The organism is Maritalea sp. S77 (assembly GCF_049801075.1).
Lineage (GTDB): Bacteria > Pseudomonadota > Alphaproteobacteria > Rhizobiales > Devosiaceae > Maritalea.
The window spans coordinates 113,858-171,528 of sequence record NZ_JBNAGG010000005.1; the positions used below are offsets into that span (position 1 = coordinate 113,858).

Genomic DNA, 57,671 nt, shown 5'->3' on the forward strand with positions numbered 1-57,671 from the left:
ACAACAAGGAACAAAACCCAAGCTACGATCAAAAATTTCACCACGGCATTGACGAACAAGCCGATGTTCAAGGTCGCCACGCCAAGCTCTTTGGCTTGGGCGACAGAGGCAATGGTTTCGCCACCTGTATCAGACAAAACGATAAACCAGTTTGAAAAGTCTAGGCCGCCCAGCAACAGACCGATCAAAGGCATAAAAACATCGTCCACCAAGGATGAAACGATGGCACCAAATGCGGCGCCGATGATCACACCAATTGCCAATTCAACCATATTGCCTTTGATCGCAAAGGACTTAAATTCTTTGAGCATAGTCTTCCCCTTATCAGCCCACATATGCCGACATTGGCAGTGTTCTCAACAACGACCAGCGTCAGCCACATTTTTACTTTAAGAAAGAATTAACCAAAGGCAAGTGAATTGATTGAGGGGAATACCAAGCAAAGGGACCCCGCGCGCGCCATGGAAAAGTCGTAAAGAATTGTTCAAATGGACTTTGCCTTGAAGCGATGGTGTGGCACAAGATAATAAAATACTCGAGAAAAGCTAGGCTATTTGCATGACCATTCGTTTGCATAAGGGCGATCTTCCCCACCTCAATGACTATGGAAAATCTGTTGCGATTGACACCGAGACCATGGGACTGAACCCCATGCGGGACCGGTTGTGCGTGGTGCAGCTTTCCCCCGGTGATGGGACAGCGGATGTGGTGCAAATTGAGCAAGGCCAAACCGAAGCCCCTAATTTGCAAAAGCTTTTGGCTGATGAAAATGTCACCAAGCTCTTTCATTTTGCCCGCTTTGATGTTGCGGCACTTCAAAACGCCTTTGGCACGGTGACCAAGCCGGTTTATTGCAGCAAAATTGCCTCGAAATTGGTGCGCACTTATACGGACCGCCATGGCTTGAAAGACCTTTGCCGCGAACTGCTGGGCGTGGATCTATCCAAGCAACAGCAAAGCTCTGATTGGGGTGCCGATGATTTGAGCAGCGCGCAATTGGAATATGCCGCAAGCGACGTTCTTTATTTACACGATTTGAAGCGCCATCTGGATCGCATGTTGAAACGCGAAGGCCGGATGGAATTGGCGCAAGCCTGTTTTGACTTCTTGCCGCGCCGCGCCGAGCTGGATTTGAAGGGCTGGGCCGAAACCGACATTTTTGCCCATAGCTAGAGGCTCGTTGAATGACCACATTGGCTGCCCCCTCCCAATTTGAGCATCAATTTGCTCGTGTTGTGCGGCGGCGGCGCGTGGTCAAATTGCTGCGGTGGACAGTGCCAGCGGTTGGCAGCATCATTTTTGCCGCCCTCACAATTCCGCTCTTGATCGCGGGCCTTCTGCCCAACGCGCAGTTTGAAGGCATTCGGCTTGAAGACGACAAATTGGTGGTCGACCAGCCACGCGCAACCGGCACGTTGAGCGATGGCGGCACCTATGAAATGACGGCCAAAAGCGCCAAAACCAAAATTATCAATCAAGACACCATCGATTTGGCTGATATGCGGGCGCAAATGAATTTTGTTGATGGCGAAGATTTGGTGGCGACATCGGCGATTGGCACCTATTCGCTGATCAGCAGCATATTGACTTTGACCAGCCAAATCGACCTTGTTTCAAGCCAGGGCGACACAGGCGAAATCGGCAATGGTGTTGCAGATTTGGATGGCCAAGTTTTTGATGGCGATGACGGTGTCCTTTTCCAGTTTGCCAATGGCAGCACGTTGGAAGCCATCAACATGCATTATGATGGGGCAAAACAATATTGGAAATTTGAGCGGGCCAGCCTCACCATTCCGCCGCAAAGCGAGCAAGATGATGAACAATAGATTTCGAAATGTTTTTGGCTCAATGCTCGTAGGTGTCATGTTGAGCATGACCGCGCAAATTGGCATGGCCAACGCCCAATCGAGCGGTGCCGTCAATATCACTGGCGATGTGTTCGAGATTTTCGAAGATAAGCGGCAAGCAGTGTTTACAGGCGCTGTGGTGGTGAAGCAGGCGAACTTTACACTCAACTCCCCCAAGGTAACCGCCTTTTATGGCGCTGGCGGCGCATCAGACATGAAAAAGATCACCGCGAATGGCCGCTTGACCCTCCGCTTTGGGGCGAAGACGGCCAGAGCTGATTTTGGCACTTATGACCCCAAGACCGAAATCTTGCACCTAACTGGCAATGTGGAAGTGACCGAAGATGGCACCGTGGTGACGGGTGGGCAGCTTTTTGTGAATGTCACTGACAATAGCTCGCGATTTGTGTCTGATCCCAATTCGAACAAACGCGTTACGGGGACATTTTCCAGTGGCAACTAATTCGCCCGCGCAAAACCAATCGCTTGACCCAACGGGCTGGCTGGTGGCGCACTCGCTGGCCAAAAGCTACGGCAAAAAAGTGGTTATCCGCGACGTTTCTGTTGCCGTGAATCGCGGTGAGGCTGTCGGGTTGCTTGGCCCCAATGGCGCTGGCAAAACGACCGTTTTTTCGATGATTATGGGCATCACCCCGCCGGACAGCGGCGAGGTGCTGCTACATGGCAAACCGATCACCAAATTCCCGCTATTTCAGCGCGGCCGATTGGGCATGGGATATCTGCCGCAGGAACCATCTATTTTTCGCGGCATGAGCGTGAAAAACAACATTATGGCCATTTTGGAAGGCCATGTTCGCGGCCAGAAGGCGCAAAAAGAGCGACTTGAAGACCTGTTGGAAGAATTTTCGATTACCCATATTCGCGATGCAGATGCGCTCGCCCTTTCCGGCGGGGAACGTCGCCGGGTGGAGATCGCCCGCGCGCTGGCTGCTGACCCACAATTTATGTTGCTCGATGAACCATTTGCCGGGGTGGACCCGATTGCTGTGGGCGAAATTCAACGTTTGGTGCGTCAGCTCACCAGCCGGGGCATCGGCGTTTTGATCACCGATCACAATGTACGTGAAACTTTGGGACTTGTGGACCGCGCCTATATCATTCATGGCGGCCAAGTGATGATCCAAGGTCGTCCTGACACGATCACCAATGATGAACAAGCCCGCCGCGTTTATCTGGGACAGGATTTCACGCTTTAGCCACGCGCCGCGCGAATGTGGCCGAGCTCTTTTCCAAAAAATGCTGTGGCGATTTCTTGGATTTGAACTTGGCAAAGCCTATCTCATTTAGCATAGTTGCCAAAGCAATGGCGGTCTCTGGATGTGCCTATGCGACAGCTTAAGGCATGGAACGGGGCATCCCCGTTTGAGTGTGTTACTGAGACAAACATGGCGCTACCGGCGCTGGGCTTCACCCAGATTTGGTAGCGCAGGACAAAGAAAAGCAGAGACCGTCCGTTGCGACAAGGCAGCTCACATGAATAAGAGACAATTCTCGCATATACTCGCGGAAAGCCTCATTTTAGGTGACTGGTCGGTCCAAAACATCACAGACAATCTCACACGCAATCTGCCCAAAGACGCCCACAAATTTGCGACTGAAACCGCCACTGAGTTGCATTTTGCATTGCCACAAAAATTCGCCCCATCAGCACGTGCAGTTGAGCTTGTTTTGTTGAGGACAACGCGGTTTGAGGCGACCTACAAACATTGCCGCGAAAAGAAGGCCTGGCCGCGCCGCGACCTGTCATCGCCGATGATGTGCCCGACCCCCGCCTTTAAAGAATTGGACATTCCTAAACTTCCAACAATTGCCAATTTGGCGGATTGGCTTTCGCTTTCAGAGAACCGTCTGCTCTATTTAGCCGATATTCACAGGCGCTATGAGGAACACGGCGAAACCTCGATCAATCACTATCATTATTTGCTCAAGAAAAAGAAGGCGGGCGGCACTCGAATTGTCGAAGCGCCCAAGGAAGACTTGAAGGCTGTGCAACGGCAAATTTTACAGAACATTATCGGCGTTTTGCCCAGCCACCCTGCTGCATTTGGCTTTGTAAAAGGTCGTAATTGCCTGCAAGCGGCCAATAGGCATGTTGGTGAGCAAATTGTGCTTTGTTTCGATCTGAAAGACTTCTTTCCTTCAATCGGGGCGGGCCGGATATTTGGCTTGTTTAGATGTCTTGGCTATCCCCATGCGGTTGCGCGTGCGCTGACGTCGCTGTGCACAACATTGACACCTGCGCGCATTCTTGAGCGCCTATCGCCCGAAGACCGCCTCATTTATAACTCTCCTCATTTGCCGCAAGGGGCGCCAACCTCGCCTGCACTGGCAAATCACGTTTGCTTTTCATTGGACAAAAGACTGGCGACATTGGCTGGCCGATTGGGTGCAAATTATAGCAGATATGCTGATGACCTGACCTTTTCAGGCGACAAAAATATTATCGGGCCGCTCAAACACTTGTTGCCCGAGATTGTTCAAGACGTAGGATTTGCACTGAACCAGACCAAGACACGCGTGATGCGACACGCTTCGCAACAAGTCGTGACCGGCGTAGTGGTGAACGAGCATCTCAATATTGCTCGAAAGACCTTCGATCATTTGAAAGCAATTATTCATGCTTGCGGCAAGCCTGACGATCATCGCTTGTTGGATCCAGCATTCAGGAGTTCTTTGGTTGGGAAAATAGATTGGGTTGAGGCGGCAAACCCCAACCGAGGCCAAAAACTACGCCAGCTGCTTGCTGATGCCAGTGAAAACCATTTGTGATGGCTGGTTCAGGCAGCAGCCAATAGAGTATTCTCCTCCCCTATTATAGGGTTTTGCACACCCCATCTCATCCCTTTTGGATATTGGCACGGATTTTGTATAGTGCGACTTGAATGTCTGGTCTTACCTATGGCATTTTGGCAAATGTAACTGATTGATTTGCCCAAAGGAGCACTGATCGGCATGGCCATTGGCCCTAGATTGGACATAAGACAATCGCAAACTCTTGCGCTAACCCCGCAATTGATGCAGTCGATCAAGCTATTGCAACTTTCGCACACTGAACTTTCTCAGTTTGTGGAGGAAGAGCTTATGCGCAACCCGCTTTTGGAGCGCGAAGATGGTGGCGATGACCGGGTGAGTGAAGATGAGCCCACGCTCCGCGCCGATGATCGCGCGGTGGACGTTTCGAGCCGATCTGACAATATGGGCAGCGCTGTTTCTGTGGCGCAGGAGATGGACACGGATGTGGCCAATCTCTATCCCGAACAAGTGGGGCAAGACAGCCTGTCACAATCGCTTAGCTGGCCGGAGGGCAAGCACACAAGTGGCGGGCAAGATGGCGGCGACTTTGAGCAATTTGCCACGGGCGCCAAATCTCTTAATGACCATCTGATTGAGCAAATTTCGCTTATTCTCAAACATCCCGGCGACATGTTGATTGCCAGCGCTCTCATCGAAAATCTCAACGAGATGGGCTATGTGGATGCATCGCTGGATCAAATTGCAGATCAGTTGGGCACCGAACTCGGCCATGTGGAAGCTGTGTTGGAAGCTGTACAAGGCTGCGACCCGCTTGGCATTTTCGCCCGAGATTTGGCGGAGTGTTTGGCGATACAATTGCGCGAACAAGACCGCCTTGACCCGATGATGCAAATGCTGCTCGACAATCTCGATATGTTGGCGGCGCATAAAATCACCGAGCTACAAAAGCTACTTGGCACCGATGCTGAAGATCTTGGCGATATGATCGGCGAAATTCGACGGCTAGACCCGCGCCCGGGCCGCGCTTTTGAAGGCGGCAATGTGCAAGCTATTGTGCCTGATGTTTATATTCGGCGGGGCAATAATAAAGAATGGCTGATCGAGCTGAACCAAGATGTATTGCCCAAAGTGTTGGTCAATCGCACTTATTTGGCGAGCGTTAGCGCCAGCGCCAAAAAGGGCGAAGACAAAACATATTTGAGCGAATGTTTGCAAACCGCCAATTGGCTGACCAAAAGCTTAGACCAGCGGGCGCAAACCATTTTAAAAGTGACCAAGGAAATCGCGCGGCAGCAGGATGGTTTTTTGAACCATGGCGTTTCACATCTGAAGCCAATGACACTGAAAATGGTGGCGGAAGAAATCGAAATGCATGAAAGCACGATTTCGCGGGTGACCAGCAATAAATATGTCAGCACCCCAAGGGGGCTGTTTGAGCTGAAATATTTCTTCACCTCTGCCATTCACTCCGCGAGCGGCAATGCTGATCACTCCGCTGAGTCTGTCAAATATCGGATCAAACAATTGATCGATGCGGAAGACCCGAAAAAGATCCTATCGGACGATAAGATTGCGGCGATTTTGAACAAAGAGCAAAGCATGAATGTGGCACGGCGGACCGTGGCTAAATATCGTGAAGCCATGGGACTGGCCTCTTCCGTCATGCGGCGACGGCAGAAGCGCGAATTGGTGCGCTAGGAAAACACCGTCCAATCCATTTCATTGGTGACATATTCGAGCATTTGCGTGCCGATGTATGAATTGCCGGATTGGTTCAATCCCGGCGACCACGCCGCAATTGAGGCGATGCCGGGTACAGACGCCAAAATCATGCCGCTGACGCCTGACTTTGCGGGCAAGCCAACACGATAGGCAAAGTCTCCCGAACCATCATAATGTCCGCAAGTCAGCATGATCGCAGCAATCCGCCTTGCCCGTCGCATCGACACCATTTGCTGCCGATTTGGACCAAGCGTGCCGGCAAACGCCAAGAAACGGCCTGCCCGCGAAAGTTGAGCACAATCCATGGTGAGCGCACATTGGTTGTAGTAAACGCCCAGCGTGTGTTCCACCGGGTTATGTAAATTGCCGCAGGATGCCAGATAGTGCGCTAAGGCCCGATTGCGGTGACCTGTGTCTTCCTCAGATTGAGCGACTTTTCCGTCGATGAAAATCTGATCGTCACCAGCCAGACCTTGCACAAACCGTACAATTTCGCCCAAAGCTTCCTTGGGTTGATATGTGGCCAAAATGGCATCAGTCACCACAATGGCGCCAGCATTTACGAATGGGTTTCGCGGAATGCCACTTTCATGTTCGAGCTGCAAAATGGAATCGAATGCAGAGCCCGACGGTTCACGCCCCACGCGCGCCCACAAATTGTCGCCCATGGTGCCCAAACAGAGGGCCAATGTGAACACTTTTGATATGGATTGAATGGTAGTGGGCTGTTGCCAATCGCCCGCCCCAATGGTTTCGCCGCTATCGAGGGTGATGGCAATGCCAGCTTTTTGCGGATCGGCTTTGGCCAATTCCGGAATATATTGCGCCACCTGCCCGCGCTCGCTGGATTGGCGTGCGTTTTCTACCGCCTGGTTGAGAACGGTTTGGAGCTTTTGAACATCAGTTTGCATAGATTTCCCGCGCTTGAGAATTTATCTTCAACAAATATTGCGCGCCACGGCAACCCATGGACCAAGAAAAGCAGGGCAAATCACCCTAAATGGCGCGATTTGAGAATGGTTCAAACTGGCGGCGTGCACCTTGAAACCACCTGAATTCGACCACATCTTTATAGGTATGATTGAGAAATAAATCCGAATACGAGTCATCCGAATATGGAGCGAATATTAGTGCTTTTATTCATGATTTGGAAGGGCCCGAGAGCGGATAATCTCAATAAGGGGTGATTGCATCCCAACGCGAAGCGGCGTTAAAATAAGGTGAGGTCATAATTGACAGAGGTCAATTTACCTCGGCGAAAACGCCCTTATATAAGCAAAAGAGAAAGGGGTACACTTATGAGCCTACGTGTTTCTGGAAAAAATATGGATGTTGGCGATGCACTTCGCACAAAGGCGCATGACCATTTGGAATCCGCGATCACCAAATATTTTGATGGTGGATATGATGGCCATCTCACTCTTGAACATGAAGGTAGCCGCTTTAATGCGGACGTTGTGGTACACCTAGATACAGGCGTGGTCCTGCAAGCTGGCGCAGATGCTGGCGACGCGACATCCGCCTTTGAAGATGCGGCCGGGCACATTGAAAAACGCCTGCGTCGTTACAAGCGTAAACTGAAGAATCACCGGCGCAATGCGCAGACTGACAAGTTCCAAGCACAGTCTTACATTTTGGCGTCCCCCGAAAAAGAGGAAGAAGTTGGAGAGGACTTCAATCCAGCCATTATTGCGGAAACAACTGATAACCTTCACAGAATGAGCGTAGGCGAGGCCGTTATGGAACTCGACCTAGCCCAAAGTGACGTAATTGTGTTCCGACATGCTGGACATGGCGGCGTTAATGTGGTTTACCGTCGCGCTGACGGGAATGTTGGTTGGGTAGACCCAGCCCTAGAGAACAAGTAAGCGCTTGTCCCCTTCGTTGATCACAATGAAAGGCGCATAAATGGAAATCGCACAGATTCTGGCGAGCAAGGCCGTTTTGCCTTGCGCGAAAGTCACGTGCAAACGCCAGCTTTTGCAGCTTGCTGCTGAGCATGCAAGTGAATTGGTGGGCATTGATGCTCACCAAATCTTTGAAACGCTTAAAGAGCGTGAACAATTGGGCTCAACCGGATTGGGTGACGGCATTGCCATTCCACATGGCAAGCTGAAGGATCTGGACGGCGTTCACTGTATCCTTATTCGTCTCGATCATGGCATCGAGTTTGACGCAGTGGATGACAAGCCCGTTGATTTGGCTTTTGTGTTGCTGGCCCCTCAAGGTTCCGGCGCGGACCATTTGAAGGCCCTATCGCGCATTGCACGCCTCACCCGGACACCTGGGCTGATGGATCGGCTGCGCAATCTGCAAACTGCTGAAGATATTTATGAGTTTTTGACCAGCGAAGCAGAAGAAACCAACGCAGCTTAAATTTTGCTGCAACGCACAAATAAAAAAGCACATTCACCGGGAGGGAAGTGAATGTGCTTTTATTTTGGGCAATTGCCCTCATGTGCGGATTGGTTTAGTGGCGCAATGCCATATCCATACCCGCTTCATCCAGCCAGTCTGTTAGGGATCTTCTGTCGTCCGTAACCAATAATGGTGTGCCATCGGCACCAAACAAGGCTTCAAAGATTTGTGCCTCTGGGGCGTTTTTGGCTTCCGGCACAAATGCCTTCAGCTGCTTGCCGGTCAAACGGCGACGATAAACGATTTCTTCGCCGCCAAGGGCCAAAAATTCTTCAACGCTCAAAGGCGTTTGGGATTCGGTTTTTTCGATGTGTGTCATGGGACACCTCCTCAAAACGCTTACACTACTCTATACGCAAGAGATTAATCAGCGGTTTTAATTTCAATCCGTCGCGCAACTTTTTCAATGTTGGGGCGCACAAGAGAGATGTTCAAAAGCCCATCTTTCAGTGCGGCGCCTTCCACGCGCATGCCATCGGCCAACAAAAAGCTGCGTTGGAACTGGCGTGCTGCGATGCCACGGTGCAAAAACTCGCGATTGGGGTCATCTTGCTGACGCCCACGAATGAGGAGTTGGTTGTCCTCAAGCGTAATTTCTAACTCTTCTTCAGTGAAGCCAGCTACCGCCACTGAAATGTGGAACAGCTCAGCACCATCTTCGTTTGAAACGCGCTCGATATTATAAGGAGGATACCCATCCGCCGCTTTGGCCAGCCGATCAAGGCGTTGCTCAATTTCTTCAAATCCGAGCAAAAAGGGCGATGAGAAAAAAGACATTCTGGACATGATAATCCTTTCAACCACAGGCCGACTTGCGCACCCGCATCTGTTCTGTTCAAGCAACAATGACCATATGGCCCAAACAGGCACCGCATGGCCGCTTGATTGAAATATGGGCATAGCCATTGTCGAATTCAAGAGTTGAGCGCGATTAGGGCGAACCGCTTGACGCTATGATGCGTATCATCACAAGATTTACTCAGCCCAACCCGCCTGAAAGGCAGCTAATCTATGTCTGGTCCCTTTATCTCAATTGTGATGCCTGCATTCCGGTGCCGCGACACGATTGCCGAAAGTGTGCAAAGCGCGATCAAACAAACTTATGCGCGTTGGGAATTGGTGATCAGCATTGATGATGGTGAAGATTATGAACTGCTCTTGGCTGACGCAGGCCTTAAAGATCAACGCATTCGATTTACCCACACTGGCGGCGTAGGCACCGGTTCGTCAAATGCCCGAAATGTAGGTGTTGCGGCTGCCCAATCAGATTTTATCGCTGTGCTTGATGCAGATGATCTGTTTATTTCAGAAAAACTTGAACTCATTGCACCGTTGCTTGCAACACATCCGCTTATCTCCACAGGATTGCAAATAACAGATGCAAACCTTGCGCCCCTAAGACAAGTGGGCACAAAGGGCGCGCAACGCGAACTTGGGGCAGATATCTACAAATTCATCAATATCTCAATGGACAGCATGATCATCTATGATCGGTCGCGCTTGCCAATTGCCTATGATGTCAATCAACCCTGTCTTGTGGACATGGATTTGATTTTTAAGGCTTTCTGTCACACAGCAAAATGCCTGCACATACCCGCGCCGCTGCATCTATATCGCAAACAGGCCGTCTCCATCAGCAATGGACCAGCCGCCGCCGACAAGTTTGCACACATAAAACGCACGCTGCTCTCGCGTCTTGAAACCAATCATTATGATTTTGTGGATTCAGCCGCGGCCCGGAAAGGCTTTGAAACCTTTTTGCGCGCATCTTTAAAAACTGAGCTTGCATTTGCGGCGCAGAGCGCAAAATCGTCATCCTTTTTGTTCGAAGATTTGCTGGAAGCGCACCTAAAGAAAGAGCGCATTTTTGAGCGTTGATGGCGACTGAACGGAAATTTGCACCAAAAAAACCGCTCAGACTGAAGAAAGTTTAAAAGCGCGAACAGGGCACTGCGATACATCGCCAAAGTATCGAATCAAAATACTGTATATCGAAACATTTCTGCATCTCGATCTGTTTTTTACTCAGCGCTTGGCGTTAAAATGGTCTCATTTATCAGCGACATAGCAACAATTTACCGCCCTGAAGGGTCCATTGTTCTAAAATCCCATCGAATCAAGACTAAGTTTTTGATTATCCAGTCAAGATTCAGACAAGAATTTACAAAAAGTAAGGCTCGTCTGACAATTTTGGCGAAATTTTTTTGATTTGCTGTTGCAACGGAAAGCAAAAGCGTCTTTTCTCTCGGGTGCATGCACTAACTGCATGCAATGATATTGGAGGGAACATTATCATGAAAAAATTCGGAAAGTTGCTAGCAGCAACAGCCCTTATGGGGTTGATGGCTGGTAGCGCTTACGCAAAAACACTAGTATACTGCTCTGAGGGTTCACCAGAAGGTTTTGACGTTGCACCATATACTGCTGGTACAACATTTGATGCGTCTTCTAAGCCGCTTTACAACCGTTTGGTTGAATTTAAGCGTGGCACATCTCAAGTTCAGCCTGGTTTGGCTGAAAGCTGGGAAGTGTCTGAAGATGGTCTTGAGTACACTTTCAACCTGCGTAAGGGCGTGAAGTTCCATACTACGAGCTTCTTTACACCTACACGTGATTTCAACGCAGACGACGTGTTGTTCTCATTCAACCGTCAGCGTTTGGCTGATCACCCATGGTACGAATATGTGCCTGGCATTTCATGGGAATACTTTAACGGTATGTCCATGCCAGACCTGATCAAAGACATTGAAAAAGTTGACGATTACACCGTTAAGTTCGTGTTGAACCGTCCTGAAGCGCCAATGATCGCTAACCTTGCAATGGACTTTGCTTCAATCGTATCTGCAGAATATGCTGACCAGCTTAAAGAAGCAGGCACTGAAGAGTTGTTGAACCAAGAGCCAGTTGGCACGGGTCCATTTAGCTTTGTTGCTTACCAAAAAGACGCTGTGATCCGCTATGCTGCGCACCCTGATTATTGGGATGGCAAACAGCCTATCGACGATCTTGTGTTCGCGATTACAACAGACGCTGCTGTTCGCGCTCAAAAGCTGAAAGCTGGCGAGTGTCACGTGGCACCATATCCAAACCCAGCTGACATTGAAGGCCTTGCCGCTGACGAAAACCTCGTCATGATGGAACAAGAAGGCTTGAACGTTGGCTATTTGGCTTACAACACGCAAGTTGCTCCATTTGACAATGCAAAAGTTCGTAAAGCATTGAACATGGCGATCAACAAGCAAGCTATCTTGGACGCTGTGTTCCAAGGTGCTGGCTCTGCTGCCAAAAACCCAATTCCACCTACCATGTGGTCATACAATAACGCCATCGAAGATGACGCGTTTGATCCTGAAGCTGCAAAAGCAATGCTTGAAGCTGAAGGCGTGACTGGTCTTGAGATGGAAATCTGGGCAATGCCTGTTCAGCGTCCTTACAACCCGAACGCACGTCGTATGGCTGAAGTTATTCAGGCTGACTTTGCAAAAATCGGTGTGGACGTAACAATCGTTTCTTATGAGTGGGGTGAATATCTTGCTCGCTCTAAAGAAGTTGATCGTAAAGGCGCTGTATTGCTTGGTTGGACTGGTGACAACGGTGATCCAGACAACTTCCTAGCGGTTCTTTTGGGCTGTGACGGTGTTGGCGGTTCAAACCGTGCTCAGTGGTGTAACGAAGAGTTTGAAGCTTTGATCCAAAAAGCGAAAACTATTTCGGACCAAGAAGAGCGCACCAAGCTTTATGAAGAAGCACAAGTTGTGTTTAAGCGTGAAGCACCTTGGGCAACAATCGCACACTCAACAGTGTTCATGCCAATGTCCAAGAAAGTCCAAGGCTATGTGATGGACCCATTGGGCGGTCACTGGTTCGACGGTGTTGATCTTGCCGAGTAAGGCTTAAAGGAAAAGGTTGATTGCAGGCGCCCCTTTGCGGCGCCTGCTTTCTTTTTGAACGAACATGCTGAAATTTCTGCTCAACAAATTGGTACTTATTGTACCGACATTTATCGGCATCACGATCGTCGCCTTTGGCTTTGTACGCGTGCTGCCTGGGGATCCTATTCTTGCACTGGCGGGGGAGCGGGGCGTAGAGCCCGAACGCTACCAACAATTGCTGACGCAGTTTGGCTTTGATCGTCCTATTTGGGAACAATATTTCACTTATGTGATTGGTTTGTTCCAAGGCGATTTTGGCACATCGATTGCCACCAAGCGACCGGTGCTGAACGAATTTATGGCCCTTTTCCCAGCAACAGTTGAATTGGCGCTTTGCGCGATCATCTTCGCGATCGTGCTCGGCATTCCGGCTGGCATCATCTCCGCGGTTAAACGCGGCTCTTGGTTTGACCAAGTGGCCATGGGCACTGCCCTTGCCGGCTATTCAATGCCGATTTTCTGGTGGGGCCTTTTGCTCATCATTTTATTTTCCGGCACATTGGGATGGACGCCCGTTTCAGGCCGCATCTCTTTGCTTTATTTCTTCCCGCAAGTCACCGGCTTCATGCTGATCGATAGCTTGCTGTCGGGCCAGGCTGGCGCCTTCAAATCAGCAGCAATGCATTTGATTTTGCCGACCATCGTATTGGGCACAATCCCGCTTGCGGTGATTGCCCGGCAAACACGCTCGGCCATGTTGGAAGTGTTGGGTGAAGACTATGTGCGCACTGCACGTGCAAAGGGCTTGGGCCAGTTGCAGGTTGTTGGCGTACATGCGTTGCGCAATGCGCTTATCCCCGTGATTACAACAATTGGCCTGCAGGTGGGCGTTTTGCTCGCAGGGGCGATTTTAACGGAAACGATCTTTTCTTGGCCAGGCATTGGCAAGTGGATGGTCGATAGTATTTCAAGGCGCGATTATCCATCCGTACAGGGTGGTTTGGTGTTGATTGCTTTGATTGTTATGGTGGTGAACCTGACAGTCGACGTGCTCTACGGTCTGATCAATCCGCGCATTCGGCATCAGTGAGGATATGAAAATGACTGATCCTACACTAAAAGATATCGATCAAGATGTCGTAAAAGCAGAAGCCCGCAAAGCGCGCTGGTCTGTCCTTAATGAGTTTTGGCACTATTTCAGCGCCAATAAGGGCGCTGTGATCGGCCTGTGCATTGTTGGCTTCATGATCATTATGGCGGTGTTGGCCCCATGGATTGCACCGCACGAACCCAACTTCCAAAACCGGGATGCGTTTCTAACGCCGCCTGTTTGGCAAGAGGGGGGCACATGGACTTACATTCTGGGCACCGATGCTGTTGGGCGTGACATTCTTTCGCGTTTGATGCATGGCGCACGCTTCTCGCTGTTTATCGGTGTGGTTGTGGTGACCATCTCCTTGATTGGGGGCATTGTGATCGGCCTGATCGCGGGTTACTTCCGTGGCTGGGTTGATGCCTTGATCATGCGGATCATGGACATCATTCTTGCATTTCCTTCATTGCTAATGGCGTTGGTGCTGGTGGCAATTTTGGGACCAGGCTTGGTGAATGCCATGATCGCGATTGCGGTGGTGTTGCAACCTCACTTTGCGCGTTTAACACGTGCAGCTGTGATGTCTGAATCCAATCGTGAATATGTGACAAGTGCAAAGGTTGCTGGTGCTGGGCATTTACGCTTGATGTTTAAAACCATCTTGCCGAACTGTTTGGCCCCGCTGATCGTTCAAGCCACATTGTCTTTCTCTACCGCCATTTTGGATGCGGCAGCGTTGGGCTTTTTGGGCATGGGCGCACAGCCTCCTACCCCGGAATGGGGCACCATGTTGGCGGAAGCACGTGAATTTGTGTTGCGCGCATGGTGGGTTGTGACCTTCCCTGGCATTGCCATTTTGGTCACCGTTTTGGCGATCAATCTGGTGGGCGATGGCCTGCGCGATGCGCTTGACCCGAAACTCAAGCGGAGCTGATCATCATGACCAATGTACTCAATATTGAAAATTTGACAGTGACGTTTGATACCGCTGATGGCCCATTTAAGGCCGTTGATGGGGTGAACTTCAAGGTCGATCAAAATGACATTCTCGCCATTGTGGGCGAGAGTGGTTCTGGCAAGTCTGTTTCAATGTTGGCTGTGATGGGACTATTGCCCAACACCGCCACCATCACAGCAGATAAAATTGAATTTGAAGGCAAAGACATCAGCAATTTGAGCGATCGAGATCGCCGCCATATTATTGGCAAAGACATCTCAATGATCTTTCAAGAGCCGATTGCCAGCCTTAATCCGTGTTTTACAGTGGGTTTTCAAATTCATGAAATGCTCAAAACACACACCAACAAAAACAAAAAAGAGCGGGCAGAACGTGCGCTTGAATTGTTCAATTTGGTGGGTATTCCAGACCCTGAGAAGAAGCTGAAAAGCTATCCTCACCAATTGTCTGGTGGCCAGTGTCAGCGGGTGATGATTGCCATGGCGATCTCGTGCGATCCAAAGCTTTTGATTGCCGATGAGCCAACCACGGCGCTGGATGTGACCATTCAAAAACAGATCCTTGATCTGTTGCTGGATATTCAGGCCAAGACCAATATGGCATTGATCATGATCACCCACGATATGGGCGTGGTTGCGGAAACAGCCCACCGGGTTGTGGTGCAATATAAAGGGCAACAAATGGAAGAAGCCAATGTGCTTGATTTGTTTGAGAACCCTCAAAACGCCTATACCAAAGCACTGTTGTCAGCATTGCCTGAACGCGCCGAAGGCGACCGCCTTCCAACTGTTTCAGACTTTGCTGAGAGCTTTGAAAAAGGGGAGACACGCGCATGAGCAAGACCGTGATTAAGGCGACTGATATTCATCGCGACTATGTCACCAAGGCAACCATGTTCAAAAAAGGCGACGTGGTACATGCGCTTAAGGGCGTTAGCTTTGAACTCAAGCAAGGCGAAACCCTGGCGCTTGTGGGCGAAAGCGGTTGTGGCAAATCCACGCTTGCGCGGATTTTGACGCTGATTGACGCCCAAACCGCAGGTGAGTTGGAGATTGACGGTCAAAAAATTGACATCCGTGAAAATCCTCCGACCAGCGATATGCGTCAACATGTGCAAATCGTGTTCCAAAACCCATATGGCTCGCTCAACCCGCGCCAAAAGGTGGGTGAGATTTTGGAAGAGCCCCTCATCATCAACACCGATATGCCTGCTGAAGAGCGGCGCGAATTGGCGATGGCGATGTTGCTTAAAGTGGGCTTGGATGCGGTGCATTATGGCCGCTATCCGCACATGTTCTCTGGCGGTCAACGTCAGCGGATTGCGATTGCACGGGCGCTGATGATGCGGCCTGACATTTTGGTGCTGGACGAACCTGTTTCGGCGCTTGATTTGTCGGTTCAGGCACAAATCCTGAACCTGTTGGCGGATTTGCAGGACGAGTTCAACCTCTCCTACATCTTTATTTCTCACGATCTATCCGTTGTGAAATATATCGCCGACCGGGTGATGGTGATGTATTTTGGCGAAATTGTTGAGCAGAACACGCGGGATGAAATCTTCAGCAACCCGCAGCACGACTATACCAAAACCTTGTTGGCGGCGACGCCACGAGCCAGCATTGAGTCGATCAAAAAACGTTTGGGTGTAAGCGCTGCATAAACAGCGAAGACATCTCTAAAGTTTAAAAGGCGCTGCATTTGCAGCGCCTTTTTATTTCACTTCTTTCATAATCTGCCGTGCGATGCGATCCGCACTACCTGCGCTGAGCACCCAACCGTACATGCCATGGCCCGTGTTGATATAACCATTCTTCTGGGTTAGCCGCCCGATCACGGGTTGGCTATCTGGGGTCAATGGGCGAAAGCCCATCCAAGGCGAAAGGTCACCAGAATCTTCAGCGACCAGTGGGAAACGTTCAAACAGTTTGGCTTTAAAGGTGTTGAGGCGTCTTGCGGATATGCCACGCTGCTGCGGTACAAAATCGGCATAGCCCGCATAGCGAATGCGATCGCCCAAGCGGGTGACCACAGCTTTGTTTTCCGCGTCCGTGATCGCTAAATCAGGCACGGCTTTGCCCAGGGGCAATGACAGGCTGTAGCCAGCCATTGGCGCCAAAGGCAGCGTTTTACCCAAGCGAGCGCACAGATCTACAGACTGCAATCCAGCGCAAATCACAAACGCATCGGCCTCTACGCGGCCTTGATCGGTGATCAAATAGCGCATTTCGAGCTGATCCATCACCACGTCCAACACTTTTTGATTGGGCAAAAACTCGCCGGTGCCGGTTTCAACCAAATGGCGCAGTGCTTCGCGGGCAAATTTGCGGGCATCGCCCACCGCGTCGCCAGCAGAATAAATGCCCCCTTTGCAGCGCCCTTGAAATTGAATGAAAGTTGGTTCTTTGCGCACCACGCCTTCATGATCCAAAACTTCGATCTCAGCACCCAATTTCTTTTTCTGATCGGCCCATAACTGCGTCGCGGTGAAATTCGCGTTTGGCCCCAGAAGAGTCACTTTGCCAGACTCGCGATAATCAAAATCGAAATCGTAGGTTTCGAGCCATTCTTGGAAAACAGCTTTTGAGGAAAGGCTTAACGCCAAATTGGCAAGGCTGTTTTTTTCGAATTGGCTGGTCCGCGCTTCGTTTAAAAATTTGAACGCCCATACGAAATAATCCTTCACCCAAAGCGGGCTCAGTTTGCCGCTGGGGGATTGGCCGGTCAGGATTTTGGGCATCAGACCAATCAAGGCGGGTGAGGCAACCGCATCCACTGAAGTGTAGCTCAGCTGGGCTGCATTTTGCGCGCTGGTCGCGGTGGCTGCATCTGGCGCCGCATCAATAATGATCGGATATGCACCCAGCTCTTTCAGCCGCAATGCAGTAGTGACCCCAACAATGCCCGCGCCAATAATGGCGACCTTTGGACCTGTTTGCGCAAATTGCTCCTGAGCCACGATTGGCCATCCTTTTGTAAAACTGCTAATAATCGCCACAAAAGTGCGCGATATTGCGCGAAAATTCAAATCATTGTTGAACGGTTTTTATGGATATCCCCACCACCCCTTTAGGGCAAAGCTTTGCCGCCCTGCCCGATCTGTTTTACGCGCCTGTTGCGCCCACACCTGTGGTCACGCCCACATGGATCGGGTTTAACAATAAACTGGCCGAGACATTGGGTTTGGATCGAGGCTTTTGGCAAGGCGACGAGGGGATGGCAATTTTGTCCGGCAACAAAGTAGCCGACGGCAGCCAACCGGTGGCGATGGCCTATGCTGGCCACCAGTTTGGAAATTGGGTACCCCAGCTGGGCGACGGACGCGCCCACATTCTGGGTGATGTGACTGCACCTAATGGTCAAACATACGATGTGCAATTGAAAGGTTCAGGGCCGACCCCCTTCTCCCGCAATGGCGATGGAAGGGCCGCGTTGGGGCCAGTGCTGCGCGAATATGTGATGAGCGAAGCCATGCACAATCTCGGCGTGCCCACAACGCGGGCGCTGGCTGCCATTTCAACGGGCGAGCGGGTGCAACGCGAAACAGGACTGCCCGGCGCTGTGCTCACCCGCATTGCCACCAGCTTTGTGCGCGTCGGCACGTTTCAATATTTTATGGCACGGGGGGAGCACGAAGCACTCGCCCAATTAGCCGATTTCGTGATTGAACGTCACTATCCTGACCTGCGCGATGCCGAGCATAAATATGTCAAATTGTTGGAAGCAATAATCGCGCGGCAAGCAGAGTTAATCGCACATTGGCAATTGATTGGCTTTATCCATGGGGTGATGAACACGGACAATATGGCAGTTTCTGGCGAGACCATTGATTATGGTCCTTGTGCCTTCATGGATCACTATCATCCCGAAACCGTTTTCAGTTCGATTGATGAATTTGGGCGCTATGCCTATCACAATCAACCACGGATCGCCCGCTGGAATTTGGGTGTGTTGGCACAATGTTTCTTGCCCATTTTGCATGAAAATGGGGATGCCGCCGTGCAATTGGCGCAAGATGCAATCAATGCGTTTGCGCCGCAGTTTGACGAAGCCTTCAAGACCGGGCTGTGCCGAAAAATTGGCCTTAGCCTCACTGAAGACAACATGGCGTTGGCCGTGGCCTATCTGGACCTATTGCAAGAATATAATCTCGATTTCACAAATGGCTTCCGAAAGCTTGTGTCGCTTGATCCAGCGGAAATTGAGGTAAATGCCAATAAGTTTGAGGGCGATAGCTGGCGCGATTGGCTCGGCAAATGGGCAGCAGCCCATGACAATGAAGACACATCACTGACAGCCCGTCAGGAGATAATGCGCCTGAGCAATCCGCGCTTTATACCGCGCAACCATTTGATGGAGCGCATGATTGCCGAGGCAATGGACGGCGATTTGAGCCTGTTCAACACGCTCAATCAGGTCTATCAGCACCCTTATGACGATCAACCTGAATTTGATGCGTTCACCGCGCCACCTGCCAATGAAGAGCGGGTGCAGAGAACATTTTGCGGCACCTAATCTAGATCAATTGCACCACGATCCGTTTCCATTATTCTCTGACCAATAATGGAGAGTTCAGATGCGCACGCCGGAGAATGCACAAGTTAAACTAAAGCGCACCTTGTCGCTGCCCATGCTCGTTTTTTACGGCATTGGCGTGACCATTGGGGCGGGCATATTTGCACTGATCGGCGAAATTGTTGGTCTTGCTGGGCAGCAGGCCCCCCTCGCCTTCTTGCTGGCTGGTGTTATCGCAGCAGCGACGGGCCTTTCTTATGCCAAACTTTCCTCCGTTTATCCGCGCGCGGGCGGCGAAGCGGTGTTTGTCAATATTGGGATCGGTGCATTTTGGGGCCGTGTTGTGGGCTTAGGCGTAACCGCTACTGCCATCATTTCCAGCGCGGTTGTCGCACTCGCCTTTGCGGGATATTTTCAACAACTCATCCACCTGCCGACGCCCTTTATCACCAGCGTTGTTGTTATCAGCTTAGCCGGCATTGCATGGTTTGGTGTGCGAGAAAGCGTTATTTTTGCCGCTACAATCACCATATTGGAAATTGGCACCTTAATCGTGATCGGTGCGATGGGGATACCCAATCTGGACGATGTTGGCTATCTGGCTCAAAGCCTCAATCCGTTGGCGGAGAACGCCAATATGATGGCAGTGACCAGCGCGGCGATGATTGCCTTTTTCGCCTTTGTTGGGTTTGAAGATATTGAGAATATGGCTGAGGAAACTAAGGATGCGCATAAGAATGTGCCCCTCGCGATCCTCATCACGCTCATATTGACCGTGTTGGTTTATATGCTGGTGGCCTTGGTCGCCATCACCAGCATGGACCAAACTAAATTAGCAAACAGTGCCGCCCCAATGGTGGACTTGTTCGCCGCCCTTTCCGGCCGCTCGGGTGCCCCGATTGCCGTGATCGCCACCATTGCGATGGTGAATGGCATTTTGGTGCAGATTGTTATGGCGTCGCGGGTGCTTTACGGCATGGCAAACGAAGGGCTTGTGCCTGGTATTTTTGGCCAACTTGATCCGAAGCACCAAACACCTTTGTTTTCGACTTGGTTTGTTGCTGGCCTAACCATTGTGCTCGCCATCAGCTTTCCGCTGGTACATTTGGCGCAGGCCACAAGTGCCATCATCCTATTTGTATTTAGCTTGGTGAACTTTTCCCTTTGGCAAATTGCTCGGCGCAAAGATGCGCCAGCCGCCCTGCGCCATTGGGAATGGTTGGGATTGTTTGGCACGTTAATTTCAGCAGGATTGTTGCTAAGCGAAGCGATCAAGCTTTTCTAAGAAAGAGCTGCCGGGCCTTAGATGGGCTCGGCAGCATATTGCGTTAGCGCGTGATGATTTCCGGCCCCATCATCGCATAGGGGAGCAGCGTTGATAGCTGGGGCGTGTACGTCACAATTACCAAGAAGATCAACAACACAGCTACGAACGGTGCCGCCGCTTTCACTACCTGAATGAGGCTCATGCCCGTTATGCCCGAGGTCACAAACAGGTTGAGGCCAATGGGCGGTGTGATCATGCCGATTTCCATATTCACCACCATGATGATGCCCAAATGGATTGGGTCGACGCCCAACTCCATGGCAATGGGAAACACCACCGGCGCAACAATCAGCAACAGGCCTGATGGCTCCATAAACTGACCGCCGATCAACAGCAAAATGTTTACTGCAATCAAGAAGGTGAACCAGTTAAAGCCTGCATCCAACATTAGGTTTGTGATGGATTGTGGAATGCGCTCAGACGTCAAAACGTGAGCGAAGAGCAGCGCGTTGACGATGATGAACATCAACATCAAGGTGGTGCGCGACGCTTCAACCATCACTCGCCGCGTATCATTATGCACCAAGGCGGGGAAGAAACGGGTGAGCACCAACACGAGGTTTTTGCCCCAAATCGGCAAGCCCCGCACAAGCAACATCGGCACCCGGGCGATGCTGGTTTTTGGGTCGCGCCACATGCTGTAAGCGATCATGACCGCCACTGACAATATGATGCCCGCCCAGAACCGTGCTTCAAGGCTGATTTCACTATCACGACCCACCACAAAGTAGGACAAAGCCATCCACACAAAGAAGATGCCGAGAGCATATACGGTAGCCGAGAAGCCAACACGCGCTTCAACAGGCGCATCTTCGGGAATCCAAGTGATGCCCGCCAAGGGGCCCATATCCCGATAGACAAAGATCGCAATAAGGAATGCGTAAACGGCAGCAACAGCAGCAGCTTCTGTTGGGGTGAACACCCCGCCATAAATGCCGCCAATAATGATGACGATCAAGAACAAGCCCCAGCCCGCTTCTTTGCCGCCCTGCAAAATCTCGCCAAAGCCGCGCCAGGGTTCCGCTGGCAGCTTTTTGATGCGTGCCACCACATAGATGGCCAACATCAACATGCCGCCCGCCAGAAGCCCCGGCAGAACGCCTGCCAAGAACATGCGCCCCACGGACACTTGTGTGGCGGCGGAATAAACCACCATAACGATGGAGGGCGGAATCAGGATGCCCAACGTGCCCGCATTGGCAATAATGCCTGCTGCGAACTCTTTCGAATAGCCTACCTGCATCATGCCTGCGATGGCGATGGTGCCGATGGCCACAACGGTTGCCGGAGACGAGCCAGACAAAGCCGCGAACATCATACAGGCCAACACAGAGGCCATGGCGAGGCCGCCGCGGAAATGGCCAACGGAGGCGATGGCAAACCGGATGATCCGCTTGGCCACACCGCCAGTGGACATAAAGCTTGCAGCCAAGATGAAGAAGGGAATGGCCAAAAGCGTATAGTTTTGTGACGCGGTGAACAATTGCAGCGCCACGGAGGAAATAGAGTCGGTGGAGAAGAACGCAATCACCAACACCGACGCAAGGCCTAGGGAGACGGCCACCGGCACGCCAAGCAACAGCAAGACGAGCACCATTGTGAACAAAATTGCAGAGACCATTAGTTTGCCTCCTTCAATGCATCTTTATTTTCAGCCACCAAATCTTCAGCTTCATGGCCCGCAATCATCAAATCGCGCTCGCCTTTGAAAATTTGGACAAATGCCTCAATGGACCGGAAGGCCAAAAGGGCAAGTGAGATTGGCAAGATGAGATAAGCCACCCAGCGCTGCACGCGCTCTGGCCAGCCAAACTGGTCAACCATAAAGGTTGGATATTTCAAATCTTCCAAACCCAATTGCAGCTGGAACATTTTCGACCAATATGTCATGGCCCCACCTTTGCCATTGGCACCGAAAATGCTGAGCCAATCTGCATTGAGCAGAATGATCGCATATAGCGCAGTGCAGGCCGCGCCAAACAAGGCAGCAAGGCGCAGGCCGCGCTTGGGCAACATGCGCACAAAGGCGTCGACCCCGAGGTGACTGCCCATTTTGACGCCATAGCTCATGCCGATCAAAATCATCCACGCAAACAGAATGCGTGTGAGTTGCAATGCGCCGCCAAATCCAGAGTTGAACCCGTAGCGTAGCACCACTTGCACAAAAGACACCAAAGTGATTGCCGCCAATAAGAGCGCCAAAATATTTTCTTCTAAATTGCTGATTACTTCTGGGTATTTGCGTTCCGCCAAAAATATGGCGGCGATAAGCACAGCAATAATGCCATATAGCCAATATGCGGCCATAGCCCCCTCCTTTGCCCCGTCAAAGCAAAAGCCGCGTCCCACCAAAGGGACGCGGCGTAGATTTATGGATTATTGACCCGCAGCAACGGCTGCATCGATCACGTCTTGACCGATATCGTCTTTAAACTGATCCCAAACAGGCTTCATTACATCCACCCATTCTTGACGCTGTTCTGGTGTCAGCGTGCGCACAACACCACCAGCGGCGATCATTTTTTGCTTGGCATCTTCGTTCACTTCGGTCGCTTTGGCATTTGCCGCCACTACTTCTTCGTTGAAGATGGTGAGGAACTGCTCGCGCACTTCCGGATCAAGGCTGTCCAACCATTCTTTTGAGGTTACTGCCAAATAGGTCAGCAATTGGTGGTTGGTTTCGGTGACGCCATCTTGCACTTCGAAGAATTTCTCAGCGTAGATGTTTGACCATGTGTTTTCTTGGCCGTCCACAACACCAGTTTGCAGCGCGCCATACACTTCTTTAAATGCGAGCTTTTGTGCAGAAGCATCCATTGCTTCGATCATGGCAACAGCCACGTCAGATGTTTGCACGCGGAACTTCATGCCTTCCGCGTCGCTTGGCACCATCAATGGTTTTTTGGCAGAGAAGTGCTTCAAACCATTATAGATATAGCCCAAGCCAACATAGCCCTTATCGTCAATCGCATTCAGCAAATCTTGGCCCGTTTCACCTTGGGTGAAGTTGTTCACAGCATCCATATTTGGAAACAGGAATGGCAAATCGAAAATACGATATTTTTTGGTGAAGCTCTCAAACTTTGAAAGCGAAGGTGCCGCGATTTGCACGTCACCCAACAATAAAGCTTCCATCACTTTGTCATCGTCAAACAATGTAGAGCTTGGGAACACCTCCATACAGGCTGTGCCGTTCATTTCTTCATTGATGCGCTTTGCGATGGCTTCAGCTGCTTCACCTTTAGGGTGACCCGTGGCGGCTGTCACGTGGCTAAATTTGATGACAATTTCGCCAGAGTCACAATCAGCGAAGGCTGGTGTGGCGAACAAAGCGGCGCTGATAACTGCGCCAGCTGCGAATTTCTTAAGCATATAATCCTCCCAAGGATAGTATAGATACGGTCCCTCTGACCGCTGATCTTTACATAGCAAGGGGCGTGCCAAATCGATAAATTCCGAATTTTTCTTTTTATTTTAATTAGTTATTCAAATTTCAATATTCGACACAAGCTAAATTTGTGTAATAATCCACACACCGAAATTGCGTCATGTGTAGATTTCTACACATCGCCATCCAACTGATCAGTTTCTAGCCCATATTTTTTCATTTTGTCGTAAAGCGTTTTGCGCGAAATGCCTAAAGCCTCATAAGTCGGCTTTAGAGCACCCTTATTGCGGGAAATTTCAGTAGCGATGACTGATTTTTCAAACCGGGCGACTTGGTCGCTCAGGTGATAGGCCCGGCTGTCATTCTCAGCGCCCAACATGTCCTCACCGAGGCCAAGCCCCATACCCAAGACAAACCGATCCGCACAATTGCGCAACTCGCGCACATTGCCCGGCCAATCATGTGCATGCAAAGCCGCCACGAGGTCTGGCGTCAGTTCCGGAATTTCTTTGCGGAAACGAGCTCTTGCCTGTCGTGTTAAGCGATAGAACAGCATCAAAATATCTTCAGTCCGATCGCGCAAGGGCAGCAAATTGATGCTTGCGACGTTAAGTCGGAAATAGAGATCTTGTCGAAAACGCCCCTCTGCGCTGGCTTCGGCAAGGTCGTCTTTTGATGCCGCAACGATGCGAATATCGAGGGGAATGGTGTTGTTCGATCCCAGCCTCTCCACGCCGCGGGTTTCAACAACCCGCAGTAGCTTCACTTGCAGATCAAGCGGCATGCTTTCAATTTCGTCCAAAAACAAGGTACCGCCATTGGCATATTCGATTTTGCCAATACGCTTTTGATTGGCACCGGTGAAAGCACCAGACTCGTGCCCAAACAATTCGCTTTCGATGATTTCGCCCGGCAATGCGCCACAGTTCACGGCAACAAATGGTTTGTCTTTGCGTGCAGAATGTTCGTGCAATGCGCGCGCCACCATGTCTTTACCGGCCCCGGTTTCGCCATTCACCATCACATCGATATCGGCATCGCCGAGCATTTTCACTTGCTGTCGGATTTGCACCATATGGGGCGAACGCCCGATGAGGGTTTCATCCAGCAAATCTTCGCTTTCAATCTCTTCCCGCAACACACGGTTTTCGAGCACCAAGCGCCGCTTTTCCACGGCGCGATTGATGACAAGGGATAGCTGGCTGGTGGGAAACGGCTTTTCGATAAAGTCGTAAGCGCCATCGCGCATGGCAGACACCGCCATCGCCACATCGCCGTGTCCGGTGATAAAGATCACCGGTAACGCTGGATCGATCTCGATGGTTTTTTTCAAAAACTCCGGACCAGACATTTCTGGCATCCGCACATCGCACACGACAATGCCGAACAGTTGAAAGTGAATTTGCGGCAAGGCATCCGCCGCGCGGCTATAACTCAACACATCGAAGCCATCTAGCTCCAGCGATTGCTCAAGCGCGTGGCGCAAATCATGGTCATCATCAATTAGAAATATCTGTGGCGATTGAGAGATGCTCACACGTTCATTCCTTTGTGGTTTCGGCTTTATGGCGAGGCAGATTCACATAGAAGGCCGCACCGCCAAGCGTGCTGGCTCCAACATCTATGTCGCCACCAAAATCATGGACAATATTGTAGGCAATGGAAAGACCTAACCCCAAACCTTCACTGACATCTTTTTGTGAAACGAACGGATCAAATATGCTGCGTCGATCCTCTTCGCTCACGCCTGCGCCACTGTCTTCCACCCGCAACACCACTTCTTTTTCGCTATAATCCACACCCAAAAACACCATGTTCTTTTCAGTGTTCGCAGCTGCATCAATGGCGTTGGACAACAGATTGACCAACACTTGAGAGAGGCGCAAGCTGCCGCCTTCAACCTTGATGTTTTCCAACGGCAAGGTGAAATCCAGCTCCACCTTTTTGGCTTTGGCGTGTGGATCGACCAAGGTTATCGCCTCTTGCATTAAGGGGCCAATTTCAACATCGCGCAACTTCGTGCCGGGCTTTCGGGCAAAGCTCTTCAATGTTTTGGAGAGCTGCGCCATACGGTCGGTCATTTTGGTGATGCGCTCTAAATTTTCGTCGGCCTTTTCACTGCGATCACGCGCCAAAAAGGCACGGGCATTATCAGCATAGGCCCGGATGGCGGCGATGGGTTGGTTATATTCATGCGAAAGAGCGGCGGACATTTGCCCGATTGAAGCGAGCTTTGCTGATTGTGTGAGATCGAGTTGCGCTTGGCGCAGGGCTTCTTCCGCCTGTATTCGCTCATCATATTCGCGTTTTAGCTCTTGCGTTCGCGCCACAACGCGGCGCTCAAGCTCCCGCGCTACTTCACGCTCCTGCTCATAGCGCAGACGGATGATATGCCAACGCTGGATCAGCAAGAACAACACGCCGCCCAACACAACACCGGCCAAAATGACAATCACTTGAAATTGGTTGCGCGCATTGGCCACTGGATCAAACCGCTCCAACACATTCAAATGCCAATCATAAAGTGGCAAATAAACTGATCGCGCCAAATAGGGTATGGGCCGCCCGCTCCCACGATATAGCGGGAACTGCGTGAGCTCTTCGGGGTAGGTTTGGATCATATCAGGTTGCAGCACACCAGCGAGTTGGTTGCCAACCACCAAGCTGCCATCTGTTTTGGTGACGAATACCGGCTCGTTAATCAATGCCCAAGCGGTGCCTAATGTCTGTAAATCGACATAAACCGTCACTGTGCCCAAGGTTTCGCCCAAGCGCTGAACGCGCGACGAAAACGCATAGGCAATCTGATCATCGCTGCTGCGCAAAGTTGTGCGGCCCAGTCGACCTTCCATCGCCGCCTGCTGCAGTTCCTCCGCAATGGTGGGCGGTGCAAATTGCTCGGATTGGAACTGGGCAAACACCTTGCCATCAGGATCGGCCAATTGAATATTGGCCGCACCAGAGAGGCCTGCCAGTTTGTTCAATAACTGTTGGGTGCGTATTTGGCCAATGCCGACATTTTGCGCTGTGAACAGAAAAGCCACATCCGGCTCTCGCGCCACAATGCCTGTCAGCAACCGATATTTGTCGAACAGGCCGTTGATGGCTTCTTTTTGCAGTGCAAACACTTGATTGATCTCGTGCTCAACCTCTTTAAGTGCGCGGTCTTCAATCAGCGGCAGGCCGATGGCCAAGATGGTCGCCACAACAATGGCCGCGCTCGTGATCAAAGCAAAAACTTGGGCACGGAAAGAATGCGACAAAGACACGAGGGCGCGACGAAAAAACTGCATGTCTCAGTTTTTGCGATCAAACGCGGTTTGGTCAAGCGCTCATCCGCCTGCTTGTGATCTTATGTCGCCACGCTCGCGCTGCTAGAGCGCTTTGGATTTCACATTTATCCGCTTCAAGATGTGGCTCAACGAAGCATTTGAAGGTCGAACAATAAAGGGCCGCATGGGTTTACCTCAATATTTGTCGTTTTGATCAAAAATGGGTTCACGCAATACTCCAAACAATACAAGAATGATGACCAGCATGGCGAAGCCCAACAAAGCGAGCCCATAAAAGCCGAAGCCCAACATCATGCCTATCGCGCCAGAACTCCAAATGCTGGCGCCGGTGGCAGTCCCGATAATTCGCGGTTCATCACCGCTCGACTTGATGATGGCGCCTGCCCCCAAAAAGCCGATACCGGTTAGCACACCTTCGACAATACGCAGCAGGCCAAGCTTTAGATTAGGGTTGCTGCCTGCATAATAAGCGACAATTTCCTGACCCATGATGGCCAAGAGACAGGTCGTGGCCGCCACGATCATGAACACGCGGAAGTCGATGGGTTTGTTTTTGAGGTTACGATCCAAGCCGACGCAAAAGCCAAATAATAGAGCCAGCGCCACTCGCACTGCTGCTTCCGTCCAAGCCAATGTCTGCAAATCTAAAATCTGTCCCATATATGTCCCAAGTCGCACTTCGCGCTGTTTGCTTTCAAATCAAACGAACTTGGCTGCAAATGGTTCCGACCACACGGATTTTGGCCCAGAACTGGACTCTTACAAAAATTTCTGCTCAATAAAGCGGAGACTTAAATAATTTGATTGAGCAATATGTTAGAGTTTATTTTTTCCGCGGCCAATGTGCCGTTTGGCGTCGCGTTGGCGATCGTATTTTTCATTGCATTGTTGGAAGGTATCGGCGTGCTGTTTGGCGCTGGGCTGAGCCAATTTGTCGACAGCATGTTGCCCGAGATGGATTTTGATATCGATGCACCTGACATCGAGTCCCCTGGAATTTTTGTCCAGTTTTTGAGCTGGCTTCGCTTTGGCCAAGTGCCATTTATCATACTCTTGATCGTCATTCTGACTTTGTTTGGGCTGATTGGCTTTGCCTTGCAAGGCGTCGTGACAGACACATTTGGCACCCCCCTGCCCGCTTGGATTGCAGCCCCCTTGGCTGGCGTGGCAAGCTTGCCGCTTATCCGCGGGTGTGCGGGACTTTTGAACCGCATTATGCCGCGAGACGAAACAGATGCGATCTCGCGCACCGAACTGGTCGGGCATCATGGCGTGATCACATTGGGGCGGGCCGAGCAAGGTTCCCCCGCTCAAGCCCGCATCAAGGATGCATTGGGCAATAGCCATTATGTGATGGTTGAACCCCATGAGGGTGAAAACGCCTTGGAACAGGGCGATCAAATCACACTTTTGCGACAGGACAAAACTCGTTTTGTGGCGATGAAAAATCAAACTGAAAACTAAAATTTAAAATCCTTTGGGGAGGACCCATGAGTAGTTCTGCACTTCAAATACTGGTGTTTGCCGGTATCATTCTGGTTGCCTTGTTGACGATCGGCATCATTGTTTCGCGACTTTATCAACGTGCGTCGAAAGAGATGTCGTTTGTACGCACAGGTTTTGGTGGCCAAAAAATCATTATGAATGGTGGCGCGTTGGTGTTGCCTGTTTTGCACGAAATCATCGCCGTTAACATGAACACGTTGCGCCTTTTGGTGCGCCGGGCTGATGATCAAGCTTTGATCACGAAAGACCGGATGCGGGTTGATGTGGTGGCGGAATTTTATGTGCGGGTTCAGCCCACAGCCGACTCCATTGCCAACGCTGCGCAAACCCTTGGTTCGCGCACGATGCGCCCAAGTGAGCTGAAAGATTTGATCGAAGGTAAGTTCGTGGATGCGCTGCGCTCTGTGGCCTCTGAAATGAGCATGGAAGAGTTGCACGAGCAGCGTGTAAGCTTTGTGCAAAAAGTTCAGCAAGTCGTTTCAGAAGATCTGCTTAAAAATGGTTTGGAATTGGAAAGCGTGTCATTGACCGGTTTGGACCAAACCAGCATGGAATATTTCAACCCGAACAACGCATTTGATGCGGAGGGTTTGACCCGGCTGACGCAAGAAATCGAATCTCGCAAAAAAATCCGTAACGATATTGAGCAGGATACAGCGGTTCAAATTCAGCATAAAAACTTGGAAGCTTCGAAGCTCAAATTTGATTTGGGCAAAGAGGAAGAATATGCTCGCTTGCACCAAGAGCGTGAAGTTGAAGTGCGGCGCGCCCAGCAGGCGGCGGAAATCGCGGTGGAGCAATCTGAAAAGCGCAAAGATGCCGAACGCGCACGGATTGAAGCTGAGCAGCAAATTCGTCAGTCGGAAATCACATCTGAACGCGCGGTTGAAGAAGAACGCATTGCCAAAGAGCGAGTAATTGAAACTCAAGATATTGAGAAACAGAAAACCGTTCGCATCGCCTCACAAGATCGCGAAATTGCGATTGCGGAAAAATCTAAAGAGGAAAGCTTGTCGCGCGCAACAGCGGATGAAGCTCGGGCCAAAGCCGTTGAAGCAGAGGAAAAAGTTGTTTCTGCCCGCGAACGGGAAATCGCTGAGCGGCAAAAGCAAATTGAGTTGATCGAAGCGGCGAAAGAAGCGGAGCGTGACGCGATTAGCCTAAAAGTGGTGGCGGAAGCCCAGAAGGTTGCTGCGGCTGATAATGCCGAGGCTGTGCGTGAAGAAGCACGTGGTGAGGCTGACCGTGTCACCATCAGCGCAAATGCGGATGCGGAAGCGGAGAAAACCCGCGCGGCCGCGTCTGAAATTCGCTACGCGGTGGAAGCGACGGGTAACCGCGCCTTGAACGAGGCGGCCAACCTGCTTTCCAACGACCAGATCTCCATGAAGGTGAAGTTGTCTTTGATTGAGAATTTGGAAAACATCATCCGTGAAAGCGCCAAGCCAATGGAGAACATTGACGGCATCAAGATCATCCAAGTTGACGGGTTAAGCAGTTCCCCTGCTGGCGCGGCAACAAACGGCCACGCCGATGGTGGCAGCAATGGCAATTTGGCAGATCAAGTTGTGAACAGCGCCTTGCGCTATCGCGCCCAAGCCCCATTGCTGGACAGCTTGCTGAAAGAAGTTGGGCTGAATGGCCACGACATTAATGGGCTGACAAATGCGGTTGATGAATTGGTGAACAAGCCGCGCGATGCAGCCACAGAGGAAGATGAGGATGGTGAAGTAACCGCCGATGAAATTGCGCAAGCGGTGATCGCGGATTCGCGGCACACATCACCTTCAAATGGAAAAGCCAGGGCTGCATCTCCATCCAAAGCGGCCAAGACCAAGTCACCGAAGCCAAGTGGCGATGCGACGTCGGAAACGTAAAGCCAAATCAATAGTTCTACACAGGGGCGCTTCGGCGCCCCTTTTTTTAGCCCGCAACCGCCAACGACCTACTCAAGGTCTAAGCGCATAAAGACGCTTTCCGGGTCTTCGCGATAATCTCCAAACGGATCGCAATAGTTGAAACCAAATTTTTCATACATGGCTCTGGCCGCCGCAGAAGCGTCTCGGCTGCCTGTTTCCAAATAGATTTGGTCGATCTTTTGATCTTTGGCCAAGGCAAAAATATGGTTGATTAGCTTGGTGCCAATACCATAACCGCGCCCGCTGGCCAGCACATGCATAGATTTCAATTCTGCAGCATTGGTGCCAAAGGGCTTGAACCCAACCATACCCACACATTTCTCGTCCAACCATGCGGTGATAAGCTGCATATTTTCTGCAGCCAGTTCATTGATGCCCAACTCGTGATTGCTTTCCGCCGGATAATGCGCCGCGCCATAAGCATGATGCGCCTCGACCAATTGGTGAAGCTGCGGATCGTTAAAATCTGCCGGGCGAATTTCAATTTGAGCGGGTTTGGACATGGTGCGAATCCAAGCGAATAAACAATAGGCATAAGCCTAGCGCAGGATGCACCAAAGACCAATAATTTACGAAGAAAAATTGGTGGAGCCTAGCGGGATCGAACCGCTGACCTCTTCGCTGCCAGCGAAGCGCTCTCCCAGCTGAGCTAAGGCCCCAATTCAGAGCTGCAAAATGTTTTGCAGCTCGATTTGTTGGCGCAAATTAGTCAACTCGTGCGTGAGTTGCAAGACCGAAAATTGCGCCAACGTAAAAAAATTTATTCTTCGTCTTTTTTGATCGGTACGTCGATGCCGATATTGTCGTCATCGTCGTCTTCTTCCAAAAAGACATCATTGTCATCATTGTTGATGTCGTCATCATCATCTTCCAGATCTACGTCTGGCAAATTCTTGATGTCATCATCATTTTCTTCTTCATCAGCTTCATCCAATGAAACAATTTCAGCGCCAGCTGCAGCAGCTGCGCTATCTGTTTCAATTTCATCCACTGAATCAATTTCTTCTTCGACTTCTTTTTCGGCAGCTTTTGCAGCAGCCATTTCAGTCACAAATTCTGCACCGCATTTTGGACAAATAATCGGGTCGCGATTAAGATCGTAAAATTTGGTGGCACAGCTTAAGCACTGGCGCTTGGTTCCGCGGTCGGTCTTGGCCACTTCAATCACCTCGTCAAGTTCATCTCTGTATTGGCAGGTTGGGTTAGAAGCTAGAACACAATCTGTCAAATGAAAATGGTAGTTTTTTGTTTTCAATTGGTCTGTTCACATTGTCAACTTGATAAATGCCGTGCTAGAAGTGCAACCGCGTTCCGTTAACTCCAGATAGAATTTATACATGTCACATACTCGATCTGCCCCGATCCCATTGGCTGCAATGCGATCTCAAGGGCTTACGGGCGCTATCGCCATGCCTGGCGATAAGTCCATTTCTCACCGCGCACTCATGTTTGGCGCAATGGCTTTAGGCGAAACCATCATTTCTGGCCTTTTGGAAGGCGAAGATGTTTTGGCCACTGGCCGCGCCATGGCACAATTGGGCGCGAAAATTGAAAAACGCGGCAATTATTGGCACGTCGACGGCGTGGGTGTTGGTCATTTTAAAGAACCAAGCGAACCGCTGGATTTTGGCAATGCAGGCACCGGTGTGCGGCTGGCCATGGGCCTTGTGGGCACCTATCCGTTCGTTTCACGCTATGAAGGCGATGCCTCGCTTTCTGCGCGGCCAATGAATCGCGTGTTGAACCCGTTGCGCGAAATTGGCGTTGAAGTGGTGGAAGAACAACCGGGGGGCAGATTGCCTATCGCCCTTAAAGGGCCGGAAAATCCGGCACCAATCCACTATAAAACGCCAATGGCATCTGCGCAGGTCAAATCCGCCATCATGCTGGCCGGTCTGATTATTCCGGGCACCACGACAGTGATTGAAGAAGTGCACACCCGTGACCACACTGAAAAGATGCTCAAAGGTTTCGGTGCCAGAGTTGAGGTTTCCACCGATGCTGACGGTGTTCGCACTATTGAGGTGGAAGGTTTGCCTGACCTGCGCGGACAAGAAGTCTTGGTGCCGGGCGACCCGAGTTCAGCGGCGTTTCCAATGGTGGCGGCTCTGTTGGTGCCGGGTTCAGACATCACCATCGAAAATGTTTTGATGAACCCGACCCGGACGGGCTTGATCACCACTTTGCTAGAGATGGGGGCGAACATTGAATTGACCAATGAACGCCAATCTGGCGGCGAAGATATTGCTGACATTCGGGTCAGATATTCTCAACTCAAGGGCGTAACCGTTCCTGCCGAGCGTGCAGCGTCCATGATCGACGAATATCCCGTCCTGGCCGTAGCCGCCTCTTTTGCGGAAGGCGCCACCCATATGCCAGGCATCGACGAATTGCGGGTAAAAGAAAGTGATCGACTTTCTGCCGTGGCCAATGGGTTGAAAGCCAACGGCGTGGCGTGCATTGAGGGCGAAGACTTTTTGACCGTTGAAGGCATGGGCGACCAAGTGCCGGGTGGCGGACTTGTCGAGACTCATCTCGACCACCGCATTGCCATGTGCTTTTTGGTGATGGGCCTTGCCGCAAAAAATGCAGTTAAGATTGACGATAGTGCTATGATCGCCACAAGCTTTCCGAGCTTTGTGCCAGACATGACACGGCTTGGCGCGCAATTTGATCGGCCCAACGCTTAGGAGCAACAGATGATCATCGCGATTGACGGCCCAGCCGCTTCGGGCAAAGGCACCATTTCCAAAAAACTGGCGCAGCATTTTGATCTGCCCCATATGGATACAGGCCTTTTATATCGTGCGGTGGGCTATGCCATGCGCGATGATCTTGACCAACCCAATTGGGAACAATTGGCCATCGACAAAGCCCAATCGTTGGATCTGTCGCATTTTCATGAGCATGATCTGACCACGGCAGAGGCTGGAGTTGCCGCATCTAAAGTGGCGCGCGTACCTGAGGTGCGCGCCGCGCTTAGAGAGGTGCAGCTTAACTTTGCCAGTCAGGCTGGCGGCGCAATTTTGGATGGGCGGGACATTGGCACCCGTATCTGCCCAGAAGCAGATGTGAAACTCTATGTCACGGCGGACGCATTTACCCGCGCTCAACGCCGCACCAAGCAGCTAAATGCACGCGGTGTGGACGTGACGATCGACGAAATTTTGGCACAAATTGAAAAACGCGATGCGGATGACAAGAATAATCCAGCTGGCGCCTTTTTTATTGCCGAAGATGCGCACTTGCTTGATACAACAAAATTGTCTATAGAAACCGCATTCCAAGCGGCTTTAGAGCTTGTGAACGACGTTTTGGCGCAAAAGAAAAGCTCATAAATACTGGGCTTTAATTTCAGCTTTTGATCCAAATGATGTTTCGCACCGCTCGATTTTTGGATTTTTGCCAAACAGTACCGCTTAGAACTATCGCATGAAAGACAAAGGTGAAACCCTTGTGCCGGGAGCGCAAGCTCCGGGTTTTGTTTTTGGATTTGATGCGCGTTTTAACAAAAGAACGGCACATTGATCGGAGTATTCATGACAGATACCGCTGTCGCTCAAGAGAATTTCGAAGCACTATTGTTCGAAAGCTTTGAAACGAACGAACCTGCTGAAGGTAACGTTATTAAAGGCAAAATTGTTGCCATTGAAAAAGACCTTGCTGTTATTGACGTAGGTCTAAAAACTGAAGGCCGCGTGCCTTTGAAAGAATTCGGCGCTGCTGGCCGCGATGGCTCTTTGCAGGTTGGTTCTGAAGTTGAAGTTTATGTTGATCGCGTTGAAAACGCGATGGGTGAAGCTGTTCTTAGCCGTGAAAAAGCACGCCGCGAAGAAAGCTGGGTTCGCCTTGAAGGGCTCTTCAACAAAAATGAACGCGTTGAAGGCATCATCTTTAATCAGGTTAAAGGTGGTTTCACCGTTGATCTCGATGGCGCGACGGCATTTTTGCCACGCAGCCAAGTTGATATCCGCCCAATCCGCGACATTGCCCCATTGATGAATGTGGCGCAGCCTTTCCAAATCTTGAAAATGGACAAGCGCCGCGGCAACATCGTTGTGTCTCGTCGTGCTGTTCTCGAAGAGAGCCGCGCAGAGCAACGTTCTGAAATTGTTGGCAAGTTGGAAGAAGGCCAAGTGGTTGAGGGTGTTGTTAAAAACATCACTGACTACGGTGCATTCGTTGACTTGGGCGGCATTGATGGCTTGTTGCACGTGACAGACATTGCATGGCGTCGTGTGAACCACCCATCAGAAGTGCTTTCAATTGGCGAAACCATCAAAGTTCAAATCATTCGCGTGAACTTGGAATCGCACCGCATTTCATTGGGCATGAAGCAGCTTGAAGCTGATCCTTGGGAAACAATCGATCAGAAATACCCATTGAACAGCCGCTTCACTGGCCGCATCACAAACATCACCGATTACGGTGCGTTTGTTGAGCTTGAGCCAGGCATTGAAGGCTTGATCCACGTTTCAGAAATGAGCTGGACCAAGAAGAATGTACACCCAGGCAAAATCGTTTCTACCTCTCAGGAAGTAGAAGTGAAAATCTTGGAAGTTGATCCTGAGAAGCGTCGTATTTCTCTTGGCCTCAAGCAGTGCCTCGACAATCCTTGGGAAGCTTTCGCAGCTAAATTCCCACAGGGTACTGAAGTTGAAGGTGAAGTTAAGAACAAAACTGAATTTGGTTTGTTCATTGGCCTCGAAGACGATGTGGACGGCATGGTTCACTTGTCTGACCTCGACTGGAACCGTCAAGGTGAGGAAGCTTTGGAAGACTATAACCGTGGTGACGTTGTTAAAGCGGTTGTGTTGGACGTTGATGTGGACAAAGAGCGCGTTTCTTTGGGCATCAAGCAGCTTTCTAACGACCCATTCACTGAAGCTACAGACGGCATGCGCAAAGGTTCAATCGTAACCTGTGCTGTTACTCAAGTGAATGATGGTGGCATTGAAGTTCAACTTGCTGATGGCGACATGACTGCCTTCATCAAGCGTTCTGATCTTAGCCGCGATCGTTCAGAGCAGCGTCCAGAGCGTTTTGCTGTTGGCGACAAAGTGGATGCACGTATCGTTCAGTTCGATCGCAAGACACGCCGTTTGACACTTTCCATCAAGGCTTTGGAAATTGCTGAAGAAAAAGAAGCTGTTGCTCAGTATGGTTCAACAGATTCTGGCGCCTCTTTGGGCGACATTCTTGGCGCAGCCTTGAAGCAAAACAATACAGACGACTAAGCTTTAGAGCTTTGTTTGAATTGGAAGCCCGCCCAGCAAATTGTTGGGCGGGCTTTTTCATTGCGCAATTGATGGGGTCTTGGCGCTTGCCAATCGGCTCGAGTTTGCCTAGGACAGAAGAAACAGTTTTTGAGGATGCAAACGGTGACCACACCTTCCGAATTTGAACAAATTGATCAAATGATGAGCAAACGCGCCCTCAAGCGCTCACGGCGCAATTGGCGGTTTGTTGCATTTGCTGCACTTGTTATTGCTGTTGTTGCAATTTTAGGTCGCTCCTTGGGTGGGTTTTCGACACCTGGCGCCAATGAAGGCCCACACATTGCCCGCATTGTGATTGATGGTGTGATCGCCTCTGATCCACTGCGCCGGCAAGTGCTGAATGACCTCGCAAATGATGACAATGTGACGGGTGTCGTTATCCAAATTAACAGCCCGGGCGGCACCACCGCAGGCGGCGAAGAACTATATGAAGGCGTTCGCGCCATTGCGGAAAACAAGCCTGTTGCTGCGGTGATCAATGAGTTGGGCGCTTCTGCGGCCTATATGACAGCGATTGGGGCTGACAAAGTTTATGCGCGCCGTCTTTCAATCGTTGGCTCAATCGGCGTTTTGATCCAACATATGGATGCGTCCAAACTGCTAGACACAATCGGCATTGATTATGACAAGGTGGCCACAGGTCCGTTGAAGGCAGAACCCGATATTGATGAGCCAATGTCGCCTTTGGTCCGGCAATCTTATCAACAGCTTGTGGATGATTCCTTTGAATGGTTTGTCGACATTGTGGCTGAACGTCGCGGCTTAGATCGCGCAGAGGTACTGCGCCTTTCAGATGGTCGCATCATGACTGGTCGTATGGCACTGAAGGCCCAGTTGATCGACGAAATCGGCGATGAACTTACCGCAAAAGCTTGGATGGAAGGTGAAGCAGAAGCCGCCGATCAGCAGGTTTTGACCTATTATCCGTTGCCCGAAGAGCCATGGCAAAATATCGGCAATTGGGTCGGCACACAGATTGGTTCAGTTTTTGTTAACCGTTTGAATAACACGCAAGTGCTTGACGGTTTGGTTTCGGTTTGGCAACCTATAGAGTAGCTTTTGGCCCAAAAATCGCCAAAAATGTGATTTTAATTCAGGGCATTAGCGCACTCGGGGAGGCCCAAATTGATTAAATCAGAACTCATTCAAAAACTTGCAGATGAAAATCCGCACCTGTTCCAGCGGGACATTGAGAATATCGTAAATACGATTATTGACGAGATCGGTGATGCTCTTGCCAATGGTGGCCGTGCGGAGCTGCGCGGTTTCGGTGCATTTTCTGTAAAGAATCGCCCTGCGCGGGTTGGTCGCAATCCACGCACTGGGGAAAAGGTTGAAGTTGAGGAAAAATATGTGCCTCAATTCAAAGCGGGTAAAGAAATCCGCGAAAGATTGAACAAATAATATTTAGACGTGCTTTTTTCAGGTGCGTTTAACTGGACGAGAGGCATCGCACCATTATGTTAAAGCGTGTTGTGACGTGGTTTTTTCTTATTCCACTCGCATTACTGTTTGCCTTTTTTGCATTGGCAAATCGCCAAGAGATACAATTGGGCATTGACCCTATTTCACCAGAGTCGCCATTCCTCGGGCCTTTTCCGGTGCCGCTATTTATTGTGATTTATGGCGCGCTTCTGTTGGGCATCGTTTTAGGTGGCGTCGGTGCCTATATGGGCCAACACAAAAAACGCGCAGAACTGCGCGCGCTGCGTAAAGAACACACCAAACTCAAGCAACAAATGGATGCCCAAACGCCCGCACAACAGTCTGATGATGGCTTGGCGCTGTTGGATGATCGAGTATAAAATGTTGTGTCCATCTGTTGAGAAAAGTGCCCCCTCATGCCCTTGCTGATTAAAACTTGCGGCCTCAAATCGCCTGAAATCATTGATACGGCACTTGAATCAGGGGCCGATATTGTTGGTTTCGTGCATTTTGCGCGCAGCCCGCGCCATCTCGATCTTTCAGATATTGGCAATTTGATCCGCTATATGAATGGCCGCGCCAAAACCGCCATCCTCACCGTCAACCCGGATGAAGATTTGTTGGAGCATTTGGTGGCGCTTGATCCAGACTATATTCAGCTGCACGGACAAGAGACCATCGAACGCGTTGAACATATCCAACAAATGGGTGTGAAAGTGATCAAGGCGCTTCCGGTAGGCGGAAAAGAAGATTTGGCCACAGTGCCTGCTTATGCAGGTAAGGCAGATCTCATTATTCTTGACGCAAAACCGCCAAAAGATTCGGCGCATCCGGGCGGCAATGGCGAAGTATTTGACTGGTCGCTTTTGAAAGCGCTTGACCCCGACATAAAGTTCATGCTTTCCGGTGGGTTGACGATTGATAATGTTGAGCAAGCAGTGCGCGAAGTGCAACCATTCGGCCTAGACCTTTCCTCAGGCATTGAGGTGCGCAAGGGCGAAAAAGACGCTGGCTTAATCAAGAAATTTATGCGCCGCGCGCGCGGATAGGATCATTCGCGAGCACGACGACAAGGGAGAATAATAGATGACCTCAACCGCAAATAGCTTGCGCCAAGGGCCGGATGAAATGGGCCGCTTTGGCATGTTTGGTGGCCGCTTTGTTGCTGAAACTTTGATGCCGCTGATTTTGGAATTGGATGAAGCCTACAAGGCCGCCAAAGCCGACCCAAGCTTTCAGGATGAGCTGGATTATCTCAATAAGCATTATATTGGTCGCCCTTCACCGCTCTATTATGCCGAGCGTTTGACCGAGCATCTTGGTGGCGCCAAAATCTACTTTAAGCGCGATGAGTTGAACCATACTGGTTCGCACAAGATCAATAACTGCATCGGGCAAATCCTACTGGCCAAGCGCATGGGCAAGCCGCGCATTATCGCCGAAACTGGCGCGGGCCAGCATGGCGTGGCAACGGCGACTGTGTGCGCCCGCTTCGGCTTTCCTTGCGTTGTTTATATGGGTGCCAAAGATGTGGAGCGGCAAGCGCCAAACGTGTTCCGCATGAAGTTGTTGGGTGCTGAGATCATTCCGGTAACAGCGGGCCAAGGCACATTGAAAGACTCGATGAATGAAGCCCTGCGCGATTGGGTTACCAATGTTGACGACACATATTATCTGATTGGCACAGCAGCGGGCCCACACCCATTCCCTGAAATGGTGCGGAATTTCCAATCTGTGATTGGTCGCGAAACCAAAGAACAAATGATGGAAGCCGAAGGGCGGCTGCCAGATATGCTGATCGCAGCTGTTGGTGGCGGTTCAAATGCCATTGGCTTGTTCCATCCTTTCCTTGATGACAAAGACGTTCAGATCGTTGGCGTGGAAGCCGGCGGCAAAGGCCTTGATGGCGACGAGCATTGCGCGTCATTGACCGCAGGCAAGCCTGGCGTGTTGCACGGTAACCGCACTTATTTGTTGCAGAACTATGATGGCCAAATCGACGAAGGTGCATCTATCTCTGCGGGTCTTGATTATCCAGGCATTGGCCCAGAACATGCTTATCTGCGCGACACAGGTCGGGTTGAGTATGTGCCGATTATGGATGATGAAGCGCTCGAAGCATTCCAGCTTTTGACTCGGCTTGAGGGCATTATTCCAGCGCTTGAACCTAGCCATGCGTTGGCGGAAGTTGTGAAGCGTGCGCCGAAGATGGACAAAGACCAAATCATCGTGATGAACCTTTGTGGCCGTGGCGACAAAGACGTTTTCACCGCTGCCAAGCATCTTGGCGTTGACCTCGAACAATAATCGCAAGGGATTGAATTTATGACGCAGCGTATGGATGACGCCTTTGCAAAAACACGTGCGGAAAACCGCCCGGCCCTCGTCACTTTTGTGATGGCGGGCGACCCCAATTTTGAAACAGCTAAAAACATCGTGCTGGGCCTGCCAGAGGCTGGCGCTGATGTGATTGAACTGGGCATGCCTTTTTCTGATCCGATGGCGGATGGTCCCACCATTCAAGCTGGCGGCCAACGTGCGCTGCAAGCTGGGCAGGACATGAAAAAGACGCTGGAGTTGGTTCGCCTGTTCCGGGAAGTCAACAGCACAACCCCAATTGTTTTGATGGGCTATTACAACCCGATTTACATTTATGGTGTGGACCAGTTTTTGGCGGATGCCCTTGAGGCTGGCGTTGATGGCTTGATCGTCGTTGATCTTCCCCCTGAAGAGGATGAAGAATTGTGCTTGCCTGCACTGAATAAAGGCCTGAACTTTATTCGCTTGGCGACACCCACAACAGATGACAAGCGCTTGCCGCAGGTTTTGGCCAACACATCTGGATTTGTTTATTACGTCTCCATGACTGGCATTACCGGGTCTGCTTTGTCGAATCCGACAAATATTGGTGCCGCCGTCAAGCGCCTCAATCAACATACCGATTTGCCAATCTGTGTTGGCTTCGGCATCAAGACCGCAAATGATGCCAAAGGCATTGGCGCGCAAGCAGATGGCGTTGTTGTGGGCACAGTTTTGGTCAAAGCGGTCGAAGATGGCGTGGCCGCGAACGAAGGTGCCGAACAGATCGCAGGGCGTGTGCACACGATTGTGCGTGAGCTGGCGGGCGGGTGTCGGGCAGCTCGCTAGTTTGGCTGCTCGCATTTTTGCCTAAAACCATATATAATATGCCCAATATTGGCGGGCCTAAAGCAAGACTCGCCAAGCTTTGAATGATCGCTTATAAGGCGACAGAAATTTTGTGCAGGAAGGCTAAGAGGTCTCATGAACTGGATTAATTCCGTTGTTCGTCCAAAAATTCGTTCATTTTTGAACAAGCGTGAAACCCCGGACAATCTTTGGGTGAAATGCCCACAAAGCGGCGAAATGGTGTTTTACCGCGACCTTGAAGCTAACCAGTGGGTGGTGCCAAATTCTGGCTTCCACATGAAGATTAAAGCGCGTGATCGTCTCAAATCATTTTTGGACGATGGCAAATTCGACGAGCTCGAAACGCCAGATGTGCCCGTTGATCCGCTTAAATTCCGTGACAGCAAAAAATATACAGACCGTTTGCGCGATAGCCGCGCCAAGACAGACATGAAAGATGCCGTTTTGGTGGCCACGGGCAAATTGCTGGGCCGCGACGTCACCGTTGGCGTGCAGGATTTCGATTTTATGGGCGGTTCGCTCGGCATGGCAGCGGGTGCTGCTATTGTTAAGGGCGCCGAAGCTGCGGTGAAAAACAAAACGCCGTTCGTGTTATTCACCGCTTCTGGTGGCGCACGGATGCAGGAAGGCATGCTTTCTTTGATGCAAATGCCGCGCACAACCGTTGCGCTGCAGCGGCTCAAAGAAGCCGGATTGCCTTATATTGTTGTGTTGACCAACCCAACCACAGGCGGCGTGACAGCGTCTTACGCGATGTTGGGCGACGTGCAGATTGCAGAACCTGACGCGTTGATCGGCTTTGCGGGCCAGCGCGTGATCGAGCAAACCATTCGCGAGAAATTGCCAAAAGGCTTCCAACGTTCTGAATATCTTTATGATCACGGCATGATCGATATGGTGGTGCACCGCCATGATCTGCGGCCAACGATTGGGCGTCTGATTGGTATTTTCACCAAGTCAGAACTCAATGAAATTGAAACCAGCAGCGCCAAACGCAAGAGCGTGCGGGATGCTGTGGCGGAAGCTGAAGGCGAAGAAGCCAAAAAGAACGAAGGCCCAGCGGAAGGCGATTTGGTGCTTGAGCAGCCCCCTGTGGCGCACGCGGAATAAGCGCGCTCCGTGACCGAGACCGACATCATTGTTGCGCGCCTCATGGCGCTCCATCCTAAAAAAATGGATCTGTCCCTTGGCCGTATCGAACGGCTTTTGGACGCTGCTGGAAACCCGCATGATCGGTTGCCGCCTGTCATTCACGTGGCTGGCACAAATGGCAAGGGCTCTGTCATTTCTTTTATGCGGTCCATTTTGGAAGCGATGGGCAAACGTGTGCATGTTTACACTTCGCCACATCTCTCGCGCTTTCACGAACGTTTTCGGCTGGCAGGCGAATTGGTTAGTTCCGAACGGCTGAACGAGACAATGGAACGCCTTGAGCGTTTGAATGATGGCAAACCTATTACATTTTTTGAGCTGACGACCGTTGTGGCCTTCGACTTGTTCGCTCAAGTTGAAGCAGATGTGGTGTTGTTGGAAACTGGCCTCGGTGGCCGCCTAGACAGCACCAATGTTGTCAAACAGCCTTTCGGCACAGTGATCACGCCAATCTCAATCGATCATGTTCAGTTTTTGGGCGACACAATCGATAAAATCGCATTTGAAAAAGCGGGCATCATGAAGCCCGGCGCCAAAGCTGTGTTTGCAAGGCAAATGCATGATGCTTTGGGCGTGTTGGAACAGCGGGCCATGGAATTGGGCATCACCCCATTCATTGGCGGTCAAGACTTTGACGGCTATGGCGAGAATGGCCGTTTTGTTTATCAAGATACTGAAGGGCTTGAGGACTTACCTGTGCCTGCCCTGCGTGGCCACCATCAGTTGAGTAATGCGTCAACTGCCATTGCTGCCTTGCGGCATTTTGGGTTGAACCCTAGTTCTGAAGCGCTGGCGGATGGAATGCGCAATGTGGTTTGGCCTGCGCGCTTTTCGCCACTCAAAGGCGCTCTTAATCAATATCTTTCGCATGAAAGCGAATTGTGGCTTGATGGCGGACACAATGCCGATGGCGCGCAAGTTTTGGCGCAGGGTTTGGCAGACCTAAACGAGAAGAGTTCTCGTCCGCTAACCCTTGTGCTTGGCATGTTGGCCAATAAGGATATTAAGGGCTATTTGTCGGCATTTGACGGGTTGGCACATCGCATTATCACCGTGCCAGTGCCGGATGATGATTTGGCAACCAATGCTGGTTCCAGCCCGGAAGGCTTGGCGCAAACCGCTGGAGAATTGGGTTTTCGGGCTCAGCCTGCCCATTCAATTGTTGAAGCTTTGAAACTGGTCGAACGCGATGGTCCACAGCGCGTGGTGATTTGCGGTTCGCTCTATCTTGCTGGGCATGTGTTGCTGGAAAATGAAACGCCGCCCCAATAGGAGCGGCGTTAAAAACAATTACTTGCGGTTTCCGGTTAGGCTGCAACGCCTTCCAGCCATTTGGTTAGCCCGACCCTAGAAAGGGTGGCACCAACTTTCATGTCGACCACTTCACCTTTATCAAAGATCAAATATGTCGGCATGTTGCGCACGCCAAACTGACTTGCGGTTGATGGATTGTCTGCCGCATTCAGTTTTACCAACTTAACACGCCCATCAAATTCATCAGCCGCCTGCTCCAATAGCGGGTCCATCGCTTTGCACGGCGCACACCATTCGGCCCAAAAATCGACCAAAACGGGCACATCGCTTTCCAGTACTTCTGCTGCAAAATTGCTGTCGTCAACCGCGTTCAGCATGACAGCTCCTTACGCCGCGTGGCCTTCAAGCCATTTCACCAAACCTGCCTTTGGCTCGCCAGCGCCGATTTTCATGTCAGCCGCTGCACCATCTTTAAACAGAATCATGGTTGGAATGGAGCGGATGCCATATTGGGCAGCGATGTTTGGATTTTCATCCACATTCACTTTCACAATTTTCACTTTGCCGTCCATTTCAGTCGAAATTTCTTCCAACACAGGTGCAATCGCCTTACATGGGCCACACCATTCGGCCCAAAAGTCAACCAATACAGGCACTTGAGCGTTGAGCACTTCGTCAGAGAATTGAGATTCGGATACTTGGGTGGTCATAACCAGTTCCCCTTTTCATTTGTGTTGGCTTGAATGTAAGAAGAGTCGGATAAAGATTCAAGCAGATCACGGCGGGGTGATGAAAAATCAGTCACCACAGAAATTCTTTTCTCAAACATACATTAAACGCGCATTTTGCGTCCACAAAATGGCGGTTTTTAAGGTGTGTTCTGGATAGGTTTTAGCCAACACTTGTGCATATTGCGCCAATTGGTGGCGATATTTCGGACTTATCTGTTCTGCCGTTTCCGGTACATTTTGATCCGATTTAAAATCCACGATCAGCACTTCTTTTTCAGAAATTACCAATCTATCGATGCGGCCCGTAATGCGTGCAGGCGCGCCATCCAGCTCGATATTTGCGGCAAGAGCTACTTCGGCACGACTTTGTGCGGAGAACAAGAATGAAAGCTCATCGTTCTTTAGAATGGTCATCGCCTTATCCAGAATTTCACCATGCAACTCAGGTGCTTCGGGCAAGATTAAGGGCAAGGCAATGTTGGCCTGCGCCTCCCGCTGGCTTTCGGCACATTCAGGCAGATATTGCAGCAAAGCATGAAGCGCGTTACCGCGGGCCATTGCCAATTTCGGTGGCAAGCCTGTCGCAACTTCGTCGGCGGACGTCAAACTGGTCGGCAATGTTTCATCGCCCTTGGAAGGCTCAACAATAACGCGCTTTTCTGGCGCTTCCACTGGCTGCACCATATAGCTGGGCAAGTCCGCACGTTCATGGCTCAGCGTGATCGGCTTGGCTGGCTGATAAATCTGCGCTCCGCTTGGATATATCGTGCCCTCCTCTCGCTCATCTGCCACTGGCTGAAGCGCGCCCATTGCCATGTCAAACCAGCTAGCCGGGCCAGACTTTGATGGTTTTTTCTCTACACCGGTGAGGTAAAGCTCGTCTTCCGCGCGGGTCAGCGCCACATAGAGCTTGCGACGATATTCATCAAACTCTTTTTCCGCGCGCTTATCCTTTAATGCACTCGCTGCTTCGGGCAAATTGTTGGCCCCGCCAATATTCCAAGCGAGAAAGCTTTTGTGGGGCAATTCGGCTGGCACATCGAGAAAAACCGAGGACGTGTAATTTCGGCTATCGGGCGCTTGGGTTGCGTCCAAACAGATGACAATTGGGGCTTCTAAACCTTTTGCGCCATGCACGGTCATTACCCGAATATTGTCTTTCACATCACTTAGCTCGCGCTTCACTTCGGCGGGGGACGCGCGCATTTTTGTAAGGAAGCCAATGAGACTTGATTGATCCTGGCGCTCATGGGCCAATGCCATGGTCATAAATTCGCCAATCACATCATCAATTTCTGGTCCCAATCGTGTGTGGAATTTTTGCAACCCTTTGTGGGTGTACAGAATGAACGCGAAAAACTCGTAGGGTCGATCTACATCCAAGTGTGTGCGCCACTCGCGCAGCAAGGCATAGGGCTTTTCAGCCCATGGATGCGTTTTGGCGAATTGGCGTAGATGGGCCCAAAGAGGCCCTTTTGAACGATTATGGCACAGTTCAAACAATTGCTCTTCGCTAATGTTGAACAGAGGCGATCTCAGCAACGTTGCCAAGCCCAGATCGTCGGCGGGGTTGACCATCACGTCGCCCAGAACCAGCAAATCTTTGACAGCAATGTGGTCGTTCACAACCAGCTTGTCTTCACCCAAATTGGGGAGATTACGCTGCTTAAGCGCCTTGATCATTTCTTTGAACAAGCGCCCACGCGTTTGCACCAAAATCATAATATCATCGGGCCGTACGGCGCGATCGTGCCCCGATAGTGTGCGCCCTTTTCGCAACCAGTTTTCGATGGTGCGAGCCACTCGTTGGGCTAGCTTGGCTTCCGGGCGCTGCTCATGTTGCGCCGCTTCAATGGGATATTGGTCACCTGGCTCCGGCTTTTCGGCCAAAGGTTCTTTTGGCCATAGGGCTACAAAGCCAGCATTTGTGGTCCGCGCGGCTTTGTGCGCTGGCGCTGCGGCGACACCGGAAAGGCCTTTATGGTTTTCTTGCGCTTCAAACACCAAGTCCACGGCACTCAAAATGGGATTTTGGGTCCGGAAAGAAGTTTGCAGCGGCACGTCATGCCATGTCTGCTCAGCTTCCCGCGCACGACGGGCAAAGCGGCGGCCCATCTCGCCGAATAGGCGCGGCTCCGCGCCCTGAAAACTATAAATGGATTGCTTTTCATCCCCTACAGCGAAGAGCGTGCGTTTCTTTAGCACAGCCCCCTCACCCGCGAAGAACTCTCTGGCGATGGCCTCGATAATGTCCCATTGCTCGGGGTTCGTATCTTGGCTTTCATCCACCAAAATGTGCGTAATGCCCGCATCGAGCTTGTAAGCGACCCATGGCCCATAGGCTTCGTTTGCAAAAAGCCGTTTTAGCGCCAAAATCAAATCGTCAAAGTCCAAATGCGCTTTGGCCTTTTTGCTCGCTTCATAAGCCCCCACAACAGCCTCAGCCAGTGCCAATAGCAGCTTAGAATTGTCCAAAAAACGCGCCAATTTGAGCTGCTCAAACAGATCAGCAAGCCGTTCGCCTTCCGCTTCCAGCTGCCCAGCAAGTGCTTCATCTTTTTTGGCAATGCCGGCAGCGCCTTTTTTCGGCGTCCCCTTTTGGGTTAGCAATGCGGTGAAGGCCTGCTCCATCCGCTTTTCATTTGGGTCGGCTGCCAGCAATCCATCTGCAATTGTTTTGGCCACACCCAAATGATGCAAATGCTGGCCAACGCCATGATATTCAGATTGGGGCAAAATGGCTTCGTTGAGCACATGGTCTTCAATTTGTGCTGCGCTCAAATCAGCGGGCACCTTGAGGAACTCGGCCAAATTTTCAATGGCTCGATCTTTGTGGGCCAATAGCGTTTTGAGCTTGGCCCCTTCTGCCAGCAATTTATCCAGCGCATCTTCAATTTGTGCGTCGCTTGCGCGCTCAAACAACGCGTCTAGCAAATGTGCGATCTGATCTGCCCGATAGCGGCCAGCAAGCACGCGCTCCCGCGCGTCCTGCATCATTTGCGCCCGGTCGGCATCTTCAATCACTTCAAAGTCGAACGGCACGCCCGCCTCAAGCGGGAACCGATGCAACACAGATTCTGCGAACGCGTGGATGGTATTGATTTTCAATCCGCCTGGCGTTTCCAATGCAAATGCAAAAAGTTGCTTGGCCCGTTGCAAAGTTGAGGCGCTTGGGTGGGTGTCCGTCAGCTCAATCAACTCGTTGATCAATGCGTCTTCACCCATCAAAGCCCAATCGCCGAGTTTGTCTGTGACACGGGCGCGCATTTCAGCTGCGGCGGCTTTGGTATAGGTCAGACACAAGATCTCATCAGGCGCGACGCCATCGAGCAATATGCGCAGCACCCTGCGCGACAATACAAAGGTTTTGCCTGAGCCTGCATTGGCGGCGACCCATGCATGGGCTTCAGGATTGGCGGCACGCTTTTGCGCGGAGACGGTTTCAGGGGCAATATGCAAATCTTGGCGCATTATTCATCCTCCCCTTCCGGTGCCCATTCTTTAGCGCGGGCAAGATGATCATAATCGCCCTCAAACCGTTGCTCTGGCTTTGGGTTCAATTGCGAGACCATGGCAATATCGTCACGCAACAACATCAGCTCTGCAAAGCGGGAAAAGCGTTCCCAATATTGATCCACCCAATCCTCAGCGGTTTGATTTGAGGGGAAATTGGTCACGTTCAAGGTGTCAGGCCCATGCGCCAATTTTACGTAGCGAAAAGCTGCACTGTCGCCGCGCGACAACCCATCAAAGCCGCCCTGACGTGCGATCAACCCGGCCATTGGCAATTGTGGTGCCATAAAGGCTTCCATGTCCTTTTTGCTGGGCACGCCACCGGTTTTAAAATCTACGATCTCAAATTCGCCCTGTTGGGTTTGATCAACCCGGTCCGCACGACCGTGCAAGGTGAACATTTCACCGGCAATTTCAAGCTGAGTTTCACCGCGAATTTCCGCATGACGCAATGCCAGATGCATATTCTGCGTGATCTCATGATTTAGGAACGCGCGGGCGATTGCGTCAAACCGCTTGAGCCATATATCGCGACGATCTGCAACATCTGCCAACCGCTCATAGGCAGCGCGGGCCATGTCCATCATGATCTCGTGTGCGTTCGGCGCAGCGCAATCATGCCCGTGCGCGATAAAGTCGCCTAGTACATCATGAATGAGGTTGCCCCGCTCCGCAAAGTCAGGCGGCGCACCTAACGGGTCAAGTGGCTTTAGGCCCAAAATATGTTTTGCATAAACCGCATAGGGATCGCGCAGCAATGTTTCGATTTCTGTGATCGACAAGCGGCGTGGCCGCAAGCTTGCAGGCGGTTGAGGCGTTGGACGCACTGCAGGTTGTACAGACGGAACCGCATCGATTTGTGTGGTCCACGCTTTTAAATGCGCCACGCGGGCACAAAGTTCTTTCTCGCAATCCCCGCCAACAAAAGCCAAAAGACGTTTGAGAAAACGCGACTGATCCGCCGGCGAGGTGCCGCGCCGTTCGGCATAGCTGAGGATAACTTTTGATGCACTGAGGGCCATCAAGAAGTCGTGGGCCGCCAAACCGACTTTGCGCTCTGGCGGTTCCAGCCCGATGGCCATTTTCATGCCGCGCGACATCCATGGGCCGGGGTCGGCATCTTCAGGCCACACACCCTCATTCAGCCCTGCCAATATCATAACATCAGCGCTTTGCAATCGCGCCTCAATGCGCCCCCACAATTGCACATCATGGCGAGCCCGTTCCAGTGGCCGAACTGACACCGGGCTCATCAATAGAGAAATGGCGGCCACAAATTGCCCCGCCGCAATTTTGCTCAGTTCCACTTCGCCAGCGGCCAGCTCAACCAGCCAGTCACCCAACTGGTCATAGCCATGCGGCGTGTGCAGCTTTTCCTGATCATCTTTAATGATGTTCAAGATCACATCTGGCAGTGATTTGGCCACTGTCATAAGGCTAGGCTCGCCAGTGTCGAACGCGCTGATGATGGGGGCCAGTACGCGCTCCATATCATCAAGCAGCTCTGTTAGCGCCTCTGCTTCGTCATCGCCCAATGGTCGTTGCCTTGGTGCAGGGTCGGTATGTGCTTTTTCCACCGCGCGTTTTAGGCCTGCCAAACCGGGCTTGCCACGTAGGCCGCGCAAAATTGACAGGTCGACAACTTCGCGCAGTGCCGACAGTTTGCCACGATCTCGACCAAAACAAACGGATGAGTGGGTGAGGAACCCAACCAGATCAATGGCGGTGAATTGGGACTGCACCATTTGCAGCATCAATCGCACCAAGCGCCCGGCAGGGCTCTGGTTAAGCGGTACGCCTGCACTATCATCCACCGAGATATTGAAACGGTGCAGCTCTGCTATAATTTGGCGGGCCTGATCCCGATCTGGTGCCACGATGCCAACGGACTTGTTCGCTGCTAAAGCCTCCCGTGTTGCCAACGCGATGGCACGACTTTCAAGCGCTTCATTTGGCATCGACAGCAAAGAAAGCTGGCCGGTTGCAGCCATCATCTGATCGCCAATCTTTTCGCGCTCGGTGTGCCAATGTGCCGTGTTTTCCGCCGTTGCCAGCGCTTGATGCAGCACATGCGCGCGCGTGTGATCTTTATCGGACAGTTCCACCACATCCTGTGGACCGCTGTTTAGCCGCCGTAAAAACTGCGCCATGCCATATTGCGGATGGGCATGAGCTTTGTTTTGTGGAGTTAGCAGGAAACTGAAGTCATCCACAGACATTGACGTATCGAAGCCGGGCAAAATTAACGCGCCATTGGGCAGCTTGCTGATCTCGGCCAAAAATCGCGCATTGGCGGGCACCGAACCAGTAGACCCCGCAGCGAACACTGGCCTTTGGCCATATCGCAGGTGCAGGGATTGCTGTGCCAGCGCAAATTTTTCGCTCCGCAAGGTCGCCACTTCTTGCAGTCCCAGGCTTTCGAGGAATAGCGGCCAGTTTTCCGTGACGATCCGGACAAATTGCAAACTTTGCTGCCAGTTTTCTGCCAGTTCATCCGGCACCAGATTGCTTAGGGCACTATAATCAATCTCTTCCGTCAAAAAATCGTCGAGCAATTGCCCTAGTGATTGGGCCATGGCCAAAATCTCAGCCGCACTTGGCGGAGATGCAAAACCGACCTGTTGCGCTTTTTCCGCCTGATGGGCCCAACCCTCAATCAAACGCGCCAAAAACAAAGTGCGCGCGGTTTTGGATGCAGGATTGGTGGCAGTGAGATCCGGCTCTGCGAAGAAGGCGTTCTCAACTTCATCGCTTTCCCCCATCGTATAGATGTTGGGCAAGAGCGTGGCATCATCCAACCGCTCAAGAAATATATCAATGAGCGCCAACCGCGCTCGCTTTGTTGGCAAATAGATTGTGATGTCGGACAGCCAAAAAGGCCCCTCGCGCGGCCATTCGGGCGCAAGTGTGCCGTCCAATATGCGTGTGGCCAGCACCTTCAGAAAAGGCGCGTCTGGCGCGATGGAAAAGAGCGAGCGCCGCATTATGTCCCTTAGATCAGTTTGATGCCGCTATCTGATCGGGATTCGAGCTGTTGAGCAAGAACTTCCAGACGTTCTGGTGCGCCAGAAACATGCAATGTGCGGCCTTCAAGCATTTCAGAAATCACATGAAGCGATAGTGTGAAGGTTGCTTGGTCGGCCAATTCCGCAATCCGCTCTGGCCATTCAACCAACAAGATCGCTTCCGGATCATCAAACAGGCCCAGCTCATCCGCTTCGCTGGCATCGCTTAGGCGATAAAGATCTGAGTGCAAATAGGTTTGCTCTTGAAGCTTATAGCTTTGCACCAGTGAAAAGGTCGGGCTCGGCACTTCCAGGTCCGGGTCATTGGCGGCGTCGCGCAGCAAGGCGCGCGCCAGAAAGCTTTTGCCAGCGCCGAGGTCGCCCGTCAGCGCCACGATGTCACCCGGCTTCAGCAAGCTGCGCAACAGCGCGGCAAACTCAAGCGTTGCGCTTTCGCTCACTAAAATGATGGAAAGTTGTTGGTTCTGCGTCATTATTCAGCGGCGCCTTTTGCCACCTGTTCGGCTGGCAAGTTGACGGTTACCTTCGTGCCGCGCGGCTGCAACCGCTCAATGGCAACCGTTCCGCCATGCATATGGACAAAGGTTTTTACGATGGAGAGCCCCAAGCCAGCGCCACGTTGGCGCCCTTCAACTGCTTTTCCTTCAAAGCGATCAAAGACGGACGCGATTATGTCATCCGGAATGCCCACGCCTTCATCTTCAACCACAAATAAGATACGCCCGCCGCGTTCAAAGACATCAAGGCGCACGCGTGCACCAGGATCGGAATAGCGAACCGCATTAGACAAAAGATTGTATAACACCTGAACGATGCGGGTGCCGTCAGCCACAAATGTGGGTAGATTATCATCAATTGAAATATCGAGATTAATCGGCACTTCATCGCTACCCACCTGCAAGGCAGCCAGCACGCCTTTGCGCGCCTTTTCAACCAATGCATGAACGTCCAGCACGTCGGTTTGTAGCTCAGCAATGCCCGCATCAATGGTGGTTAGGTCGAGAATATTGTCAATCAATAAGCCCAAAGAGCTCGAGGAGGCTCGGATAAAGTCCGTATAGTCCTTTTGCTTTTCTGTGAGCGGCCCTGCAGCTTCACTGGCCAATAGGTCCGCAAAGCCAATAATATTGGTCAGCGGCGACCGGAACTCGTAGGAGATGTTTTGCACGAAAGCATCTTTGAGTTTGTCGGCTGTTTCCAACGCTTCGTTGCGCTCTTTCAAGACTTTTTCAAACGATGCGCCTTCGGTCACGTCAACAAAGGTGACCAAGGTTTGGCTATCCGGCAAGCGCACAATCGCATAATCGATCAAGCGATGATCCGACCGGACAATGCGTCCCTTCTTGTCGTGGCGCTCTGCGTCAAAGTCGAGGATTTCTTCTTTGAGGTCCGACCAAATGCGCTCGCCATCTTCAGGTAAGGTTTCCGCGCTGATCGAGGCGATATCGGCAATGTGGGTTTGCTTGTCCAGCTTGTTCATGGGCAGCTTCCAAATGCGGGAAAGCTGTGCATTGTGCAATTTCAAGCGGCCATCGGTGCCAAACACGGCCACGGCTTCGGACAAGGCGTTCAATGTTTCATCTTGCACGTGGATCAGCGCATTATAGCGGCTTTCCAAGGCAAGCTGTTCGGTCACATTGTGGTAGATGTAAATTACGCCACGCTCATGCGGTGCAGGAGAGGCAATCACGTTCAGCGCTTGCCCGCTGGGCAAATGCCACATGGTTTCGCGCGTTTTTTTCAACCCATAGGCTTCAAGATGTTGCGCGCGCCACTTCTTATAATCTGGCTCCATTGGCAATTTGCCCTGGGTGCGCAGTCGGTCGAGGAGAGCTTTTTCGCTTGGCTGTGTTTCCAGCCAGGCCACATCCATTTCCCAAAATTCAGAGAATGCTTTGTTAAAATGGGTCAGTTGGCCTGCACCATCAAACACGGCAACCGGCGTGCGCAATTCATTGATCGCAGCGGTTAGGAAACTCGCTTTAGGGTCGTTCTTTTCTTCGTTTGATGCAAAGCCTTGCACAGCATAGCCGGCGGTACCATCGGCCAGTTTGAACATGGTAACATCGAGAACGCCGAAATCATCATGATCTTCCGTAACGGACAATGGCCCGCCGTCCAAAGGATCGAGGCGGCGGTGGCGTGCGAGGGTTTCTTCGCCAAACAATTCAGGTATGGGCTGGTCTGGCTCAAGCCCGGCGCCGCCCAATGCCAATTTCAAATAGGCTTCGTTGACCTTCACCAATTGGCCTTGATAATTGCGCACCCAGGCTGGGTGATTGAACTTATCAATCAGCGCAGCATAGGTTTCAATTGTCGGCACATTATTGCGCGTTTCAGCCAATACATATGGCTCGTCCACTTCCGCCTCACGCGGCGAAATGCGTATCAACGGCTTGCCCGCAACCACGCGACCTGAGATGCGGTAATCGCGATCGCCAAGGCCGGGCGCGCGATATTCAAACTCGCGCCCTTGCGCTTGCAACTCATCCAGCTTGAACGATACTTCGATGGCGGCCTTAGGGTTCAGCCATGTTTTAAATTCGAGAATGTCGCCGATTGAACTGCATGTTGGGATGGTAGACTGAATTGGCCCGATTGAATCGGCCTGCTCTTTGCCGCCACGCCAAATCAATGTGACTTCGCGCATGCCGTGCAAGATGGCGCCTTTTTCATCTAGCGCCGCGCTCATTTCGGCCAGCTGACGCTGCGTTTTCACGCGCAAAAGCTGCACTTTCCGATGTTGGCGCAATGCCATGTAAGTCGCTGCACCGCCACATAAAAGCGCCCCGAGCGCAATCGCCAAGGGGGTTGTTGATACAAGCTGTGTGGTGGAGATGCCCGTTTGGGCTAGGGCTGGATTTGCGGCCAGCATGGCAAGAGATGCGCAACTGAGTTTTGCGACTCCTTTTTTAATCCGGAATGTGACCGGCCCCATTTTTAGCCCCTTAAAAATTATCAAATCGCCGCCCGCTCAGCGAATCACTTCACCATACCGCTTCGGCGAATCACGCAACAAGAGTCAAAATGCGTTTTGGGCAAAAAAAGGGGCGTTTTACACTCCCCTTTGGATAAATATCTGCAAATGAATCTTAATAGCGATATTGCTCTGATTTGAACGGTCCGTTTTGCTCAACGCCGATATAATCAGCTTGCTCTTTGGACAGCTTGGTAAGTTTTGCACCTAGTTTATCCAAATGCAGCGCCGCTACTTTTTCGTCCAAATGCTTGGGTAGCACATAGACTTTGTTTTCGTATTTGTCGCCATGGGCAAACAATTCGATTTGCGCCAATGTCTGGTTGGCGAAAGATGCGCTCATCACAAAGCTTGGGTGGCCTGTGGCGTTGCCCAAATTCACCAAACGACCTTGCGACAAAAGGATCATGCGGTTGCCTTGTGGGAATTCGATCATGTCCACTTGTGGCTTCACATTGGTCCATTTTTGGTTGCGTAGGGCTGAAACCTGAATCTCATTGTCGAAGTGACCAATATTGGCGACAATCGCCATATCTTTCAGGCGACGCATGTGATCGAGAGTCAAAATGTCTTTGTTGCCTGTGGCAGTAACCACAATGTCAGCCCGCTCAATATCGTCTTCAAGCGTCACAACTTCATAGCCATCCATTGCGGCCTGCAATGCACAGATTGGGTCAACCTCGGTCACCATCACGCGCGCACCTGCGCCACGCAAAGACGCGGCTGAGCCTTTGCCCACATCGCCATAGCCACAAACGATGGCTACTTTACCGGCCATCATCACGTCTGTGCCGCGGCGGATCGCATCAACCAAGCTTTCGCGACAACCATATTTGTTATCGAACTTGGATTTGGTGACGCTGTCGTTCACATTGATTGCGGGGAACGGCAATTCGCCTTTTTCCTGCAACTGATACAGGCGGATCACACCGGTGGTTGTTTCTTCCGACACGCCTTTGATGCTTTCACGTACGCGCGAATAAAAGTTCGGGTCTTTGGCCAAGCGCTTTTTGATTGTCGCTACGAAAACTTCTTCTTCTTCGTTTGACGGGTTGTCCAAAACGCCGGGGTCTGTTTCGGCTTTGGCGCCATTGAGGATCAACATGGTCGCGTCGCCACCATCGTCCAAAATCATATTGGCCAACTCGCCATTATCGAATTCAAACAAGCGGTCCGCAAAGTCCCAATATTCTTCCAATGTTTCGCCTTTATGGGCAAATACGGGGATACCAGCAGCGGCAATTGCTGCGGCGGCATGATCTTGGGTTGAATAAATGTTGCAAGACGCCCAGCGCACCTCTGCGCCTAGGGCCACCAATGTTTCAATCAACACGGCTGTTTGGATGGTCATATGCAAGGAGCCGGCAATCCGCGCGCCTTTCAATGGCTGTGAGGCGGCAAACTCTTTGCGGATAGCCATCAGGCCTGGCATTTCCACTTCGGCCATTTCAATTTCTTTGCGGCCATAGTCGGCCAAGCTGAGGTCTTTTACAGCATATTCTTGGGTCAACGCGCTCATTCACGGGTCTCCTTAAAATCAGTTTGCCCGAGTTATAGCGGGCAAAGGTTGACCATTCAATAAAGATATAAAGATTTATTTATATGCCTAATCGCTAAACCGGATACGGCGGCGATATTTAAAGGGCAATCGAGCGATCGCCCAAGCTATTGCTGCGGTGATCCAAGCGGCAGCGCCGCCCAAAAAGGCGAACAGGCCCCCTTCAGGATTTAAAGGTACCGAAAGATCATATTGCGCCCAGGTTGCATTGGCCAATTCAGGGTCAAAATATTGCACAAAGCCCATAGCCTGCTCAGCAACATTGGAATTTTGCAACGCCACTTGATGGGCATTGAGTTTATCAAAGCGGATAAACACTTCACGCATGGATGTGCCCTGCTTGACCAAAAATTCATCCTCGGCTTGTGCATAGGTGTTGAGCGCTTGTTCGCGAGACAGGTCTTGCTCGGCTGCGTCGCGGTCAAATCGATTGATGATGGTGCGCAACTCTTCAATTGCGCCATCTAGTCGCTGCTCATATTGACTGGTGAAACCGGGAAACTGTGCCCCTGCAACGCCGCCAACGACGAATACGATTATGAAAACCAAGCCGCGCATGATCACCCCGCAATTGCGATAATGAAACCTATATTGGCATGGTGCGTGAAGAATTCAAACAAATGATCGAATTCAGGACACATCCTCTTCATTGGCTTCTGTGTCTTCGTCGAAGCCATTTTCCACCAATTGCACCAACGCATCCAGCGCTTCGCGCGCCTGCGGACCTTTTGTTTTCACCAAAATTGTTGAGCCGGGCCCGGCCGCCAATAGCATCAGGCCCATAATGGAAGAGCCTCCCACCGTTTGCCCATCGCGGGTGACACTTATGTCCGCATCAAAGCACTCAGATGTTCGGGCAAAACGCGCAGACGCGCGGGCATGAAGCCCGCGACGATTGCAGATGCGCAAAAGTTGACCGAATGACTTTTCTGGGTGCGAAGAATTGGGCATGGGGATAAATTATACGCCCCCAAGCACATCATTGGCCACATTGATATATTTGCGACCCGCTTCCTGCGCTTCGTGCACAGCGGTTTTCATATCCAGCTCTGGGCGTACCCGAGCCAATTTCACCAACATTGGCAGGTTGACCCCCGCAATCACTTCCACTTCACGATTTTCCATCACAGAAATGGCAAGGTTGGATGGCGTTCCACCAAACATATCGGTGAGGATCACCACGCCTTGGCCTGTGTCAACATCATGAACGGCTGTCAAAATGTCCTGACGGCGCACTTCCATATCGTCGTCCGGCCCGATACATACGGCCGCACATTGCTCTTGTGGCCCCACCACATGTTCCAGCGCAGATTTAAATTCATCTGCCAATGCCCCATGGGTCACAAGCACCATACCGATCATATTATTCGCCCCTTGATCACGCCGCAGCGCACTAGTTTGTATGTGTTAAAGTTTAACGGCAATCTGCGATCATACCAAACGCTTTTTGTGCCTTTAAGTCGCAGGCTTGTTGATCTTGCGCAAGGCTTCCAGCACCAAAAGACGTTGATGCACCGAATCGATCAAACGCCGCGATGGCACCGGAACACGGTTCAGCTTGATGCCCAAAAGTTCGGTTTCAAATTCCTCATTTTCCGGCATCCGGTTCATTTCGCCAGAAATATCGACCACAAGCTGAATGGCGTGCCGCTCAATCACGGGGCGATCAACAATGCCAAATCCGCGCAATTCTATTTGCCCTTTAATGTGGTCCGGTGCGCTGGCGATCAGTTCACCATTTTTTGCTTCCACCAAAATTCGGTCATCGGAAATCAATCCCGTCACCTTGCCGCGCATTTCAGCACGGTCCATCAGATCAAACGAAAGAAGCGACTTGCCAGCGCCGCTTTCCCCCCGGATCAGGATGCCGATATTGTCGTAGACAATGCCGGTTGCGAAAATATTTTCAGTTTGGTCCGTCATAATAGCCCCTCCTATTCGGCGCGTGGCAATTTAACAGTAAACTCTGCGCCTGACCTATCGTTGCGGTTATGGGCGTTAATTTCCCCTAAATGTGCATCCACGATCTGTTTGGAGATCGACAAGCCCAAGCCGGAATGGTCGCCAAATTTCTCGCCATCCGGCCGATCTGTATAAAAGCGTTGAAACACTTTTTCCGCATTGCCGCGAATGCCACGTCCCTCATCGAGCACCCGCAATTCTATACATTGATGATCCGCCGACAATTGCACGGTCACCGTCGCGCCTTCAGGCGAAAACGAAACCGCATTGTCGACTAGATTGGTCACCACCTGTGCCAAACGTGAATCATGCCCCACCACCTCGCAAGGCGCATTATCCAAATTGTTTTCAAGCACAATTTTCACATCGCGCTTGGCGGCATTGTCTTCTTGAATGGAGATAATTGTTTCTGTGAGGCTAAGCAAATCCACACGGTCCGCAGATTCGCGGGCCAGTTCCGCATCCAATCGTGATGCATTGGAGATGTCGGAAATCAACCGATCCAAGCGGCGCACATCATGTTGGATGATGTTGGCGAGGCGCGTGCGGTCTTCCTCTTTTTTGGCCAGTGGCAAAGTTTCCACGGCGCTGCGCAAAGAGGTGAGCGGATTTTTCAACTCATGCGCCACATCTGCCGCAAAGCTTTCAATGGCATCAATCCGATTGTAAAGCGCGTTGGTCATGTCGCGCAGCGAGCCTGACAACAGGCCAATTTCGTCAGGACGTTGGGTAAAGTCTGGGATTTCTTCCCGGTCTTTGATCGAACGCCGTACCCGCTGGGCTGCTGCGGAAAGTCGGCGCATTGGCCCGGCAATTGTGCTGGCCAACAATAAAGACACCATGCTGGTGATGGTCGCCGCAATCACAAAGATGCGCACAACGTTCCAGCGTTCCTTTTCAACAATTGTATCAATAGTGCCAGGCTGGGTGGACAATAGCAGCACGCCAACATTTGCGCGCAAACGCTTCACGGGCACCGCAACCGACACAACCAAG

General features: G+C 51.3%; 54 protein-coding genes and 1 tRNA gene (2 of these 55 running past the window's edge). 29 read left to right on the top strand and 26 right to left on the bottom strand.

The features are described from left to right. Nucleotides 1-311: the 5' portion of a large conductance mechanosensitive channel protein MscL gene (gene mscL / locus ACP15Y_RS15190; RefSeq protein WP_424983957.1), read on the bottom strand. 115 nt of this gene lie to the left of the window's left edge; only the first 311 of its 426 coding nucleotides appear in the window; the start codon lies at nt 309-311; its stop codon lies beyond the left edge, outside the window. A gap of 247 nt (nt 312-558) precedes the next feature. Here mscL and ACP15Y_RS15195 point away from each other — a divergent pair, with 247 nt between their 5' ends. The 6 genes from ACP15Y_RS15195 to rpoN all read left to right on the top strand — a co-directional run bounded on the left by ACP15Y_RS15195 (nt 559) and on the right by rpoN (nt 6,320). After that, nucleotides 559-1,173 carry a ribonuclease D gene (locus tag ACP15Y_RS15195; RefSeq protein WP_424983958.1) on the top strand — a complete coding sequence of 205 codons (615 nt, stop codon included), beginning with the start codon at nt 559-561 and terminating at the stop codon, nt 1,171-1,173. A gap of 11 nt (nt 1,174-1,184) precedes the next feature. Next, nucleotides 1,185-1,826, top strand: a complete 642-nt coding sequence (locus tag ACP15Y_RS15200; RefSeq protein ID WP_424983959.1) for a hypothetical protein — start codon at nt 1,185-1,187, stop codon at nt 1,824-1,826. Nucleotides 1,827-1,872: 46 nt separating this feature from the next. Next, complete coding sequence (locus tag ACP15Y_RS15205) at nt 1,873-2,310, top strand: LptA/OstA family protein (protein WP_424983960.1); 438 nt, start codon at nt 1,873-1,875, stop codon at nt 2,308-2,310. After that, complete coding sequence (gene lptB, locus ACP15Y_RS15210; protein WP_424983961.1) at nt 2,228-3,064, top strand: LPS export ABC transporter ATP-binding protein; 837 nt, start codon at nt 2,228-2,230, stop codon at nt 3,062-3,064. The genes ACP15Y_RS15205 and lptB overlap by 83 nt, the downstream gene beginning before the upstream one ends. A gap of 277 nt (nt 3,065-3,341) precedes the next feature. Then, nucleotides 3,342-4,637 (top strand): reverse transcriptase family protein, encoded by a 1,296-nt coding sequence (locus ACP15Y_RS15215; RefSeq protein ID WP_424983962.1) that lies wholly within the window; start codon nt 3,342-3,344, stop codon nt 4,635-4,637. Between the two features lie 183 nt (nt 4,638-4,820). After that, on the top strand, nt 4,821-6,320 hold the full coding sequence (gene rpoN / locus ACP15Y_RS15220) for an RNA polymerase factor sigma-54 (protein ID WP_424983963.1): 1,500 nt from the start codon (nt 4,821-4,823) through the stop codon (nt 6,318-6,320). Here rpoN and ACP15Y_RS15225 read toward each other — a convergent pair. Next, the gene (locus tag ACP15Y_RS15225) at nt 6,317-7,255 is read right to left on the bottom strand and encodes a glutaminase (RefSeq protein ID WP_424983964.1); all 939 of its coding nucleotides are present in this window, start codon (nt 7,253-7,255) and stop codon (nt 6,317-6,319) included. The genes rpoN and ACP15Y_RS15225 overlap by 4 nt on opposite strands. A gap of 387 nt (nt 7,256-7,642) precedes the next feature. On the opposite strand from ACP15Y_RS15225, the gene hpf reads away from it, so the two are divergent. Further along, on the top strand, nt 7,643-8,212 hold the full coding sequence (hpf, locus tag ACP15Y_RS15230; protein ID WP_424983965.1) for a ribosome hibernation-promoting factor, HPF/YfiA family: 570 nt from the start codon (nt 7,643-7,645) through the stop codon (nt 8,210-8,212). A 40-nt stretch (nt 8,213-8,252) separates the two neighbouring features. Continuing rightward, on the top strand, nt 8,253-8,720 hold the full coding sequence (locus ACP15Y_RS15235; protein ID WP_424983966.1) for a PTS sugar transporter subunit IIA: 468 nt from the start codon (nt 8,253-8,255) through the stop codon (nt 8,718-8,720). Nucleotides 8,721-8,814: 94 nt separating this feature from the next. On the opposite strand, the gene ACP15Y_RS15240 is transcribed toward ACP15Y_RS15235, so the two are convergent. Further along, nucleotides 8,815-9,081: a DUF1150 family protein gene (locus ACP15Y_RS15240; RefSeq protein WP_424983967.1), complete on the bottom strand. Its 267-nt coding sequence runs from the start codon at nt 9,079-9,081 to the stop codon at nt 8,815-8,817. Nucleotides 9,082-9,125: 44 nt separating this feature from the next. Further along, nucleotides 9,126-9,548, bottom strand: a complete 423-nt coding sequence (locus ACP15Y_RS15245) for an Hsp20 family protein (RefSeq protein ID WP_424983968.1) — start codon at nt 9,546-9,548, stop codon at nt 9,126-9,128. Between the two features lie 225 nt (nt 9,549-9,773). Between ACP15Y_RS15245 and ACP15Y_RS15250 the strand changes: the two genes are divergently transcribed. The 6 genes from ACP15Y_RS15250 to ACP15Y_RS15275 all read left to right on the top strand — a co-directional run bounded on the left by ACP15Y_RS15250 (nt 9,774) and on the right by ACP15Y_RS15275 (nt 16,345). Further along, nucleotides 9,774-10,640, top strand: a complete 867-nt coding sequence (locus ACP15Y_RS15250; RefSeq protein WP_424983969.1) for a glycosyltransferase family 2 protein — start codon at nt 9,774-9,776, stop codon at nt 10,638-10,640. Nucleotides 10,641-11,056: 416 nt separating this feature from the next. Then, on the top strand, nt 11,057-12,652 hold the full coding sequence (locus tag ACP15Y_RS15255; protein ID WP_424983971.1) for an ABC transporter substrate-binding protein: 1,596 nt from the start codon (nt 11,057-11,059) through the stop codon (nt 12,650-12,652). A 64-nt stretch (nt 12,653-12,716) separates the two neighbouring features. Beyond that, nucleotides 12,717-13,724 (top strand): ABC transporter permease subunit, encoded by a 1,008-nt coding sequence (locus ACP15Y_RS15260; RefSeq protein WP_424983972.1) that lies wholly within the window; start codon nt 12,717-12,719, stop codon nt 13,722-13,724. A 10-nt stretch (nt 13,725-13,734) separates the two neighbouring features. Beyond that, nucleotides 13,735-14,661 (top strand): ABC transporter permease subunit, encoded by a 927-nt coding sequence (locus ACP15Y_RS15265; RefSeq protein ID WP_424983973.1) that lies wholly within the window; start codon nt 13,735-13,737, stop codon nt 14,659-14,661. Nucleotides 14,662-14,666: 5 nt separating this feature from the next. Continuing rightward, the gene (locus ACP15Y_RS15270) at nt 14,667-15,521 is read left to right on the top strand and encodes an ABC transporter ATP-binding protein (protein ID WP_424983974.1); all 855 of its coding nucleotides are present in this window, start codon (nt 14,667-14,669) and stop codon (nt 15,519-15,521) included. Continuing rightward, complete coding sequence (locus tag ACP15Y_RS15275) at nt 15,518-16,345, top strand: dipeptide ABC transporter ATP-binding protein (RefSeq protein WP_424983975.1); 828 nt, start codon at nt 15,518-15,520, stop codon at nt 16,343-16,345. The genes ACP15Y_RS15270 and ACP15Y_RS15275 overlap by 4 nt, the downstream gene beginning before the upstream one ends. A 51-nt stretch (nt 16,346-16,396) precedes the next feature. Here ACP15Y_RS15275 and ACP15Y_RS15280 read toward each other — a convergent pair whose 3' ends face one another. Beyond that, nucleotides 16,397-17,641, bottom strand: coding sequence for an NAD(P)/FAD-dependent oxidoreductase (locus ACP15Y_RS15280; protein WP_424983976.1), 1,245 nt, complete (start codon nt 17,639-17,641; stop codon nt 16,397-16,399). 89 nt (nt 17,642-17,730) lie between these two features. Between ACP15Y_RS15280 and ACP15Y_RS15285 the strand changes: the two genes are divergently transcribed. Together ACP15Y_RS15285 and ACP15Y_RS15290 are read left to right on the top strand one after the other, a co-directional pair. Continuing rightward, a complete protein-coding gene (locus tag ACP15Y_RS15285) occupies nt 17,731-19,197 on the top strand; it encodes a protein adenylyltransferase SelO (protein WP_424983977.1) in 1,467 nt (488 codons plus the stop codon). A gap of 61 nt (nt 19,198-19,258) precedes the next feature. Further along, entirely contained in the window at nt 19,259-20,482 is a 1,224-nt protein-coding gene (locus ACP15Y_RS15290; protein WP_424983978.1) for an APC family permease, read from the top strand. A gap of 43 nt (nt 20,483-20,525) precedes the next feature. On the opposite strand, the gene ACP15Y_RS15295 is transcribed toward ACP15Y_RS15290, so the two are convergent. From ACP15Y_RS15295 to ACP15Y_RS15320, 6 genes are all read right to left on the bottom strand, one after another. Beyond that, a complete protein-coding gene (locus ACP15Y_RS15295; RefSeq protein ID WP_424983979.1) occupies nt 20,526-22,145 on the bottom strand; it encodes a TRAP transporter large permease in 1,620 nt (539 codons plus the stop codon). Continuing rightward, nucleotides 22,145-22,831, bottom strand: a complete 687-nt coding sequence (locus tag ACP15Y_RS15300) for a TRAP transporter small permease (protein WP_424983980.1) — start codon at nt 22,829-22,831, stop codon at nt 22,145-22,147. The genes ACP15Y_RS15295 and ACP15Y_RS15300 overlap by 1 nt, the downstream gene beginning before the upstream one ends. Before the next feature lie 69 nt (nt 22,832-22,900). Beyond that, a complete protein-coding gene (locus ACP15Y_RS15305; protein ID WP_424983981.1) occupies nt 22,901-23,896 on the bottom strand; it encodes a DctP family TRAP transporter solute-binding subunit in 996 nt (331 codons plus the stop codon). Nucleotides 23,897-24,084: 188 nt separating this feature from the next. Further along, entirely contained in the window at nt 24,085-25,449 is a 1,365-nt protein-coding gene (locus ACP15Y_RS15310) for a sigma-54-dependent transcriptional regulator (RefSeq protein ID WP_424983982.1), read from the bottom strand. Between the two features lie 4 nt (nt 25,450-25,453). Further along, entirely contained in the window at nt 25,454-27,205 is a 1,752-nt protein-coding gene (locus ACP15Y_RS15315; RefSeq protein WP_424983983.1) for an ATP-binding protein, read from the bottom strand. Between the two features lie 174 nt (nt 27,206-27,379). Further along, nucleotides 27,380-27,865: an MgtC/SapB family protein gene (locus ACP15Y_RS15320; protein WP_424983984.1), complete on the bottom strand. Its 486-nt coding sequence runs from the start codon at nt 27,863-27,865 to the stop codon at nt 27,380-27,382. 153 nt (nt 27,866-28,018) lie between these two features. Here ACP15Y_RS15320 and ACP15Y_RS15325 point away from each other — a divergent pair, with 153 nt between their 5' ends. Together ACP15Y_RS15325 and ACP15Y_RS15330 are read left to right on the top strand one after the other, a co-directional pair. Beyond that, nucleotides 28,019-28,669 (top strand): YqiJ family protein, encoded by a 651-nt coding sequence (locus tag ACP15Y_RS15325; RefSeq protein ID WP_424983985.1) that lies wholly within the window; start codon nt 28,019-28,021, stop codon nt 28,667-28,669. 26 nt (nt 28,670-28,695) lie between these two features. Further along, nucleotides 28,696-30,588 carry a flotillin domain-containing protein gene (locus tag ACP15Y_RS15330; protein ID WP_424983986.1) on the top strand — a complete coding sequence of 631 codons (1,893 nt, stop codon included), beginning with the start codon at nt 28,696-28,698 and terminating at the stop codon, nt 30,586-30,588. A 68-nt stretch (nt 30,589-30,656) separates the two neighbouring features. On the opposite strand, the gene ACP15Y_RS15335 is transcribed toward ACP15Y_RS15330, so the two are convergent. The 3 genes from ACP15Y_RS15335 to ACP15Y_RS15345 all read right to left on the bottom strand — a co-directional run bounded on the left by ACP15Y_RS15335 (nt 30,657) and on the right by ACP15Y_RS15345 (nt 31,789). After that, nucleotides 30,657-31,133 carry a GNAT family N-acetyltransferase gene (locus ACP15Y_RS15335; RefSeq protein ID WP_424983987.1) on the bottom strand — a complete coding sequence of 159 codons (477 nt, stop codon included), beginning with the start codon at nt 31,131-31,133 and terminating at the stop codon, nt 30,657-30,659. Between the two features lie 80 nt (nt 31,134-31,213). Further along, a tRNA-Ala gene (locus ACP15Y_RS15340) sits at nt 31,214-31,289 on the bottom strand. 101 nt (nt 31,290-31,390) lie between these two features. After that, nucleotides 31,391-31,789, bottom strand: a complete 399-nt coding sequence (locus tag ACP15Y_RS15345; protein ID WP_424983988.1) for a TIGR02300 family protein — start codon at nt 31,787-31,789, stop codon at nt 31,391-31,393. 178 nt (nt 31,790-31,967) lie between these two features. Here ACP15Y_RS15345 and aroA point away from each other — a divergent pair, with 178 nt between their 5' ends. The 11 genes from aroA (at nt 31,968) to ACP15Y_RS15400 (ending at nt 42,926) form a co-directional block, all read left to right on the top strand. Beyond that, nucleotides 31,968-33,320 carry a 3-phosphoshikimate 1-carboxyvinyltransferase gene (aroA, locus tag ACP15Y_RS15350; protein ID WP_424983989.1) on the top strand — a complete coding sequence of 451 codons (1,353 nt, stop codon included), beginning with the start codon at nt 31,968-31,970 and terminating at the stop codon, nt 33,318-33,320. A gap of 9 nt (nt 33,321-33,329) precedes the next feature. After that, entirely contained in the window at nt 33,330-33,968 is a 639-nt protein-coding gene (cmk, locus tag ACP15Y_RS15355) for a (d)CMP kinase (protein ID WP_424983990.1), read from the top strand. A 201-nt stretch (nt 33,969-34,169) separates the two neighbouring features. After that, nucleotides 34,170-35,867 (top strand): 30S ribosomal protein S1, encoded by a 1,698-nt coding sequence (gene rpsA, locus ACP15Y_RS15360; RefSeq protein WP_424983991.1) that lies wholly within the window; start codon nt 34,170-34,172, stop codon nt 35,865-35,867. Nucleotides 35,868-36,011: 144 nt separating this feature from the next. Further along, the gene (gene sppA / locus ACP15Y_RS15365) at nt 36,012-36,965 is read left to right on the top strand and encodes a signal peptide peptidase SppA (RefSeq protein WP_424983992.1); all 954 of its coding nucleotides are present in this window, start codon (nt 36,012-36,014) and stop codon (nt 36,963-36,965) included. Nucleotides 36,966-37,034: 69 nt separating this feature from the next. Continuing rightward, entirely contained in the window at nt 37,035-37,313 is a 279-nt protein-coding gene (locus ACP15Y_RS15370; protein WP_027835572.1) for an integration host factor subunit beta, read from the top strand. 56 nt (nt 37,314-37,369) lie between these two features. Further along, nucleotides 37,370-37,714: a LapA family protein gene (locus tag ACP15Y_RS15375; RefSeq protein ID WP_424983993.1), complete on the top strand. Its 345-nt coding sequence runs from the start codon at nt 37,370-37,372 to the stop codon at nt 37,712-37,714. Between the two features lie 36 nt (nt 37,715-37,750). Continuing rightward, on the top strand, nt 37,751-38,383 hold the full coding sequence (locus ACP15Y_RS15380; protein WP_424983994.1) for a phosphoribosylanthranilate isomerase: 633 nt from the start codon (nt 37,751-37,753) through the stop codon (nt 38,381-38,383). A gap of 37 nt (nt 38,384-38,420) precedes the next feature. Further along, nucleotides 38,421-39,641 carry a tryptophan synthase subunit beta gene (trpB, locus tag ACP15Y_RS15385; RefSeq protein WP_424983995.1) on the top strand — a complete coding sequence of 407 codons (1,221 nt, stop codon included), beginning with the start codon at nt 38,421-38,423 and terminating at the stop codon, nt 39,639-39,641. 18 nt (nt 39,642-39,659) lie between these two features. Next, on the top strand, nt 39,660-40,481 hold the full coding sequence (gene trpA / locus ACP15Y_RS15390) for a tryptophan synthase subunit alpha (RefSeq protein ID WP_424983996.1): 822 nt from the start codon (nt 39,660-39,662) through the stop codon (nt 40,479-40,481). 135 nt (nt 40,482-40,616) lie between these two features. Beyond that, nucleotides 40,617-41,612 carry an acetyl-CoA carboxylase, carboxyltransferase subunit beta gene (gene accD / locus ACP15Y_RS15395; protein ID WP_424983997.1) on the top strand — a complete coding sequence of 332 codons (996 nt, stop codon included), beginning with the start codon at nt 40,617-40,619 and terminating at the stop codon, nt 41,610-41,612. Nucleotides 41,613-41,621: 9 nt separating this feature from the next. Continuing rightward, nucleotides 41,622-42,926, top strand: a complete 1,305-nt coding sequence (locus ACP15Y_RS15400) for a bifunctional folylpolyglutamate synthase/dihydrofolate synthase (protein ID WP_424983998.1) — start codon at nt 41,622-41,624, stop codon at nt 42,924-42,926. Nucleotides 42,927-42,961: 35 nt separating this feature from the next. Here the strand turns inward: ACP15Y_RS15400 and trxA (ACP15Y_RS15405) are convergent, their stop codons facing one another. From trxA (ACP15Y_RS15405) to ACP15Y_RS15460, 12 genes are all read right to left on the bottom strand, one after another. Further along, a complete protein-coding gene (gene trxA / locus ACP15Y_RS15405) occupies nt 42,962-43,285 on the bottom strand; it encodes a thioredoxin (RefSeq protein WP_424983999.1) in 324 nt (107 codons plus the stop codon). A 9-nt stretch (nt 43,286-43,294) separates the two neighbouring features. Continuing rightward, entirely contained in the window at nt 43,295-43,618 is a 324-nt protein-coding gene (trxA, locus tag ACP15Y_RS15410) for a thioredoxin (protein ID WP_424984000.1), read from the bottom strand. A 111-nt stretch (nt 43,619-43,729) separates the two neighbouring features. Then, nucleotides 43,730-47,110 (bottom strand): double-strand break repair helicase AddA, encoded by a 3,381-nt coding sequence (gene addA, locus ACP15Y_RS15415; protein WP_424984001.1) that lies wholly within the window; start codon nt 47,108-47,110, stop codon nt 43,730-43,732. Then, nucleotides 47,110-50,136, bottom strand: coding sequence for a double-strand break repair protein AddB (addB, locus tag ACP15Y_RS15420; protein WP_424984002.1), 3,027 nt, complete (start codon nt 50,134-50,136; stop codon nt 47,110-47,112). Before addB ends, addA begins: the two co-directional genes overlap by 1 nt. An 8-nt stretch (nt 50,137-50,144) precedes the next feature. Next, the gene (gene tsaE / locus ACP15Y_RS15425; RefSeq protein WP_424984003.1) at nt 50,145-50,651 is read right to left on the bottom strand and encodes a tRNA (adenosine(37)-N6)-threonylcarbamoyltransferase complex ATPase subunit type 1 TsaE; all 507 of its coding nucleotides are present in this window, start codon (nt 50,649-50,651) and stop codon (nt 50,145-50,147) included. Further along, nucleotides 50,651-53,116, bottom strand: a complete 2,466-nt coding sequence (locus ACP15Y_RS15430; protein ID WP_424984004.1) for an ATP-binding protein — start codon at nt 53,114-53,116, stop codon at nt 50,651-50,653. The genes tsaE and ACP15Y_RS15430 overlap by 1 nt, the downstream gene beginning before the upstream one ends. A 154-nt stretch (nt 53,117-53,270) precedes the next feature. Further along, nucleotides 53,271-54,674, bottom strand: coding sequence for an adenosylhomocysteinase (gene ahcY / locus ACP15Y_RS15435; protein ID WP_424984005.1), 1,404 nt, complete (start codon nt 54,672-54,674; stop codon nt 53,271-53,273). An 87-nt stretch (nt 54,675-54,761) separates the two neighbouring features. After that, nucleotides 54,762-55,271, bottom strand: a complete 510-nt coding sequence (locus ACP15Y_RS15440; RefSeq protein WP_424984007.1) for a DUF2937 family protein — start codon at nt 55,269-55,271, stop codon at nt 54,762-54,764. A gap of 72 nt (nt 55,272-55,343) precedes the next feature. Then, the gene (locus ACP15Y_RS15445; RefSeq protein WP_424984008.1) at nt 55,344-55,664 is read right to left on the bottom strand and encodes an HPr family phosphocarrier protein; all 321 of its coding nucleotides are present in this window, start codon (nt 55,662-55,664) and stop codon (nt 55,344-55,346) included. Between the two features lie 9 nt (nt 55,665-55,673). Then, nucleotides 55,674-56,075, bottom strand: a complete 402-nt coding sequence (locus ACP15Y_RS15450; protein WP_424984009.1) for a PTS sugar transporter subunit IIA — start codon at nt 56,073-56,075, stop codon at nt 55,674-55,676. 93 nt (nt 56,076-56,168) lie between these two features. Then, a complete protein-coding gene (locus ACP15Y_RS15455; protein WP_424984010.1) occupies nt 56,169-56,636 on the bottom strand; it encodes an HPr kinase/phosphorylase in 468 nt (155 codons plus the stop codon). Nucleotides 56,637-56,647: 11 nt separating this feature from the next. Beyond that, nucleotides 56,648-57,671 carry the 3' portion of a stimulus-sensing domain-containing protein gene (locus ACP15Y_RS15460; RefSeq protein ID WP_424984011.1) on the bottom strand. 791 nt of this gene lie beyond the right edge of the window, so only the last 1,024 of its 1,815 coding nucleotides appear in the window; its start codon lies beyond the right edge, outside the window; its stop codon occupies nt 56,648-56,650.

Coding starts and splice junctions, on each gene's coding strand:
- rpoN (WP_424983963.1), top strand. CDS start 4,821: ATGGCCATTGGCCCTAGATTGGACATAAGACAATCGCAAACTCTTGCG.
- ahcY (WP_424984005.1), bottom strand. CDS start 54,674: ATGAGCGCGTTGACCCAAGAATATGCTGTAAAAGACCTCAGCTTGGCC.
- ACP15Y_RS15375 (WP_424983993.1), top strand. CDS start 37,370: ATGTTAAAGCGTGTTGTGACGTGGTTTTTTCTTATTCCACTCGCATTA.
- aroA (WP_424983989.1), top strand. CDS start 31,968: ATGTCACATACTCGATCTGCCCCGATCCCATTGGCTGCAATGCGATCT.
- ACP15Y_RS15320 (WP_424983984.1), bottom strand. CDS start 27,865: ATGGGACAGATTTTAGATTTGCAGACATTGGCTTGGACGGAAGCAGCA.
- ACP15Y_RS15335 (WP_424983987.1), bottom strand. CDS start 31,133: ATGTCCAAACCCGCTCAAATTGAAATTCGCCCGGCAGATTTTAACGAT.
- addB (WP_424984002.1), bottom strand. CDS start 50,136: ATGCGGCGCTCGCTCTTTTCCATCGCGCCAGACGCGCCTTTTCTGAAG.
- ACP15Y_RS15225 (WP_424983964.1), bottom strand. CDS start 7,255: ATGCAAACTGATGTTCAAAAGCTCCAAACCGTTCTCAACCAGGCGGTA.
- tsaE (WP_424984003.1), bottom strand. CDS start 50,651: ATGACGCAGAACCAACAACTTTCCATCATTTTAGTGAGCGAAAGCGCA.
- ACP15Y_RS15295 (WP_424983979.1), bottom strand. CDS start 22,145: ATGGTCTCTGCAATTTTGTTCACAATGGTGCTCGTCTTGCTGTTGCTT.
- trxA (WP_424983999.1), bottom strand. CDS start 43,285: ATGCTGAACGCGGTTGACGACAGCAATTTTGCAGCAGAAGTACTGGAA.
- ACP15Y_RS15260 (WP_424983972.1), top strand. CDS start 12,717: ATGCTGAAATTTCTGCTCAACAAATTGGTACTTATTGTACCGACATTT.
- ACP15Y_RS15315 (WP_424983983.1), bottom strand. CDS start 27,205: ATGCAGTTTTTTCGTCGCGCCCTCGTGTCTTTGTCGCATTCTTTCCGT.
- ACP15Y_RS15200 (WP_424983959.1), top strand. CDS start 1,185: ATGACCACATTGGCTGCCCCCTCCCAATTTGAGCATCAATTTGCTCGT.
- rpsA (WP_424983991.1), top strand. CDS start 34,170: ATGACAGATACCGCTGTCGCTCAAGAGAATTTCGAAGCACTATTGTTC.
- ACP15Y_RS15430 (WP_424984004.1), bottom strand. CDS start 53,116: ATGGGGCCGGTCACATTCCGGATTAAAAAAGGAGTCGCAAAACTCAGT.
- ACP15Y_RS15300 (WP_424983980.1), bottom strand. CDS start 22,831: ATGGCCGCATATTGGCTATATGGCATTATTGCTGTGCTTATCGCCGCC.
- ACP15Y_RS15455 (WP_424984010.1), bottom strand. CDS start 56,636: ATGACGGACCAAACTGAAAATATTTTCGCAACCGGCATTGTCTACGAC.
- ACP15Y_RS15215 (WP_424983962.1), top strand. CDS start 3,342: ATGAATAAGAGACAATTCTCGCATATACTCGCGGAAAGCCTCATTTTA.
- ACP15Y_RS15245 (WP_424983968.1), bottom strand. CDS start 9,548: ATGTCCAGAATGTCTTTTTTCTCATCGCCCTTTTTGCTCGGATTTGAA.
- ACP15Y_RS15325 (WP_424983985.1), top strand. CDS start 28,019: ATGTTAGAGTTTATTTTTTCCGCGGCCAATGTGCCGTTTGGCGTCGCG.
- ACP15Y_RS15275 (WP_424983975.1), top strand. CDS start 15,518: ATGAGCAAGACCGTGATTAAGGCGACTGATATTCATCGCGACTATGTC.
- lptB (WP_424983961.1), top strand. CDS start 2,228: ATGTCACTGACAATAGCTCGCGATTTGTGTCTGATCCCAATTCGAACA.
- addA (WP_424984001.1), bottom strand. CDS start 47,110: ATGCGCCAAGATTTGCATATTGCCCCTGAAACCGTCTCCGCGCAAAAG.
- ACP15Y_RS15290 (WP_424983978.1), top strand. CDS start 19,259: ATGCGCACGCCGGAGAATGCACAAGTTAAACTAAAGCGCACCTTGTCG.
- ACP15Y_RS15265 (WP_424983973.1), top strand. CDS start 13,735: ATGACTGATCCTACACTAAAAGATATCGATCAAGATGTCGTAAAAGCA.
- ACP15Y_RS15380 (WP_424983994.1), top strand. CDS start 37,751: ATGCCCTTGCTGATTAAAACTTGCGGCCTCAAATCGCCTGAAATCATT.
- ACP15Y_RS15255 (WP_424983971.1), top strand. CDS start 11,057: ATGAAAAAATTCGGAAAGTTGCTAGCAGCAACAGCCCTTATGGGGTTG.
- ACP15Y_RS15285 (WP_424983977.1), top strand. CDS start 17,731: ATGGATATCCCCACCACCCCTTTAGGGCAAAGCTTTGCCGCCCTGCCC.
- ACP15Y_RS15240 (WP_424983967.1), bottom strand. CDS start 9,081: ATGACACACATCGAAAAAACCGAATCCCAAACGCCTTTGAGCGTTGAA.
- ACP15Y_RS15250 (WP_424983969.1), top strand. CDS start 9,774: ATGTCTGGTCCCTTTATCTCAATTGTGATGCCTGCATTCCGGTGCCGC.
- ACP15Y_RS15205 (WP_424983960.1), top strand. CDS start 1,873: ATGACCGCGCAAATTGGCATGGCCAACGCCCAATCGAGCGGTGCCGTC.
- ACP15Y_RS15195 (WP_424983958.1), top strand. CDS start 559: ATGACCATTCGTTTGCATAAGGGCGATCTTCCCCACCTCAATGACTAT.
- hpf (WP_424983965.1), top strand. CDS start 7,643: ATGAGCCTACGTGTTTCTGGAAAAAATATGGATGTTGGCGATGCACTT.
- cmk (WP_424983990.1), top strand. CDS start 33,330: ATGATCATCGCGATTGACGGCCCAGCCGCTTCGGGCAAAGGCACCATT.
- ACP15Y_RS15235 (WP_424983966.1), top strand. CDS start 8,253: ATGGAAATCGCACAGATTCTGGCGAGCAAGGCCGTTTTGCCTTGCGCG.
- accD (WP_424983997.1), top strand. CDS start 40,617: ATGAACTGGATTAATTCCGTTGTTCGTCCAAAAATTCGTTCATTTTTG.
- ACP15Y_RS15305 (WP_424983981.1), bottom strand. CDS start 23,896: ATGCTTAAGAAATTCGCAGCTGGCGCAGTTATCAGCGCCGCTTTGTTC.
- ACP15Y_RS15450 (WP_424984009.1), bottom strand. CDS start 56,075: ATGATCGGTATGGTGCTTGTGACCCATGGGGCATTGGCAGATGAATTT.
- ACP15Y_RS15270 (WP_424983974.1), top strand. CDS start 14,667: ATGACCAATGTACTCAATATTGAAAATTTGACAGTGACGTTTGATACC.
- trpA (WP_424983996.1), top strand. CDS start 39,660: ATGACGCAGCGTATGGATGACGCCTTTGCAAAAACACGTGCGGAAAAC.
- ACP15Y_RS15440 (WP_424984007.1), bottom strand. CDS start 55,271: ATGCGCGGCTTGGTTTTCATAATCGTATTCGTCGTTGGCGGCGTTGCA.
- trpB (WP_424983995.1), top strand. CDS start 38,421: ATGACCTCAACCGCAAATAGCTTGCGCCAAGGGCCGGATGAAATGGGC.
- ACP15Y_RS15330 (WP_424983986.1), top strand. CDS start 28,696: ATGAGTAGTTCTGCACTTCAAATACTGGTGTTTGCCGGTATCATTCTG.
- trxA (WP_424984000.1), bottom strand. CDS start 43,618: ATGACCACCCAAGTATCCGAATCTCAATTCTCTGACGAAGTGCTCAAC.
- ACP15Y_RS15445 (WP_424984008.1), bottom strand. CDS start 55,664: ATGCCCAATTCTTCGCACCCAGAAAAGTCATTCGGTCAACTTTTGCGC.